General features: G+C 30.9%; 68 protein-coding genes (1 of these 68 only partly in view). 12 read left to right on the top strand and 56 right to left on the bottom strand.

Annotated elements, in window-relative coordinates:
• Window positions 1-593: 593 nt before the first annotated feature.
• The 3 genes from ACZIYX_RS05330 to ACZIYX_RS05340 form a co-directional block, all read right to left on the bottom strand.
• Window positions 594-3260: a DNA gyrase/topoisomerase IV subunit A gene (locus tag ACZIYX_RS05330; protein WP_462681169.1), complete on the bottom strand. Its 2667-nt coding sequence runs from the start codon at window positions 3258-3260 to the stop codon at window positions 594-596.
• Window positions 3261-3355: 95 nt separating this feature from the next.
• Entirely contained in the window at window positions 3356-5215 is a 1860-nt protein-coding gene (locus tag ACZIYX_RS05335; protein ID WP_462681170.1) for a DNA topoisomerase IV subunit B, read from the bottom strand.
• A 224-nt stretch (window positions 5216-5439) separates the two neighbouring features.
• Window positions 5440-6327, bottom strand: coding sequence for a LysR family transcriptional regulator (locus ACZIYX_RS05340; protein WP_462681171.1), 888 nt, complete (start codon window positions 6325-6327; stop codon window positions 5440-5442).
• Between the two features lie 132 nt (window positions 6328-6459).
• Here ACZIYX_RS05340 and ACZIYX_RS05345 point away from each other — a divergent pair, with 132 nt between their 5' ends.
• From ACZIYX_RS05345 to ACZIYX_RS05355, 3 genes are read left to right on the top strand one after another with little or no spacing between them, the layout of a single operon-like run.
• Complete coding sequence (locus ACZIYX_RS05345) at window positions 6460-6852, top strand: rhodanese-like domain-containing protein (RefSeq protein WP_462681172.1); 393 nt, start codon at window positions 6460-6462, stop codon at window positions 6850-6852.
• A gap of 9 nt (window positions 6853-6861) precedes the next feature.
• On the top strand, window positions 6862-7080 hold the full coding sequence (locus tag ACZIYX_RS05350; protein WP_462681173.1) for an N-acetyltransferase family protein: 219 nt from the start codon (window positions 6862-6864) through the stop codon (window positions 7078-7080).
• 21 nt (window positions 7081-7101) lie between these two features.
• Window positions 7102-7305, top strand: coding sequence for a GNAT family N-acetyltransferase (locus ACZIYX_RS05355; RefSeq protein WP_462681174.1), 204 nt, complete (start codon window positions 7102-7104; stop codon window positions 7303-7305).
• A gap of 206 nt (window positions 7306-7511) precedes the next feature.
• Here ACZIYX_RS05355 and ACZIYX_RS05360 read toward each other — a convergent pair whose 3' ends face one another.
• On the bottom strand, window positions 7512-9389 hold the full coding sequence (locus tag ACZIYX_RS05360; RefSeq protein ID WP_462681175.1) for a M61 family metallopeptidase: 1878 nt from the start codon (window positions 9387-9389) through the stop codon (window positions 7512-7514).
• Window positions 9390-9522: 133 nt separating this feature from the next.
• On the opposite strand from ACZIYX_RS05360, the gene ACZIYX_RS05365 reads away from it, so the two are divergent.
• Window positions 9523-10311, top strand: coding sequence for an alpha/beta fold hydrolase (locus tag ACZIYX_RS05365; protein WP_462681176.1), 789 nt, complete (start codon window positions 9523-9525; stop codon window positions 10309-10311).
• On the opposite strand, the gene ACZIYX_RS05370 is transcribed toward ACZIYX_RS05365, so the two are convergent.
• From ACZIYX_RS05370 to ychF, 3 genes are all read right to left on the bottom strand, one after another.
• Window positions 10308-11756, bottom strand: coding sequence for a response regulator (locus tag ACZIYX_RS05370; protein ID WP_462681177.1), 1449 nt, complete (start codon window positions 11754-11756; stop codon window positions 10308-10310). The two genes, ACZIYX_RS05365 and ACZIYX_RS05370, sit on opposite strands and share 4 nt — an antisense overlap.
• A gap of 196 nt (window positions 11757-11952) precedes the next feature.
• Window positions 11953-12846: a DMT family transporter gene (locus tag ACZIYX_RS05375; protein ID WP_462681178.1), complete on the bottom strand. Its 894-nt coding sequence runs from the start codon at window positions 12844-12846 to the stop codon at window positions 11953-11955.
• A gap of 117 nt (window positions 12847-12963) precedes the next feature.
• The gene (gene ychF, locus ACZIYX_RS05380) at window positions 12964-14058 is read right to left on the bottom strand and encodes a redox-regulated ATPase YchF (RefSeq protein ID WP_462681179.1); all 1095 of its coding nucleotides are present in this window, start codon (window positions 14056-14058) and stop codon (window positions 12964-12966) included.
• Between the two features lie 379 nt (window positions 14059-14437).
• On the opposite strand from ychF, the gene ACZIYX_RS05385 reads away from it, so the two are divergent.
• The 4 genes from ACZIYX_RS05385 to ACZIYX_RS05400 all read left to right on the top strand — a co-directional run bounded on the left by ACZIYX_RS05385 (window position 14438) and on the right by ACZIYX_RS05400 (window position 20012).
• Window positions 14438-14953: a hypothetical protein gene (locus ACZIYX_RS05385; RefSeq protein ID WP_462681180.1), complete on the top strand. Its 516-nt coding sequence runs from the start codon at window positions 14438-14440 to the stop codon at window positions 14951-14953.
• A 368-nt stretch (window positions 14954-15321) separates the two neighbouring features.
• On the top strand, window positions 15322-18288 hold the full coding sequence (locus ACZIYX_RS05390; RefSeq protein ID WP_462681181.1) for a TonB-dependent receptor: 2967 nt from the start codon (window positions 15322-15324) through the stop codon (window positions 18286-18288).
• A gap of 181 nt (window positions 18289-18469) precedes the next feature.
• Window positions 18470-19720 carry a mechanosensitive ion channel family protein gene (locus ACZIYX_RS05395; protein WP_462681182.1) on the top strand — a complete coding sequence of 417 codons (1251 nt, stop codon included), beginning with the start codon at window positions 18470-18472 and terminating at the stop codon, window positions 19718-19720.
• 10 nt (window positions 19721-19730) lie between these two features.
• Window positions 19731-20012 carry a DUF3817 domain-containing protein gene (locus tag ACZIYX_RS05400; protein WP_462681183.1) on the top strand — a complete coding sequence of 94 codons (282 nt, stop codon included), beginning with the start codon at window positions 19731-19733 and terminating at the stop codon, window positions 20010-20012.
• 200 nt (window positions 20013-20212) lie between these two features.
• Here ACZIYX_RS05400 and ACZIYX_RS05405 read toward each other — a convergent pair whose 3' ends face one another.
• Window positions 20213-22258, bottom strand: a complete 2046-nt coding sequence (locus ACZIYX_RS05405) for an HD family phosphohydrolase (protein ID WP_462681184.1) — start codon at window positions 22256-22258, stop codon at window positions 20213-20215.
• Window positions 22259-22499: 241 nt separating this feature from the next.
• On the opposite strand from ACZIYX_RS05405, the gene ACZIYX_RS05410 reads away from it, so the two are divergent.
• From ACZIYX_RS05410 to ACZIYX_RS05425, 4 genes are all read left to right on the top strand, one after another.
• Window positions 22500-23678, top strand: coding sequence for an acetyl-CoA C-acyltransferase (locus tag ACZIYX_RS05410; RefSeq protein ID WP_462681185.1), 1179 nt, complete (start codon window positions 22500-22502; stop codon window positions 23676-23678).
• Between the two features lie 229 nt (window positions 23679-23907).
• Window positions 23908-24660 carry a C40 family peptidase gene (locus ACZIYX_RS05415; protein ID WP_462681186.1) on the top strand — a complete coding sequence of 251 codons (753 nt, stop codon included), beginning with the start codon at window positions 23908-23910 and terminating at the stop codon, window positions 24658-24660.
• A gap of 161 nt (window positions 24661-24821) precedes the next feature.
• A complete protein-coding gene (locus tag ACZIYX_RS05420) occupies window positions 24822-25403 on the top strand; it encodes a TetR/AcrR family transcriptional regulator (protein WP_462681187.1) in 582 nt (193 codons plus the stop codon).
• Between the two features lie 65 nt (window positions 25404-25468).
• Window positions 25469-26218, top strand: a complete 750-nt coding sequence (locus tag ACZIYX_RS05425) for an SDR family NAD(P)-dependent oxidoreductase (RefSeq protein ID WP_462681188.1) — start codon at window positions 25469-25471, stop codon at window positions 26216-26218.
• Between the two features lie 128 nt (window positions 26219-26346).
• Here the strand turns inward: ACZIYX_RS05425 and ACZIYX_RS05430 are convergent, their stop codons facing one another.
• From ACZIYX_RS05430 to ACZIYX_RS05665, 48 genes are all read right to left on the bottom strand, one after another.
• The gene (locus ACZIYX_RS05430) at window positions 26347-28899 is read right to left on the bottom strand and encodes a zinc-dependent metalloprotease (RefSeq protein ID WP_462681189.1); all 2553 of its coding nucleotides are present in this window, start codon (window positions 28897-28899) and stop codon (window positions 26347-26349) included.
• 296 nt (window positions 28900-29195) lie between these two features.
• Window positions 29196-29705, bottom strand: coding sequence for a hypothetical protein (locus ACZIYX_RS05435; RefSeq protein ID WP_462681190.1), 510 nt, complete (start codon window positions 29703-29705; stop codon window positions 29196-29198).
• A gap of 10 nt (window positions 29706-29715) precedes the next feature.
• A complete protein-coding gene (locus ACZIYX_RS05440; RefSeq protein ID WP_462681191.1) occupies window positions 29716-30390 on the bottom strand; it encodes a hypothetical protein in 675 nt (224 codons plus the stop codon).
• A gap of 32 nt (window positions 30391-30422) precedes the next feature.
• Window positions 30423-31097, bottom strand: a complete 675-nt coding sequence (locus ACZIYX_RS05445) for a hypothetical protein (RefSeq protein WP_462681192.1) — start codon at window positions 31095-31097, stop codon at window positions 30423-30425.
• 53 nt (window positions 31098-31150) lie between these two features.
• A complete protein-coding gene (locus ACZIYX_RS05450; protein ID WP_462681193.1) occupies window positions 31151-31441 on the bottom strand; it encodes a hypothetical protein in 291 nt (96 codons plus the stop codon).
• On the bottom strand, window positions 31416-31898 hold the full coding sequence (locus ACZIYX_RS05455) for a hypothetical protein (RefSeq protein WP_462681194.1): 483 nt from the start codon (window positions 31896-31898) through the stop codon (window positions 31416-31418). Before ACZIYX_RS05455 ends, ACZIYX_RS05450 begins: the two co-directional genes overlap by 26 nt.
• Window positions 31899-31942: 44 nt before the next feature.
• Complete coding sequence (locus ACZIYX_RS05460) at window positions 31943-32872, bottom strand: hypothetical protein (protein ID WP_462681195.1); 930 nt, start codon at window positions 32870-32872, stop codon at window positions 31943-31945.
• A gap of 2 nt (window positions 32873-32874) precedes the next feature.
• On the bottom strand, window positions 32875-33573 hold the full coding sequence (locus tag ACZIYX_RS05465; RefSeq protein ID WP_462681196.1) for a DUF6304 family protein: 699 nt from the start codon (window positions 33571-33573) through the stop codon (window positions 32875-32877).
• A gap of 7 nt (window positions 33574-33580) precedes the next feature.
• Window positions 33581-34141 (bottom strand): hypothetical protein, encoded by a 561-nt coding sequence (locus ACZIYX_RS05470; RefSeq protein WP_462681197.1) that lies wholly within the window; start codon window positions 34139-34141, stop codon window positions 33581-33583.
• A 19-nt stretch (window positions 34142-34160) separates the two neighbouring features.
• Window positions 34161-34685, bottom strand: a complete 525-nt coding sequence (locus ACZIYX_RS05475) for a DUF4303 domain-containing protein (RefSeq protein WP_462681198.1) — start codon at window positions 34683-34685, stop codon at window positions 34161-34163.
• Between the two features lie 5 nt (window positions 34686-34690).
• Window positions 34691-35170: an imm68 putative immunity domain-containing protein gene (locus ACZIYX_RS05480; protein WP_462681199.1), complete on the bottom strand. Its 480-nt coding sequence runs from the start codon at window positions 35168-35170 to the stop codon at window positions 34691-34693.
• Between the two features lie 45 nt (window positions 35171-35215).
• The gene (locus ACZIYX_RS05485; protein WP_462681200.1) at window positions 35216-35722 is read right to left on the bottom strand and encodes a DUF6678 family protein; all 507 of its coding nucleotides are present in this window, start codon (window positions 35720-35722) and stop codon (window positions 35216-35218) included.
• Window positions 35723-35724: 2 nt separating this feature from the next.
• Window positions 35725-36105 carry a hypothetical protein gene (locus ACZIYX_RS05490; RefSeq protein ID WP_462681201.1) on the bottom strand — a complete coding sequence of 127 codons (381 nt, stop codon included), beginning with the start codon at window positions 36103-36105 and terminating at the stop codon, window positions 35725-35727.
• 49 nt (window positions 36106-36154) lie between these two features.
• Window positions 36155-36814 carry a DUF2947 family protein gene (locus tag ACZIYX_RS05495; RefSeq protein WP_462681202.1) on the bottom strand — a complete coding sequence of 220 codons (660 nt, stop codon included), beginning with the start codon at window positions 36812-36814 and terminating at the stop codon, window positions 36155-36157.
• 30 nt (window positions 36815-36844) lie between these two features.
• Window positions 36845-37144 (bottom strand): hypothetical protein, encoded by a 300-nt coding sequence (locus tag ACZIYX_RS05500; RefSeq protein WP_462681203.1) that lies wholly within the window; start codon window positions 37142-37144, stop codon window positions 36845-36847.
• Window positions 37144-37449, bottom strand: coding sequence for a hypothetical protein (locus tag ACZIYX_RS05505; protein WP_462681204.1), 306 nt, complete (start codon window positions 37447-37449; stop codon window positions 37144-37146). Before ACZIYX_RS05505 ends, ACZIYX_RS05500 begins: the two co-directional genes overlap by 1 nt.
• Before the next feature lie 13 nt (window positions 37450-37462).
• On the bottom strand, window positions 37463-37774 hold the full coding sequence (locus tag ACZIYX_RS05510) for a hypothetical protein (RefSeq protein ID WP_462681205.1): 312 nt from the start codon (window positions 37772-37774) through the stop codon (window positions 37463-37465).
• Window positions 37771-37908 carry a hypothetical protein gene (locus tag ACZIYX_RS05515; RefSeq protein WP_462681206.1) on the bottom strand — a complete coding sequence of 46 codons (138 nt, stop codon included), beginning with the start codon at window positions 37906-37908 and terminating at the stop codon, window positions 37771-37773. Before ACZIYX_RS05515 ends, ACZIYX_RS05510 begins: the two co-directional genes overlap by 4 nt.
• A 37-nt stretch (window positions 37909-37945) precedes the next feature.
• A complete protein-coding gene (locus ACZIYX_RS05520; RefSeq protein WP_462681207.1) occupies window positions 37946-38173 on the bottom strand; it encodes a hypothetical protein in 228 nt (75 codons plus the stop codon).
• A 6-nt stretch (window positions 38174-38179) separates the two neighbouring features.
• On the bottom strand, window positions 38180-38686 hold the full coding sequence (locus ACZIYX_RS05525; RefSeq protein WP_462681208.1) for a hypothetical protein: 507 nt from the start codon (window positions 38684-38686) through the stop codon (window positions 38180-38182).
• A 26-nt stretch (window positions 38687-38712) separates the two neighbouring features.
• Entirely contained in the window at window positions 38713-39729 is a 1017-nt protein-coding gene (locus ACZIYX_RS05530) for a hypothetical protein (RefSeq protein ID WP_462681209.1), read from the bottom strand.
• A 2-nt stretch (window positions 39730-39731) separates the two neighbouring features.
• A complete protein-coding gene (locus ACZIYX_RS05535; protein ID WP_462681210.1) occupies window positions 39732-40013 on the bottom strand; it encodes a hypothetical protein in 282 nt (93 codons plus the stop codon).
• 192 nt (window positions 40014-40205) lie between these two features.
• Window positions 40206-40535 carry a hypothetical protein gene (locus ACZIYX_RS05540; protein ID WP_462681211.1) on the bottom strand — a complete coding sequence of 110 codons (330 nt, stop codon included), beginning with the start codon at window positions 40533-40535 and terminating at the stop codon, window positions 40206-40208.
• A gap of 41 nt (window positions 40536-40576) precedes the next feature.
• Complete coding sequence (locus ACZIYX_RS05545) at window positions 40577-40999, bottom strand: hypothetical protein (protein WP_462681212.1); 423 nt, start codon at window positions 40997-40999, stop codon at window positions 40577-40579.
• Window positions 41000-41008: 9 nt separating this feature from the next.
• Entirely contained in the window at window positions 41009-41515 is a 507-nt protein-coding gene (locus tag ACZIYX_RS05550; protein WP_462681213.1) for a hypothetical protein, read from the bottom strand.
• Between the two features lie 25 nt (window positions 41516-41540).
• Window positions 41541-41744: a hypothetical protein gene (locus ACZIYX_RS05555; RefSeq protein WP_462681214.1), complete on the bottom strand. Its 204-nt coding sequence runs from the start codon at window positions 41742-41744 to the stop codon at window positions 41541-41543.
• Window positions 41745-41856: 112 nt separating this feature from the next.
• Window positions 41857-42111 carry an immunity 17 family protein gene (locus tag ACZIYX_RS05560; protein ID WP_462681215.1) on the bottom strand — a complete coding sequence of 85 codons (255 nt, stop codon included), beginning with the start codon at window positions 42109-42111 and terminating at the stop codon, window positions 41857-41859.
• A gap of 119 nt (window positions 42112-42230) precedes the next feature.
• A complete protein-coding gene (locus ACZIYX_RS05565; protein WP_462681216.1) occupies window positions 42231-42560 on the bottom strand; it encodes a hypothetical protein in 330 nt (109 codons plus the stop codon).
• A gap of 27 nt (window positions 42561-42587) precedes the next feature.
• A complete protein-coding gene (locus ACZIYX_RS05570; protein WP_462681217.1) occupies window positions 42588-42770 on the bottom strand; it encodes a hypothetical protein in 183 nt (60 codons plus the stop codon).
• Window positions 42771-42919: 149 nt separating this feature from the next.
• Entirely contained in the window at window positions 42920-44977 is a 2058-nt protein-coding gene (locus ACZIYX_RS05575; protein WP_462681218.1) for a leucine-rich repeat domain-containing protein, read from the bottom strand.
• A 40-nt stretch (window positions 44978-45017) separates the two neighbouring features.
• Window positions 45018-45623 (bottom strand): DUF6000 family protein, encoded by a 606-nt coding sequence (locus ACZIYX_RS05580; RefSeq protein WP_462681219.1) that lies wholly within the window; start codon window positions 45621-45623, stop codon window positions 45018-45020.
• Window positions 45624-45703: 80 nt separating this feature from the next.
• Complete coding sequence (locus tag ACZIYX_RS05585) at window positions 45704-46159, bottom strand: hypothetical protein (protein ID WP_462681220.1); 456 nt, start codon at window positions 46157-46159, stop codon at window positions 45704-45706.
• 77 nt (window positions 46160-46236) lie between these two features.
• Window positions 46237-46785 carry a hypothetical protein gene (locus tag ACZIYX_RS05590; protein ID WP_462681221.1) on the bottom strand — a complete coding sequence of 183 codons (549 nt, stop codon included), beginning with the start codon at window positions 46783-46785 and terminating at the stop codon, window positions 46237-46239.
• A gap of 43 nt (window positions 46786-46828) precedes the next feature.
• Entirely contained in the window at window positions 46829-47170 is a 342-nt protein-coding gene (locus tag ACZIYX_RS05595; RefSeq protein WP_462681222.1) for a hypothetical protein, read from the bottom strand.
• A gap of 29 nt (window positions 47171-47199) precedes the next feature.
• Window positions 47200-48054, bottom strand: coding sequence for a hypothetical protein (locus tag ACZIYX_RS05600; RefSeq protein ID WP_462681223.1), 855 nt, complete (start codon window positions 48052-48054; stop codon window positions 47200-47202).
• A 203-nt stretch (window positions 48055-48257) separates the two neighbouring features.
• Entirely contained in the window at window positions 48258-48731 is a 474-nt protein-coding gene (locus tag ACZIYX_RS05605; protein ID WP_462681224.1) for a hypothetical protein, read from the bottom strand.
• A 79-nt stretch (window positions 48732-48810) separates the two neighbouring features.
• Window positions 48811-49293, bottom strand: coding sequence for a hypothetical protein (locus ACZIYX_RS05610; protein ID WP_462681225.1), 483 nt, complete (start codon window positions 49291-49293; stop codon window positions 48811-48813).
• Window positions 49294-49471: 178 nt separating this feature from the next.
• Window positions 49472-49732, bottom strand: a complete 261-nt coding sequence (locus tag ACZIYX_RS05615) for a hypothetical protein (protein ID WP_462681226.1) — start codon at window positions 49730-49732, stop codon at window positions 49472-49474.
• A gap of 24 nt (window positions 49733-49756) precedes the next feature.
• A complete protein-coding gene (locus ACZIYX_RS05620) occupies window positions 49757-51820 on the bottom strand; it encodes a leucine-rich repeat domain-containing protein (RefSeq protein WP_462681227.1) in 2064 nt (687 codons plus the stop codon).
• A 66-nt stretch (window positions 51821-51886) separates the two neighbouring features.
• Window positions 51887-52627 (bottom strand): YARHG domain-containing protein, encoded by a 741-nt coding sequence (locus ACZIYX_RS05625; protein WP_462681228.1) that lies wholly within the window; start codon window positions 52625-52627, stop codon window positions 51887-51889.
• Between the two features lie 10 nt (window positions 52628-52637).
• Window positions 52638-53198, bottom strand: coding sequence for a DUF7638 domain-containing protein (locus ACZIYX_RS05630; RefSeq protein WP_462681229.1), 561 nt, complete (start codon window positions 53196-53198; stop codon window positions 52638-52640).
• A gap of 51 nt (window positions 53199-53249) precedes the next feature.
• Window positions 53250-53738 carry a hypothetical protein gene (locus ACZIYX_RS05635; protein ID WP_462681230.1) on the bottom strand — a complete coding sequence of 163 codons (489 nt, stop codon included), beginning with the start codon at window positions 53736-53738 and terminating at the stop codon, window positions 53250-53252.
• 64 nt (window positions 53739-53802) lie between these two features.
• Window positions 53803-54267: a hypothetical protein gene (locus tag ACZIYX_RS05640; RefSeq protein ID WP_462681231.1), complete on the bottom strand. Its 465-nt coding sequence runs from the start codon at window positions 54265-54267 to the stop codon at window positions 53803-53805.
• 154 nt (window positions 54268-54421) lie between these two features.
• Entirely contained in the window at window positions 54422-54718 is a 297-nt protein-coding gene (locus ACZIYX_RS05645) for a hypothetical protein (protein WP_462681232.1), read from the bottom strand.
• A 2-nt stretch (window positions 54719-54720) separates the two neighbouring features.
• A complete protein-coding gene (locus tag ACZIYX_RS05650) occupies window positions 54721-55170 on the bottom strand; it encodes a hypothetical protein (protein ID WP_462681233.1) in 450 nt (149 codons plus the stop codon).
• A complete protein-coding gene (locus tag ACZIYX_RS05655; protein WP_462681234.1) occupies window positions 55160-55501 on the bottom strand; it encodes an EF-Tu C-terminal domain-related protein in 342 nt (113 codons plus the stop codon). The genes ACZIYX_RS05650 and ACZIYX_RS05655 overlap by 11 nt, the downstream gene beginning before the upstream one ends.
• A 166-nt stretch (window positions 55502-55667) precedes the next feature.
• The gene (locus ACZIYX_RS05660; RefSeq protein WP_462681235.1) at window positions 55668-56012 is read right to left on the bottom strand and encodes a hypothetical protein; all 345 of its coding nucleotides are present in this window, start codon (window positions 56010-56012) and stop codon (window positions 55668-55670) included.
• A 225-nt stretch (window positions 56013-56237) separates the two neighbouring features.
• A protein-coding gene (locus ACZIYX_RS05665) for a hypothetical protein (protein WP_462681236.1) crosses the window boundary here: on the bottom strand, window positions 56238-56619 show its 3' portion. Its footprint extends 308 nt past the window's final position; 382 of the gene's 690 nt are visible here — the last part of the coding sequence; its start codon lies beyond the right edge, outside the window; its stop codon occupies window positions 56238-56240.

Raw genomic sequence — 56619 nt, forward strand, 5'->3', positions numbered from 1 at the left:
AAAAATATAGCCTATAAAGAATCTAATCAAGATGTACTTAGACGGATGCATACATTGGTATTATTGCTTTTTCTGTTTTTCTATTTCTTATCGTCAAATATGAAGATGGTTATATGCGTCATTTTATTGAAGCTTTTTTTAATCAAGTAAATATGTGGTCCTGGGTTTTGGCTTTATTTGGGGTTTCCTCTGTATTTCTAAACAGTAAAAATAATATAATTATATATTGTAACCGGGCTGTTTATCCTTTTTACATTATGCATCAAACTATAATCATACTATTGGCATATCCCCTTATACAGTGTAACTGGAATTTATTTATAAAGTTTTCCTTACTTGTCATTGGTACATTTACGATATGCTGGATTTTATATGAAGCAATCATAAAAAGATTTTATCTGCTACGTATAGTTATGGGTGTAAAACCTAAAAAAGTTACTTCTTATAAAATTAAGTAGAATTTTTTTTGATTATCCAGAAACGAACATATTTATTAAGCTATGACCTTATACAAAAAATTATAGAGAAGTTTATAACTATAGTGGTGCATAGCTTAATAGATATTTTTTTTAACTAATCCGATTGTTTACGTTCTAAAACAAACTTGCCTGCCCTCCTGCTGTATTATCATCATCTTCATCAAATGGTGATTCTGTTGATCCTTTTGGATTAGTATCTTCAGGATAAACATTTTCTTCTTCTATTACTTCAATTTCTTCAGCGGGAATGGATTCTGGTTCTTCAAACGGTAAAGGATCCAATAAATTAATTTGTTTTACCATCTGGGTTGTAAGCTGATTTCCTAAAGCTTTAATCCCTTTAATAGAAATAAACTCTTCTAGGTTCACTTCTTCATTTGGTCTTTGTTCCTTGCCCCTTATTTTGGTATATACAATTTCTGCAACTGGTATATAATCTGTAGAAACGACTTCTAAAAAGGATTTTAAATGTTCTGTTATAAAGATTTCTTCACGTTCTGTATTTTCTATTAAAAATCGTTTTACATAATATTTTTCTTTTTCTCCGTCCCAATAAATTGCAGATATTGGTTTTTTGGGCCTCCATTTTTCCAGAACAATCATATCGGGACTAAAGTGCAAAGTTAGTTCAGGTACTACTGTTTTTGCAATTCCTTTTTGGGTAATTATCAAAAGTCTGTCTTCTCCTCTAAATTCTCCCAGCAATTCTCCTCTTCCGTCTACATTAAGACGTTGTACAGACTCATCAAACCAGATTTTACGAGGTTTTAAGGTAGAAACCCCTTGTTCTTTCAACTCTACTCGTTTGATATTATATTTGGTAACTATATTGCCTTTAACTCCTCTTCCTTTAATCAACAGGTCTGCAAAATCAAGATCAAATTTTAATTTTTTAATACTTCCTGCCTGTCGTAACAAAATAGTTATTACTTCGGCTTCTCCATTTGGGTTGGCAGAAAAGTATATTACTTTTGAAAACTTTTTGCCTTGTGCCAAATCATATTCTTTGTCTCTGGTTACCCCTGTAACTGCAAAACGTTTTACATAAGATGCTCCTCCTTTACCATCTTGATAAATCATATTGTAAATAGTACGTTTGTCTTTCTTTTTAAAGACTGCAACATGAATAATATCTTTACCTATAAACGTTTTTGCGTCTACTTTGGTCACTATTAGCTTGGCATCTGCTGTAAAACAGATAACATCATCAATATCTGAGCAATCATCTACATACTCATCTTTACGAAGCGAAGTACCTATAAATCCTTCTTCTCTGTTTACGTACAGTTTTGTGTTACGAATAACTACTTTGGTAGCTTCGATATCATCAAAAATTTTGATTTCGGTTTTACGTTCCTTTCCTTTACCGTAGGTGGTTTTTAACCTTTTAAAGTAATCTATAGCAAATTCTACAAGATGTTCTAAGCTGTGCTTTATTTTTGCTATATCCTCTTCGAGAGCTTCTATTTTTTGTTGTGCTTTATCTATATCAAATTTAGAAATACGTTTAATTCGAATCTCTGTTAAGCGCACAATATCTTCTTCGGTTACTGCTCTTTTAAGGTGTTTTATGTAGGGTTGCAATCCTTTATCAATGGCTTCAATAACCCCTTCCCAAGTTTCTACTTCTTCGATATCGCGATAAATACGGTTCTCGATAAATATTCTCTCTAAGGATGCAAAATGCCATTGTTCCTGTAATTCATCCAGTTGAATTTCAAGTTCTCTTTTCAATAACTCCAGAGTATTATCTGTAGATCGGCGCAGCATTTCTGAAACCCCAATAAAATTTGGTTTATTGTCTTCAATTACACATCCTAGGGGAGATATAGAGACTTCACAACTGGTAAATGCATATAATGCATCTATTGTTTTATCGGGTGAAATACCGGGAGGGAGATGTATGAGTATTTCTACTTCTGCTGCGGTATTGTCTTCAATTTTTTTTATTTTTATTTTTCCTTTTTCATTTGCTTTAAGAACAGAATCAATTAAAGTGGTGGTTGTAGTAGAAAAAGGTATCTCATTTATAACCAGTGTATTTTTGTCTAGTTGAGATATTTTTGCCCGCACCCTAACTTTGCCTCCCCGGTTACCATCATTATAGTTTGTAAAATCTGCTATACCAGAGGTAGGAAAATCGGGTAAAATTGTAAAGCGCTTTCCTTGTAAATGCTTGATGGATGCATCTATTAATTCTATAAAATTATGTGGTAAAATCTTGGTACTTAATCCTACTGCAATACCTTCTGCTCCCTGCGCCAGTAATAAAGGAAATTTGACGGGTAAATTGACAGGTTCTTTTTTACGCCCATCATAGGATAATTGCCATTCTGTAACTTTAGGATTGTATACTACATCTAATGCAAACTTAGACAAACGAGCTTCAATATATCTGGATGCTGCTGCCCTGTCCCCGGTAAGAATATTACCCCAGTTACCCTGCATATCGATTAACAGTTCTTTTTGCCCAACCTGCACCATTGCATCTGCAATACTGGCATCCCCATGCGGGTGGTATTGCATGGTGTGCCCAACGATATTTGCTACTTTGTTATATCTGCCGTCATCCAAATCTTTCATAGAATGAAGAATACGGCGTTGTACTGGTTTTAAACCATCTTCTATTGCAGGCACAGCACGCTCCAGAATTACATAGGATGCATAATCCAGAAACCAATCTTTATACATTCCTGTTACCTTGGTGATTACCTCTTGTGGTTGATGGTTATCTGGTATAGAATCGTGATGTAGTTCTTCGTTTTCGTTTTCCAAATCCATATATAATTTCCGGGGTTATTTGTAAATTTAAAAGTGAAAGAAAATAATATTTTTAGCTATTTTACAGAAACTTGCTTATTGAATATTGTATTTTTTTATATTTCTTCTTTAATAACATCTAATTCGACTTTTAGATTATCTATAATAAAATCTTGTCGGTCGGGGGTGTTTTTTCCCATATAAAAGGACAATAAGTCTTCTATAGATCTTTCTTTATCGAGCATTACAGGATCTAATCGTATATCATCCCCAATAAAATGCACAAATTCATCTGGCGATATTTCCCCCAATCCTTTAAATCGTGTAATCTCTGGTTTACCTGTTAATTTTGTTATAGCATCTCTTCTTTCTTGTTCTGAATAGCAGTAAATAGTTTCTTTTTTATTGCGTACTCTAAACAGAGGTGTTTGTAATATATATAAATGCCCTTCTTTTATTACCTCAGGAAAAAATTGTAAAAAAAAAGTAATTAGCAGTAATCGTATATGCATACCATCTACATCGGCATCGGTTGCTATTACAATATTGTTATATCTCAAGTCTTCTAAAGAATCTTCGATATTAAGTGCTGCTTGCAAAAGGTTAAATTCTTCATTTTCATACACAATTTTTTTGCTCATATTATAGCAATTAAGGGGTTTTCCTCTTAAGCTAAAAACAGCTTGTGTATTTACATCTCTGGACTTGGTTATAGAACCACTTGCAGAGTCTCCCTCGGTAATAAACAAGGTGCTCTCCAGATTTCGTTCGTTTTTACTATCTGTAAGGTGCACTCTGCAATCTCTGAGTTTTTTATTGTGTAAGCTTGCTTTTTTGGCTCTTTCGCGAGCTAGTTTTCGAATCCCGGACAGGTCTTTACGCTCTCGTTCTGCTTGCAAAATTCTGCGTTGCAGGCTTTCGGCTGTTTGCGGGTTTTTGTGTAAAAAATTATCCAGTTTATTTTTTATAAAATCATTTATATATGTTCGCACCGATGGTAATTTTTCTCCCATTTCAGTAGAGCCCAGTTTGGTTTTGGTCTGGCTTTCAAAAATGGGTTCCATTACTTTAATGCTTATTGCAGAAACAATTGATTTGCGAACATCGCTGGCTTCATAGTTTTTGCCATAAAATTCTCGTATTGTTTTTACTACTGCTTCTCTAAAAGCTGCAAGATGAGTTCCTCCTTGTGTAGTGTGTTGTCCATTTACAAAAGAGTGATATTCCTCACTATATTGTGTTTTGCTATGGGTCATTGCAACCTCAATATCATCTCCTTTAAGATGAATAATATCATACAGTCTGTCATCTTCATTTATATTGTCAGACAACAGATCTTTTAATCCATTTTCAGAAAAATATTTTTCTCCATTAAAAATAATGGTCAAACCGGGATTAAGGTACACATAGTTTTTAAGCATCTTAACCACATACTCTGTACGATACTTATAATTTTTGAATATGGTATTGTCCGGAACAAAAGACACTTTGGTTCCTTTTCTTCGCGAAGTTTCTTCTAATATGTCCTGATTAATGAGATTTCCTTTTTCAAACTCTGCCGAAGCGGATTTACCATCCCTTGTAGACTCTACTCTAAAAAAAGAGGACAATGCATTTACTGCTTTGGTTCCCACACCATTAAGTCCTACAGATTTTTTAAAAGCTTTGGAGTCATATTTCCCTCCGGTGTTCATTTTGGATACTACATCCACTACTTTACCTAATGGTATCCCACGACCATAATCCCTAACAATAACTTTATCACCTTGTATAGAAATCTCGATGGTCTTACCACCTCCCATTACATATTCATCGATAGAATTATCGAGCACTTCTTTTACTAAAATATAAATTCCATCATCTGCAGAAGATCCATCTCCCAGTTTCCCGATGTACATTCCGGGACGCATACGGATATGTTCTTTCCAATCGAGGGATCTTATATTATCTTCGGTATATTTGGTTTCGTCGCTCATAAAAATTTTGGGTAGAATGCTGGCTAATATAACATATCACATACAAATTAAAAACAGCCAACCTACAAAGTAATTAACAAATCTACACTTAATTTTGTTGATTATTTGATATGCAGTAACTTAGACTGTTTTATGTTTTTATCTGCACCCCTAAAATAGTTATAAAAAAGGTTTTTAATTTTGAAATTATTTACGCTTTTATAGATAAAAGTGAATCGTTTCTTCTAATCCAAAAATCCCTCTTTAAAATTAGAAATAAAATCATTAATGTATTTTTTATTCTTATCCTCTTTTCTAACTACCAGATAATGAGATCTTTTTAAACCATGTTTCCCTATCCTTTTAAAAACTAAATCTTCGGATATTTTTATAGATTTTAAAGCCCATTTTGGCATACACATAACTCCCATATTTGCATTTACCATTTCTAAAGAAACCTCTGTAAGTGGTATTGCCGAAATTTTTATGGGGGTAATTTTATTAGGTTTCAAAAATTGCTCATACACAGAAACGGTTTCTAAAGGAAAAGAATGAATTATTAAATGAACATTCTCAAAATCAATCTCATTTATATGTTCTAACTTATTAAAAACGTTTTCCTTGTGCATTATAGCAAAAATTTCATCTTCAAAAAGCTTAGTACTGGATAACAAATCAGCAGAAGGTTTTGAGGTAACTATCGCGATATCAATTTCTTTTGACAATAATTTTGAAATAGGTTGATGTGTAGCCTCCAAAATTAAATCCACCTCTATATCCGGATATAATATTTCCATTTTTTGAATAAAACCAGGTAATCCCTGATAAAAGGAATAACATTCAGTACTCACTTTTATAACACCTTTAGACCCAGCTTTTATTTGCTTTATAGTATTAAACCCCTGCTCTATAGTATGTAATACTTTGTTTGCGATTTTATGTAATTCTACTCCCTCCTCAGTAAGTTTCCATTTATTTCTTGTTCTGTAAAACACTTTAAAACCTAATCTGTCTTCTAATTCTTTTAATTGATGACTTAGTGCAGATTGTGTTAAAAACAATTTTTCTGAAGAATTGGCAATGTTCCCCTCTTTGGTAATAGTTTGTATTAACTTAAAATATTTAATATCCATGTCTGCAAATTTACAACATTACTATTTTGGTCTGTCTGAAAAAAAATCAATTCCCTTTTAAGAAGATTCAATTATACTCCAAAAAAATACTTCTGTCCTATTTTACCTTTGAGAAAACAAAAATATATCCTTATGAACAAACCAATTGAATTTTATAAAAATAAGCTTGCTTATGAAATAGATGCTTCGGACCTGTTTGAAGCACTACAAAACAAAGAAAATATTATTGTGATAGATACCAGACAAGCTTTTGGGTATAATAAAGAACATATTCCTGCTTCTATTAATCTACCGCATAAAGAAATGACCGTAGAGAACACAAAACATTTAGACAAAACAAAAACTTATGTTTGTTACTGTGATGGTATTGGGTGCAATGCCTCTACCAAAGGAGCTTTAAATATGACCAGGTTGGGCTTTACTACTAAAGAGTTAATTGGCGGAATTGAATGGTGGAAATTTGATGGATACGCTACCAAAGGAACAAAACCAACAAAAGGTTCTATTATTAATTGTGCTTGTTAATATATGTATATGACCATTAGATATGCAAAAGAGGCAGATATAGAACAAATCATAGAACTGTGTGAGGAGCATGCTATTTATGAGAAGTCGAATTTTGAAAAAGATAATAAAAAAGAAAAGCTTTTTAAATATCTTTTTGGATCTAAAAAAGTATTGTATTGTATTGTAATAGAGCTAAATGAAAGATTACTTGGTTACGCTACATTTATGAAGCAATTTTCGACCTAGGACGCCTCCTTTTATATCTATTTGGATTGTTTATATTTAAAAGAAGAAATACGAGGTAAACAAATTGGTAATACTATAATGGGTATGATAAAAGAATATGCAATATCACAAAATTGCAAAACTATACAATGGCAGACTCCTGATTTTAATACTTCTGCAATTAATTTTTACAACAAATTAGAGGCAAAACCTAAATCTAAAGAACGTTTTTTTTGGCATCTATAAACACATTGTTTTATACCATTTTAACTTTGAAATAGTGCGTATAGAAATTGAATTTATTAGTGCTATTTCAAAGTTAAAATGGTATTATTGGTAATTTAGGTAGCAAAACTAATGAATCTACTATAGTTTGTGGACACGTTTTCAAATAATAAGGGTTCGTTTATAAACGAACCCTTATTATTGAACTTTTAATCATTTTACAACAACTAGCCTTTTAGCCATGCTTTTCTAAGGGTTTCCCCTTCTTTTGTTGGATTTTTGGTTATCGCAAGTTTTTTTCCTTTGGTAAAAGACTTAGTAACCTTAGTTTTAATGATTATTTCTTCTCCTGCCCTGTTTAATTTTACCTCGATATCGTCTCCTTCTCTCCACTGAAATGTAGATCCCAATATATTATTGGCATTTTGTAGCGTTAGTTTAGTGCCATTTACTTCAATAATATCATCATTAGGTTTAGCTCCATTTTCTACCCAAAAACTATTATCTTCAACTAACTCTGTAAAAAATATAGTTTCTTTTTCCTGATTGCCTGCTACAATTAAAGCTCCTGAGTTTTGAATGTAATTGGTTTCTACCTTTTCTGTAATAACTTCTAAATCAGCTTTCTTGAAAAAATCTTCATAATTAATAGGTGTTTTTCCTATAACATGGGTTTTCAAAAACTCCCCAATAGACGGGTATGTCATTGTAGTAATTTCTTCTATAATTTTATCGTCTTCAAAAGGTTTATTTTTACCATATTTTAAGGACAATTCTTTCATTAAAGATAAAATTCCGCGATTACCGTTACTTTCCTGACGTATCAAAATATCGATACACATACCTATTAATGCTCCTTTTTCATATACGTTAACATAATTAGAGGCATAAGGTTGGTCTAATATATTTTCACTCATTTCTGTAAAACTCATTGTGTCATCAAAACCGCTGGCACCTTGAATTTTATCCATTATTTTATTATAAAACTCTTGTTCTTCTACCAATCCTTGATTAACTTGAAACAAAGTAGCAAAATACTCTGTCACTCCTTCATACATCCATAAGTGTTTAGAAAAAGTTGGGTTATTATAATCAAAATAATGTACATCTTCAGAATGTACACTAAGTGGTGTTACAATATGAAAAAACTCATGGGATACCACATCTATCATTGCAGATGCCAGAGCTTCATCCGGCATTTGTTCTGGCAATACCACAACTGTAGATGTATGGTGTTCTAATGCCCCAAATCCCATAGGAGCGTCTTCATCTCCTGATGCCAAATATAAATATATATCATATCTGGGTGTACTATTAATATCCCCCAGATATGCTTTTTGTGCTTTCATCATTTTATATACCGTTTCTTTTATTTTGGCTGCGGTATGCACTTTATTTGGAGAATAAATACTCAATACAATTTTAATATCCCCTACCATAAATTCTTCTACATCCAGATTTCCATACATCATAGGGTTATCTGTGATCTCAAAATATCTGGATGCCAAATATTTATCTGTTGTAACAGATCCATCGGTATTGGTATCAGATCCTAATTTTTGTAAGGCAGAAGTTCTTTTCATGGTTGTAGGAGCTTTTACCTCTAAAGCATATTGATTATTCTTTAATACATCAAAATAACCAATAAATCCATGAAGATTTAATACATAATTTTCTGTTTCGATGTTGGTTCCTGATGGAGAAAAAGGAGTTCCTTTATCGGTGTTTTCTATATCATAAGTATCATTTACTAAATAACTTATTTTATCCAATTGTCTGGCATTAGGAATAACCCAGGTATTATCATCCTCTTTTTCTGTTTTAAGCTCTTTACCATCATAATCAAAAGCCTTAAAATCATCTATAAATTTTCCAAAATCACTAACCGCATAAGTTCCTTGCACAACTTTGGGAATATAGTATTTTACTGTATCCTGAACAAATCTTCCCGGGTTAATAAGTACCGGTACTTTGTCTTCTTTTACCTGAGTTAAATCTATAGCGGTTACTATTGGTAAGTTTGTTGCTATATCATTTGTGGGGTTCTTGGTTCCACAACCAATTAATAATAGGCCAATTAAAATTTTGGCAAACGTTTTCTTCATTGTATAAAATTAACTGTTTACTATTACCCAGACTTCAAAAAAAGTCTGATGTTTCGAGTTTAATTGTGCAAAATATACAATTTGCACAGACTTTAGCTTATTTTTAGCATTTTTTATAATAAAATCATAAATTTTGGATATAATAATAGAAAAACATCGGTTACGATTTTCTAAAGATTTTGCGTTACTTGATCCGAAGAAAACGACTATTATTTTTTTACATGACTCTTTGGGGTGTATTGAATTATGGAAAAAATTTCCTGAGCAAACCGCACTTAGAACAGGTTGCAATACTATTGCATACGACCGGCAAGGGTATGGAAAATCGGATCCTTTTGTTATAAAAAGAAGAGGACTTGATTATTTAAAAAAAGAAGCTCATGTTTTGGGCAAAATACTAGAAAAGATTCCTGAAAAAAAAGATATTGTGTTATTTGGGCATAGTGATGGCGGAAGTATTGCTTTATTAGCTGCTGCTTTGTTTCCGGAAAAAATAACTGGTATTATTACAGAGGGAGCACATGTATTTGTAGAACAGGAAACTCTTAACGGGATTAAAGCTGCCAAACAGGCGTACATGGAAACTTCTTTAAAAGAAAAACTATACAAATATCACGGCGATAAAACAGATACTGTTTTTAGGCTGTGGACAGAAACCTGGCTTTCTGAAAAATTTAACTCCTGGAATATTGAACAATATTTGCCAAAGATAAAATGCCCTTCACTAATAATTCAGGGAGAACAAGATGAATATGGTACAATCAATCAGGTAAAATCTATTATTAACAATACTTCTGGAGAATCCAACTCGCTTATAATACCAAAAACCAAGCATACTCCTCACAAAGAAAGCCCAGAGATTGTTATTAAAAATGTTATATCCTTTATGGAGAATATAAAACAAAACAAACAAGGTTATTAACGTATCAAATGTTTGGCTATAATATTTTTAAGATCGTTTTTGTTTAATGGTTTGTTAATAATATCATTCATTCCTATTTGCAGACACTCTTCTTCTACTTCACTTAATTCTGATGCAGTAAGAGCTATAATAGGTGTGGTTTGATCAAACTCTCTGATACGTCTGGTTGCTTCTGTTCCGTTAAGATATGGCATGTTAAGATCCATTAAAATAAGATCAAAATCTTCTTTTTGAACCATTTGCAATGCATTAAAGCCATTTTCAACTATAGTACAATCATATCCAATTATATTTAAGAGGTTTTTTGTAACAATTTGATTGATCTTATTATCTTCGGCAACTAATATTCGCCTGTAAATATTATTTATTTTATCGGCATGTATGTCTGTTTCTTGTTCTTCTTTGATCTTTATTATTTCTAGCTTTAAATCAAAGTAAAAACAAGTACCTCTGCCTTCTTTACTATCCAAATAAATTTGACTATCCATCATTTCAAGAAGGTTTTTTACAATAGACAACCCTAACCCTGTCCCTTCAGATTTATTAAATTCCCTGCCTACCTGAGAGAATTTTTCAAATACAAATTCTTTTTTATCGTCTGGTATTCCTACTCCGTTGTCTTCTACTTCATACCGAATAGTTATCCAATCTTTTTCTAAAGAAATTATTTTAATTCTAAGCCATATTTTACCATTTTGGGTAAACTTGGAAGAGTTACCTATTAAGTTAATTAAAATTTCAGATACTTTAAGTGAATCTACTTGTAGAATATCTGGTAATTCTTCTGGTATTTGAAGGATAAGCTCATTATTTTTGTTTTTTGCCTGATAATCAAACGAATGAAGCAAATTTTGAGAAAGCTTAAGAAGATTGGTAGGTGTTTTGGTTAATTTTTCATTATTAGACTCTATCTTGCTTATTTTAAGAACCTTATTGATTAGATCTAACAAATAATCCCCTGAAAACTTTAATGATCTCAATAATTTTTTATGTTTTAGAGCAATATCATTTTCTTCTAATAACAATGTTGTAATGCCAACAACACCATATAAAGGCGTCCTTAACTCATGGCTTACAGTAGATATAAATTGAGACTTTGTATTGGTAAGTTTTTCTGCTTCTATTTTGGCTTCAATTAACTCTTCATTTTTCTTTTTTAGATCGTCATTGTTTTTTTTCTCTGATTTATATTTTTTAAACAAGAAAAGTATGATCCCCAAAAAAAGGATTAGTACCACAGAAAAAATATTTATAATCATTTTTTTTGCAGCTATTTCCCCTATGATTTTTTCATCATTAAAAGCTGTTTGAAATTTATCCCCTGTATTTTGGTTTTGATCTGTTTCAGATTTTTCTTCACTGCTATTTTGTAGTAATATCATTTCATTAATGACACAATGAATTTGTCCATATCCAATAAATACAAAACAACATAAAAATGTCATTATTTTTAAGCCCCTATTACTCATAAATCCCTACAATCTAATTTTATTATGCTACTTTTTTTTAATAAAGTGCATACATTATCCCAATATGGAAGCAAACACTTACAAATTAGGCTGTTAAATTAATGAAAAAAATATTAACTCTATTCACAAATGTCATAGTTACTTCTTATACCTTAATAAATCTATTTATGGATCATCTATCTTTCTTAGTAATAACATATATTCCCAAAATAACAACTACAGCTCCAAAAACCTGAATATGAGATAGATTTTCTCCTAAAAAAAAGTATGCAAGAACAATTGTAGATACAGGTCCCAAACTTGCAATGATAGAAAAATCAGAAGCCCCTAATTTTGCAATAGCTGCCGAAACCAGATAAGATGGAATAATGGTTGAAAAAACAGCTATTATAATACAAATAATATATAGCTCTAAAGGGTAGTTTGTTAGATCCTGCCTGTCAAAAACCATATATTGAACTATGATACATAAACAAGATACTATCATTGCATAGGAAGTGAAGGTTATAACTCCAAATTTTGGAATCAGCCATCCGCTACCAACCAAATAAGCTGCATACATAAAAGCACTCAAAAAAATAAAGGATATTCCTAAAATAGTATGGGTATTATCTATTTGTAATTCACCCCAAAAAGTAATTACTACTCCTATATATGCTATTATGATAGCATATAACTGTTTATTTGTTATTCTTTTTTTTAAAAATATCCATGAAATAATAATAACTAATGTTGGGTAGGTAAAAAGAATTATTCGTTCTAACCCTGCTTTTATGTATTGCAATCCCAAAAAATCAAAATAACTGGCCAGATAATACCCTGCAAACCCAAAAAACAAAATCCAGAGGTAATCTGAATTTTTATTTTTTTGTGCTTGTAATGGTTTTTTGTATACAGCAAAAACTAAGTATATTGGTAACGAGAAAAGCATTCTAAATAATAATAAGTGTTCAGAGCTTATATCATATTTATATGCCAACTTAACCAAAACTGCTTTTGCAGAAAACAAGACTACTCCAATAATGGCTAAAATAATTCCTTGAGATGATAATCTGGTATTTTTCATCTGTCAAAAATATAAAGAGCTTGTTTTTAATATTTCAATATAAAAGCCATTATTACGATAGCCAAAAAAACCTTTCCGGAAATTCCGGAAAGGTTTTTAAAATCAAAATATTATTTTTTATACATTAAATAAGAAATGCATAACATCACCATCATTTACAATATAAGTTTTGCCCTCTACTCCTAATTTTCCTGCTTCTCTGGCTTTAGCTTCGCTTCCATACTTCACAAAATCTTCATATTTAACTACTTCTGCACGAATAAATCCTTTTTCAAAATCTGTATGAATCACTCCTGCTGCTTGTGGTGCTGTTGCCCCTATATTTATTGTCCACGCCCTAACCTCTTTAACACCTGCTGTAAAATAAGTTTGTTGATCTAGCAATTTATACGCTGCCCTAATCAATACAGAAGCACCCGGTTCTTCTAAACCAATATCCTGTAAAAATATTTTTCTTTCCTCATAATCATCCAATTCTGTAATATCTGCTTCTGTACCTACTGCCAAAACAATTACTTCTGCATTTTCTGTTGCCACCGCAGTTTTAACTTTATCTACATAACCATTACCAGAAACAGCAGCTCCTTCGTCTACATTACAAACATATAGTACTGGTTTATCTGTAATAAATTGCCCCGGAACAACATAAGCATTACGATCGTCTTCAGAAATATCGAGGGCTCTAATTGAAATCCCTGCTTCCAGCCCTGTTTTTAGTTGTAATAAGATAGATTCTTCTTTTTGGGCATCTTTATTACCTGTTTTGGCTGCGCGTTTAACTTTTTCTAATTTTTTGTCTACACTCTCTAAATCCTTAAGTTGTAGCTCTATATCAATAGTTTCTTTATCCCTAATAGGGTCTACAGAACCATCAACATGAACAATGTTGTCATTATCAAAACATCGTAAAACATGAATAATAGCATCTGTTTCTCTAATATTACCCAGAAACTGATTTCCTAACCCCTCTCCTTTACTTGCACCTTTTACCAAACCGGCAATATCCACTATTTCTACAGTAGCGGGAATCACTCGCTCCGGATTCACTAATTCTTCTAATTTTTGTAATCTTGAATCCGGTACATTAACCACACCTATATTAGGTTCTATTGTACAAAAAGGGAAATTAGCACTTTGCGCTTTGGCATTAGATAAACAATTAAACAATGTTGATTTTCCAACATTTGGTAATCCTACGATTCCTGCTTTCATTATATACAAATTAATAAGGTTTGGGATATTCTAAAAATTGTACTCCCAATTTTGAGAATGCAAAGATAATGGTATTCTTACATAGTATACAAGTACAGTTTCATCTGTTTATCATTTTTGTTTTTGAAGCTTTATAAAACAATTAAGTAAATTATACCGGTTACTTCATTTAACTTTTTGATTTGGTATTAAAATCAACAATCCCAGAGCAAACTTGCAAAGTCTGTTTGCGAAAATATATTTTGCTTTTGAGGTAACCCCAAAATAACGCCATCTTCAATGAGGAATTAAAAAGTTTTTTTGAGAATACTTGTTTAGACAAGCTAAATTTTAGCATTTTTTATATTTTTTGTAATTTTATAGGCTAATAAATACACAAATGAAAACTTTAAAAATTATAATAGCAATCTTAATTACCAGTACTACTTTTGTTTATGCTCAAACAGAAGAAAATAAAGGTCAGGAAAATTCCTCTGAAGAAACTATAACAAAAATCATACGTATCAAAGGGGCCAATGGAGAAGAAAAGGTAATAAAAAAACAAGAGGTTGTTATTACAAAAAGTGAAGTAAAGCTTAATCCGGAAGATGAAGGAAAAACCGATCAATCTGCTATATATATGGATAAAGAAGTAATAATAAAAGAATCACTTGCCTCTACTGAAACAGGAAGCTATACAAAGATTCCTGATGAAAAAGGTTTTGTAATTACCTTTTTTAATGAATCTGACAATCAAATTGCTAAAATGAGACCCCTTAGTAAAGGATATTATATTGTTAATTTTGGAGATAACAATAATTGTCTTGGTTATTTTGATACAGACAAAAACTTTATTATTGAAAAATACGATTCTAAAATAGATCAGGTTACAGTGGTGGTATACAAAGCCAAATAGATAATATTAATAAATATTACATCCAAAATTTCTTTTCTAAAAAAATCTAAAAACTTTTTTCAAGACTCCGGGAGTTGAGTATTTGAAAATGTTTGATAACCCACACCCGAATAAAAAAGAGAATGCCTTGACACAAAATTAAACCTCTTTTTGTCTGCTAAAAGTATCTGTTGTTTTATTTTTTTTAACATATATTTAATAAAATAAAAGGTAATCAAAAACAATACATAAAGTAAGTTTTTTACGTAAAAATTTAGATAAAATGATTTTTTTTATAATATATTTTAAAAAAAAATCAAAATTTTATGTTAAATGAAGTCATTTTAGATATATTTAGACCCACAATCATTTAAACAAATTTTTAACATATGAAAAAACTTGTATTCATTTTAATCGCATTATCCTCTGGTTTGTGTTTTTCACAACAGACTGTAACCGGAGTGGTCTCTGATCCTGATGGAGCTCCTTTGCCAGGGGTTAACATTATAGAAAAAGGAACCTCAAACGGTTCTACAACCGATTTTGACGGAAAATACAGTATTGAGGTTAATCCGGAAAGTACTTTAATATATAGTTATATCGGTTTTAATACCAAAGAAGTACCTGTAAATTCTCGAACCACTATTAATATTACCTTAAATGGTGGCGCAGAACTTGAAGAAATTATATTGGTAGGATCCAGAGCATTACCAAGAAGTAATACTACTTCTTCGCTTCCTGTAGATGTACTACCTGTCAAAGAATTAGCCTCTACCGGACAAATAACATTTGATAAGGCTTTACAATATAAAATACCTTCTTTTAATACCGTACAAACACCCGTTAACGATGCTACTTCCTTATTAGATCCTTACGAAATTAGAAATATGGGACCTAGCAGAACGTTAATCCTTATTAACGGAAAACGTAAAAACCTAAGTGCTTTATTGTATACTCAAACTTCTCCGGGAAGAGGAGAAACAGGTTCTGATATTTCTGCAATACCAACAGATGCTATCAAACGAGTAGAAATATTAAGAGATGGAGCGTCTGCACAATATGGTTCTGATGCCATTGCAGGGGTAATGAACATTATTCTAAAAGATGATCCTACAGATGGATCTGTAACTGTAAGATCCGGTATTACTTCTGAAGGAGATGGAGAAATGGTAGGAGTTAGTTTAAACAACGGCTCTTCTATAGGAGAAGATAAAGGATTCTTTAACTATACCGTTGATTTTTCTAAAGTTAATCTGGCAAACAGACCCGGAGATGTTGATGCAGAAGGAGAGTTTAATGATTTTGTATTTACAAACCCAAATAGTTATAATAGCTATTTAGATAGCGGCGGACAGACACTAGGGGGAGTTAGCTTAGCTGGTCGTACTGCTGAAGAAGCACAACAAGAGTTTTTAACTAATTATGTAGGTACTCCTGCTTATAACACCAGGCTTGCTGAAATAAATAACTCAAATACACAAGGCAGAGCGGCTGTAGATCAATTTTTAGCATTAAAACCAGATGCAGGAAATATTAATGGTTCCCCAGAAACGGCTGCGGCAAAATTTTTGGTTAATGGTGGATATGATATTAGTGAGAATACACAAGTTTATTTGAATGCTGCTTATGTATACAAAAAAGTAAACAGCTTTGCTAACTATAGAACCCCATACTGGAGAACATTATCTGATTTTCCTTATTTAGCCGACTTTTTCCCTGATGGACCAGGTGGTTCTTATATAGGATATGTTCCTACTTTTGAAGGAGATCTTAATGACTATAATGCTACGATTGGTTTTAAAACCAAAAAGAATGGATGGAATTATGATTTAAGCTATACCACAGGTGGAAATACACAAACCTATACTGTAAGTAATTCACACAATCGTAATACTGTATACTCCCCTTCTACATGGATTGATACAAATGGTAATGGTAATGTGGATTCAGGTGAGATTACACAAGGATCTGAATTATATAGAGAAAACAGCCCATTATCTTTTGATCCGGGAGGAACAGGATTTAGACACAGTGTTGGTAACATTGATATTGCAAAATTGATAACTGATCAAATAAGTGTTGGTTTTGGTGCAGAGTTTAGAACAGAAACTTTTGAAATTTTTGAAGGAAGTTTAGCATCTTATGATGGTGGTGGAGCAGATTCATTTGCTGGTAATAGTCCTGAGAACTCAGGGAAATTTAATCGTTACAATTTTGGAGGATATTTTGATATCTCTGCAGATATCACCGAAGACTTTTTGGTTAATGGTACCGTTCGATTAGAAGACTATAGTGATTTTGGAGAAGCTTTTGTTTGGAAATTAAGTACCAGGTATAAATTCTTAGAAGATAAGCTAACCTTAAGAGGTTCTATATCTACAGGGTTTAGAGCTCCTACATTACATCAAATCTATACTCAAAAAGCACAGTACAGTTTTGTTCCCGGATCAGGAATCCAGGTTGGAGGATTAATAAACAATGTTTCTCCTCAGGCTAAATTATTAGAGATTCCAAAATTAGACGCTGAAAAATCTACAAATATCACAGTTGGTATTGGTACTAGTATTAATAAAAATATAAATTTTACTGTTGATTATTACAATATTGAAGTTGAGGACAGAATTATATTGAGTACAGAAATAGGTAAAACAGAAACAGATGCTGTAGGTAATAGTATTGGTAATACAAATCTTGATCAATTATTAAATAACAACAACTTAAATGATCTAAGTTTCTTTGTAAATGCCCTTGATACAAGAACCTCTGGTATAGATTTTGTAGCAAATTATCGTAACATTAATATTGGAAATGGAGATCTTGATTTTAGCCTTTCTGGAAATTATACTCTTGAAAACAAAAGAATAGGTAATGTTAAAAATCCAAAAATTGTTGCTGATGCCGGACAATCTGTAGTAAATGAAACTCAAGAAGCATTATTTTTTACTTCCAGACCAGAAACTAAATGGATATTGGGTGCTAATTATGAAATAGGTAAGTTTGCCTTTTCTGTTAACAATACATATTTTGGAAAAACTACTTTTAGACAACAAGGTATGAGTACCGATCTAAAAACAGAATTTATCCCAAAAATAGTTACTGATTTAGGTATTAATTTTAATGCAACTGAAAAATTTACTATTGCTCTAAATGTAAATAATCTTTTAAACGTTTTACCAGAGTGGGAATTTAAAGCTCTTAACGCTAATGGACAAGCAATACTTAATGATCCTGCTCAAGTTAAGGAAACTTCTAACCTAATTACGTTTAACCAAAGATATTCGCAAATGACTTATGATGGATATCACTTTAGCCAATTAGGAACAATGTTTAGCTTATCTTTAAATTATAAATTATAATATATAACTTTAACTTAATACCTCTACCCTCCTTTGTTTCTGTTAAAAACAAAGGAGGGTAATTTTTTTGTAATATTTTTTACCCGCTTAGTGGGTTTAGCAATAAAAATCTTACTTTTTATACCCATTGTCAATGCATAGAGTTATACTTTTGTAACAAACTGAGTTATATATTATACCCATGAAAGATTTGATACGTTACTTTTACAACCTTTTTGTTTCAAAAGGGATTCCTGAAAATATAGCAGAGTATTTAAACCTTCTTATTGGTGTTTTTATACTATTAACTGTTCTTTTTTTATTGGATTTTGTAATGAGAAAAGTTATTGTAACTATTTTTAAAAACTATGCTATAAAATCTAAAAACACTTTTGATGATTATCTGGTAAAAAATAAAACTTTTGATTATCTGGCACATATCGTTCCATTATCGTTAATTATTTGGATTGTTCCTTCATTGTTTTATGCTTTTCCAACAGCAGAAAAATATCTAGAAAATCTATTTGTTATTATGTCTACCATTTTAGCTATCTGGATTATAAGAAGTATTCTTAGAACATTTAGAGATTTTCTAAAATCTTTAAATTCTTTTAAAGACAAACCAATTGATAGCTACGTTCAGGTATTTATGATTTTTATATGGTTTATAGGTGCAATTATGATGTTTTCGTTTATAACCGGAAAATCTATCTGGACGTTTTTAACCGCTCTGGGAGCCATGTCTGCTGTTATTTTATTAATTTTTAAAGATACTATATTAGGGTTCGTTTCTAGTATACAAGTTGCAGTAAATGACACTGTAAGAATTGGAGATTGGATTACTATGGAAAAATATGGTGCAGACGGAGACGTTATTGAAATTAATTTATCTTCTGTAAAAGTTCAAAATTTTGATAAAACTATCACCACAATACCAACTTATTACCTTACCTCAGAATCTTTTAGAAACTGGCGTGGTATGATGGATTCTGGTGGAAGACGAATTAAAAGAGCGCTTCTTATTAAAACATCAAGTATTTCATTTCTATCCAAAGAAGATATTGAAGAATTAAAAAAAATAGAGATTCTTAAAGAATATCTAAATCGAATTCAAACAGAGATTGACAATTATAACCAAGAACGTTCTGTGGATAAAAGTACATTAATCAACGGTCGAAACTTAACTAATATGGGCGTTTTTAGAACCTATCTGGAAATATATCTGGAGAAACATCCCTATATCAATAAGGAAATGACAATAATGAGTCGCCAGTTAGAACCTTCTGCCCAAGGAACACCTCTGGAAATATATGCATTTAGCAATGATAAAGTATGGAAAAACTATGAAAAAATCATGGCAGATATTTTTGATCACCTACTATCTGCTATCCCATATTTTAAATTAGATGTTTTTGAATTACAATTTAATACTGAAAACAAACCATTAAACTAATACAATTTTTATGATATCAAGTTTTAGAATCATTAGCTATCTCGAAGGTATTTCGTACCTGTTAATCTTATTTATAACCATGCCTTTAAAATATATGTTTGACTCTCCAGAACCTAATAAAATTATTGGTATGGCACACGGTTTTCTATTTCTTATTTATATTGTCTTTGCAATTCTTGTAAAATATGAGAAACAATGGAACCCTAAAACTTTGACCATTGTACTGTTATGTTCTATTATCCCTTTTGGGACTTTTTGGATGGATAAAAAATATTTAAACAAGGAGGTGTAAAAAATTATTTGCCCTAGTGTATATACACTTTAACCCGGATTATAACAAAACATTTTTTTATCATTTTATAGTCAATTACTCCAGGGCAAACCAAAGAGGTATCCAACAAAAACTCCCTCTTTTATTTTAAGGCAATCCTCGAATAATCAAATTCCACAATGTGGTATAAAATATCCAGAGCAGCATATCCGTAAACTATATTACTCTGGATATTCTATTCTAAGATGGTATATATTGGTTAGTTTGCGCTTAAACACTTTTTTGATTTGTTGGATTTCTTTAAATGTAATATTAGCATTAAGAAACTGATTGTCTTCCATCTGTTTGCTTACAATTTTCTCTACAAATGTATCGATTAAGCTACTTGTTGGGTTTTTAAGGCTTTTTGATGCTGCCTCCACACTATCACTCATCATTAAAATAGCAGTTTCTTTAGAAAAAGGTTTTGGTCCCGGATATCTGAAGTCTTCTATATTTACATTTTCATTACTTTCTTTTTCTTTGGTATAAAAGTAATACACCAAACTCGTTCCATGGTGTGTACGAATAAAATCGATAACCCGATCCGGAAGATTATATTTTTTGGCAATTTCTATACCTAATATAACATGATTGATGATAATTTTTGCGCTCTCTTTGGGTGATAATATATCATGGGAGTTACCTGATGCAGATTGATTTTCGGTAAAATATGTAGGGTTTGCCATTTTGCCAATATCATGATACAAAGCCCCTACTCTTACCAACATAGCATTTGCACCTATTTCATTTGCTGCAGCCTCTGCTATATTAGCCACATTTAGAGAATGATGAAAGGTACCCGGAGCTTTATCAGATAATTCTTTAAGTAAAATAGAATTTGTGTCACTAAGCTCTAATAAAGAAACATCAGAGATTAATCCAAATATTTTTTCGTAAGCATAAATTAAAGGGTGTACTATTAAAGTAGCAAATCCGCTAATAACAAATAAACCAACAATAGCCCAATCTATATTGTATATGTTTCCTTCATGGATTACATGAAAAGCAATATATGAAATAATATAAATGGATGTAATTTGCCCGACCGAGATAAACAGGTTTGCCCTTTTAAAAGATTCTGAAATTGTTAATATGGTTACTATACCTGCTATAATTTGCAAAAAAGTATACTCATAACTATTAGGGACTACAAACCCCAAAATCAGCACTGTAACTACATGAGTAAACAACCCCAGCCTGGAATCAAAAAATGCTTTCAATACCAAAGGAAGCATACAAAGCGGAACAACATATATAAAATCTGATTTGTATTTTACAACAACGGTGGTTATTAAAACCAAAAAAAGGACATTAAAAAAAATAAACGTTACCTGTGTGTTATTATCATATATGTCTTTTCTATATTTTCTAATAAACAGCAAAAGCATTATTAGTGCCAAAGAAACTAAAAGACAATACCCTAATACTATCCAATAAAAGTTTTTATCACTCCATACCTGGGATTCGTATTCTGCTTTTAATGAATTTAAAATTTGTAATTTTTCTCCTTCTACAACTTCTCCTTTTGCAATAATTCTAATCCCTTTGGAAACACTACCTCTTGTGGTAAGAACTTTGGATAGTTCATTTTCAACTATACTCTCTGTTAAGTTTTTATTTAATCTTACATTCGGTTTTACAATATCATAGTACAGAGCTACAAAATCACTTTTAAACTTTCTATATTCACTATTATCTATTTTTGAACTAATTGTTTTGGTTAATTCATTTGGGCTAAAAATCTGACCATAAGTAATAGCTTCTGCAATATTGCCTTTATTTAAAAATATCTGTCTTTTATCTGCATAAGAATACGTTTCTTGCAAAACACCATATTTATATATATCATTAAGTAGTATTCTCCCAAAAAGTTTAGACTGATCTTTTGTACTACTTTGATTAAGAGTTTGTAAATAATTAGAAAAAGCCCTGTCATAAGACTCTTTAGCTCTATTTGCAATTACTGTATCATACTCAAAATATGGTATAATATTGTCGTTAATCTCTTTTTTTTCTTTTTCGATTTCTGTTTCAGTCTTTGCAATAGCAAAATCAAAGGGAGCATACAGATTTTCATATTGCCAAGGTTTTCCTTTGGCAAATTCGTACTTAAATATCCCTCCTTTGGGAAACAGATATACTATTAATACTGTAGTGCATATAAAAAGAAAAACTTTATATATCGACGATTGTTTTCTGTATAATTTATTTAAAAGTCTTCTCATCTGTATGCATATTTTTTATCATCTCAAAAGTCAGATAAAATCGCCAATAATCCCCTTTGTTGCTATTCATTTAATAGCTATAGATCACTTCCTATTTTGTATATGATCCAAAAGTACTAAAAAATCAGGGAGCATTACATTAACCGGGATTAACATTCTTATTACCAACTTCCCTATGCATATACTTCAAAAATCATTAAATTCGCAAAATAACAATACACACACTTTTAAAATATAAATAATGAGTAAAGAAGTAGTAATCGTGTCTGCAGTACGCACACCAATTGGTAGTTTTATGGGAAGTTTATCTACTGTTCCTGCAACTCAACTTGGAGCTATTGCGATTAAAGGTGCATTAGATAAAATAAATCTGGACCCTTCATTGGTTCAGGAAGTATATATGGGCAATGTTGTGCAGGCTGGTAATGGGCAGGCTCCTGCAAGACAGGCTGCAATTGCTGCTGGAATTAGTGAAAATGTTCCTTGCACAACTATTAATAAAGTATGTGCCAGTGGAATGAAATCTGTTATGCTTGCTGCACAAGCAATAGCCCTTGGCGATGCAGATATTATTGTTGCGGGAGGGATGGAAAACATGAGTTTGATACCACATTATGTAAGATTAAGGGCTGGTCATAAATTTGGTCCTCAAACCCTCGAAGATGGTATGCAAAAAGATGGACTGGTAGATGCTTATGACCAAAATGCAATGGGAGTATGTGCGGATCTTTGTGCCAAAGAGTACAGTTTTAGCAGAGAAGATCAGGATGCATTTGCTATTCAATCCTATGAGCGTTCTGCAAAAGCATGGGCAGAAGGTAAATTTGATAATGAAGTTGTTCCTGTTGCTGTTCCACAGCGTCGAGGAGAGCCTGTTATGGTTACAGAAGATGAAGAATACAAAAACGTAAACCTAGATAAAATACCTGCATTGCGACCAGCTTTTTCTAAAGAAGGAACAGTTACCGCAGCAAATGCTTCTACTATAAATGATGGTGCCGGAGCTGTAATCGTTATGAGTGCAGAAAAAGCGGCAGAACTTGGATTAAAACCTCTAGCAAAAATTAAAGGATTTGCAGATGCTGCCCACGAACCAAAATGGTTTACAACAGCTCCTGCAAAAGCGTTGCCTAAAGCAATAAAAAAGGCAGGAATATCTCTTGATGATGTGGATTTTTTTGAGTTTAATGAAGCTTTCTCTGTAGTAGGGCTTGCTAACTTAAAAATACTGGGGCTTACAGATACCAATACAAATGTAAATGGTGGCGCGGTTTCTTTGGGACATCCTCTAGGTTGTTCTGGGGTAAGAATATTGATTACATTAATTAATGTTCTGGAACAAAATAATGCCAAAATAGGTGCCGCTGCTATATGCAATGGTGGTGGTGGCGCATCTGCAATGGTTATAGAACGAGCATAACAATATATCTTTTTATATAATGCATAGATAAATTAACAGCCTCGTGAGCAAACTCACGAGGTATGTTTCTGAAAATATTATTTTGTTTTTCGAGATCCCCCGGGAATTAAACCCTTAATAAGGGATTAAAATCTAAGCTTTATATTGTAATCTGATTATTGTGATGACTGAAATCAATATTTTTAATTAATGTCTGGCGTTTTATCGTCTGTTTTCTATAAAAAAATTAATGCAATACGGTATTTGTAATTTAAGTATTGTTCCGTTACGTTCTGATCCTCAGGATACTAGTGAAATGGTTTCTCAAATATTATATGGTGAACACTTTAAAGTCTTAGAACAACGTAAAAAATGGAGCAAAATTCGTTTAGCTTTTGATAACTATGAAGGTTGGGTGGATAATAAACAATTTTTGGAAATATCCGCAGAAAAATACAAGGAGTTTAATGAACGCCCTCCCTCTATGGTTGGGGATCTCGTAGAGTTTGTAAGTTATCAAAATAACCAATTAATGCCAATACCTTTGGGGGCTTCTTTGGGAGCATTAGATTTCTTTAATCATCATTATGAGGGTGCCAGGATCACCAAACAACAAGAAAAAAAGAACATTGTAAATACGGCATTCTTATTTCTTAATGCTCCATATTTATGGGGAGGTAAAACAAATTTTGGTATTGATTGTAGTGGATTTTCACAAATGGTATATAAGCTTAATGGATATAAACTGCTTAGGGATGCCTCCCAACAAGCAACTCAAGGGGATGCGCTTAGCTTTATTGAAGAAAGCGAACCCGGAGATCTGGCATTTTTTGACAATGATGAGGGAACTATAACCCATGTGGGAATTATGATGAAGGATAATTATATTATTCATGCACATGGCAAAGTACGTATTGATCGTATTGATCACTCAGGTATTTATAATGTAGATAAATGCATGCACACTCATAAACTAAGAGTTATTAAACGAATTATTGAATAAAAAACTTAAAAAACCCTGAAGCAATAAAATACTTCGGGGTTTTATTATGGTACTTAAAAACAACTCATAAGATTATAGCCCTTCTCTATAAATTTTATAATTTTTCTAACAGTTTTAATTAAATATTTTATTAATTTTGAAACGATCATTTCAATAAGATAATGCCAAAAGAAGAAACATTTAATAGAGTTCAGGTTTTAGAAAAAGCTACCGAAGTATTTCATAAAAAAGGATACAATGGTACTTCTATGCAGGATTTGGTAGATGCAACATCCTTAAACCGCTCTAGCATTTATAATTCTTTTGGCAGTAAATTAAATATGTTTTTAGAAGTTCTTTCCTTTTATCAATCTGTACATAGTAAAAATTTTAGTCGTGGGTTAGCTAATTCATATAATGCTAAAGAAGCAATTGAAACTATCTTTAGCCTGCACTTAAATGAAATTATAACAGATAATGATAGAAAAGGATGTTTAGTTATAAATTGCAAATCAGAGATGGCTAATCAAGAGATTTCTATAAAATCATTTATGGAAAAAAATCAAGAAAGAATGATCGCTATGTTTGAAGATATTGTAACAAAAGGGCAAATGGAAAAGATTTTTAATCAAGAACAAACAGCCAATCAATATGCTTTATACTTATTTTCGTCTATACAAGGCTTACGAATGATAGGGATTTTAAACAAAAACGAAGAAGAGCTTAAAAACCTTATACATATAACAACCAAGATCTTATATTAAATTTTTTTATCTTATTTTGAAATGATCGTTTCAATAAAAAATCCTAAATATAAAAAACAATTACAATGAAAAAGTTACAAAACAAAGTAGCCATTATTACAGGAGCAAATAGCGGTATTGGATTAGCAACTGCTAAATTATATTTACAACATGGGGCTAAAGTAGTACTTTCTGGAAGGAGGCAAGAAGCTTTAGATGAAGTTGCAGCTACATTAGATGGAGATTTTATTACTGTTAAAGCAGATGTGTCTATTGCTGCAGATAATAAAAGATTAATTGAAGAAGCAACAAATAAATACGGAAAAATTGATATTCTTTTTCTTAATGCTGGTATTGCTCCTCCTACTCCAACCAACGAAATTACAGAAGAGCATTATGATACTTTATTTAATACTAATGTAAAGGGTCCTATATTGGCTACCAAAGAAGCCATACCACATATAAATGATGGTGGTACTATTCTTTTCACCAATTCTATTGTTCATCAAAAAGGATTTGACGGATTAGGAGTGTATTCTGCAACAAAAGGTGCCTTACGTGCGTATCAGCGTGTTTTAACATCAGAATTGAAATCCAGAGGCATACGTGTTAATTCTATCGCTCCGGGACCGATAGATACTCCTATTTATGGAAAAATGGGACTACCACAAGATGTTGTAGAAGAAATGGGTAAGGGTTTTGCTCAACAAGTACCATTAGGTCGTTTTGGAACTTCAGAAGAAATAGCAAAATCAGCATTATTTTTGGCTTCAGAAGATGCATCTTATATAAATGGTGTAGAGCTAGAAGTAGATGGCGGACTAAGTCAGGTATAAAATACCCTTGTATCAAAAATGTAAAAGCGTTGATAGATTAAAAATCTATCAACGCTCTTGTATATCTAAAAAAATAAAATCAAGACATTGTAAATCAAACGATAAAGACTGTATGATACAGTTATAGTTTATTGCTTAACAATCTGGTGTGTATACTTTTTGCCTTTTATATCCAACGTTACTATATACAATCCCAATTTAAGAGAATTTACATCAATAGTATTTTGATTATCCACATTTCCTTGGGATACTTTTCGTCCTAAAACATCGTGTATAGAAAAAGGGGCATTACTTATAGGGGCAACGATATTTAAAATCCCTTTATCGGTTATTGGATTAGGATATACCCAGGTTACTTTATCTTTATTAATTCCATTTCGAGCAGCAACTGCTGCCGGTGCAGCAATCTCAAAAGCTTTAGATTCTGAACTACCTATATTTTCTGCCCCAGAAATCAATGTATTGCCGCCAGATCTTATAGCATACGAGCCTCTACCATAAGCACAGCATATACCGTCGTTGGCAGAATCCTTAATAGTAAACGTATACCTGCCTGGTATAAAGCAATCCTGTAAAACAATTTCGGTTTCTTTTTGATCATCTTTATACGGACCTCCTTCTGATACAATATTATTATTACTATCTACAATTTTCCAGGTAGTTTCCTTAGGATATCTATCTAATCTTAAACTTATGGTTGCATCAATACAGTTTGCGATTTCAAGGTTTTCATTGGTGATATCAAAAAAGATATTATTCACCGGCTTTACCATGATTCTATAATTATTAGCTAATGTTTCAGGAAGTCTTATTTCCTGTTCCCCATCATTTACAACATTTCTAGCCAAAGCTTTATCCAAAGGGTATGTTGCTCCCCCATCCTCAGATAATAAAATATCTACATTAGCAGCATTTATTCCGTTTCTATTTGTCCCAGCTACGTCCCAGGTTAGTGTATGCATTGTATTAGGTCTTAACCTTATATGCTTACGGTTTAAAGTAGTTATCTTAAATGGTCCAGCTTCTGCAACAACATTTACTCTCATATCATCACTCCTATTTGCTCCACCACCAGCTTTGTTATCTCTTACAGTCAGCCTAAAATTTAAGGTTCTGGCTACATCAGGAACTGCTTCCCATTTCCAGTTGGTTTTCCCTTTTTTTATAGTATCTAATGTTGGAAAATATCGCTTTTTGGATGCTGTAGGACTATAGGATCTAAAAGCTACTCCCGTTGTTGCATTTTTGTTAGGAAACTTGGTTGCTGCATTATCTTCATCCATTTGTTCCCAACAATAGGTAAGGTTATCCCTAACGTCTGCATCTCTTCCCTCGCCCGTTAATACAAAAGGTGTTCCTTTAGGAATAGTATAATCTGCCCCTGCATTTACAGCGGGAATATTATTACCTGTATTACTGCGAGTACCACATTGTTGTCCTCCTTTTACAAAATCTGTAACTTGCTTAATAGACACTGCATGAAAATAAGGATCACTATGCTGTTGTACATCTGTATTAAGACCTGTGATCCCAGCATACCCCATAATGGTAGTACCACTTCCTGGTTCCACATGTCTATTGGTTCCTTCATTTCGTCCAAATGTCCAGGTATGATTTGCTCCAAATTGATGTCCCATTTCATGAGCTACAAAATCTATATCAAATGTATCACCCGTTGGTACCCCGGAAGTTGTAAACGCACTTCCCTTTCCTCTGGCATTACATACCATACCTATAGCACCTGCTCCATCTCCGTTAGGAGATTGGTTAGAAGCGACTCCTCCAAAAAGATGTCCTATATCATAATTAACAGGTTGACCATTAATTCTTTCTGCATCTAACACTCTCTGTATTTCTTCAAAATAATTACTTTCTCCTGTCTGTGCATTATAATTATACGGGTCAGGGTGTTCTCTATTATTTGAGAAAATTTTGGTGTGCACCAAATTAAGCCGAATAGAAAAATCCCTTTCAAAAATAGCATTTACCCTGGTTATAGTAGCATTAATAGCTGCTTGTGCCTGTGCTACTCCTCCATGAAATGCAGTATACTCATCTGTCGCAGAGATTGCCAATCGATATGTTCGTAATATGCCATCGTCTGCATTTTTTGCTCCTACCGATGATTTATGGTTATAACTAGTGGTACTATTTTTAGTGTGACACTTAAACTTTTTTATCTCTTTAACTTTACTATCTTTTGTATACACACTGTATACTTTGCTATTAGTAGTATAAGGTTCGATAAATACAGCTTTTGATTTGCCTGATAAACGCATAGTTTGTAAACCGCTTGGTGAAACACTAAAATGAATTGTTGCGGTTGGATCTTTAATCCCATATCCAACATAAGATTTGATCTCGGGATATTGTGCCGATAGTTCTGGACTCATTATGGGAGACTCTAATATTGTATAGGACTCCATTATTCCTTTATCATTTGGAAATGGTATTACTATACCAGAGTTTTTGCTAGATTTACTTTTGAGCGGAGAGGATTTAAGTATTTTTTTCATTTGCTGTATATCCAACTCATAAAGGATATTATCTGGCAAATAACTTGCTGTACTTTTGTTTTTCTGTAAGCTTTTAGAATTTGAGGTTCTTTTCCAAATATCATTTTGAGAAAAGCCAATGGTAACTACAAATAGTACCATCATTAATGAAAGTTGAGTTTTCATAGGGTTTATATATTAAAATTAATAATTCAAATCCATATAGAACAATGATTATTAGTTACTTAATCAAATATTGCTCTATAAGTATTCACAATTATAATTTTATCCCTATCCGTCCTTACAACAAAACAATATAGCTTAGTTTCGTTCTCTAACGTCTATTACTTTTCTTATACAACAGTTAATTCATAAAACACCCTATTTATTTTTAGGTTTTTTTTTAGTTTTTTTTTAGTTTTTTTTTGGATAGTATCAAAAAACGCCTAATTATTTGGTAATAAATAGTTAAACCCGCTTTGCTAAATCTTTTCTTTAATTGGAAAATTTCTAAATCCACAAAGTTCTAATTCATTTTTATCGTAGTCCTCATCTTCAGGGTACTCACACCAATTATTGAATAAAAACTCAACGCCACTCTCAAAAATTATTTTATCCCAAAATTTATCCTGATGTTCTTTGTACTTAATATTTTCTATTTTAATACGATTTATAATTTCTTTATACTTTATAGGTTCAGAAACCGTAAAGAAGTATGTATCGACCTCAACCCCGTCGTTTAATGCAAAAACCCTCGTATTTGGTTTTTCAATAAAAAAATCATTAAAATCTTGGCATGTTATTGCGTAAATCTTATTGGTAGTTGAATACAAAAATCGAAAACCATTGTAATACAATCCGAACCTTTCATTTTTATAATTGGTTATTTTATAAGGTTCTCCCAAATAGTCTATTACTTGGTCTTTGTTCATCCCAATAGAAATATCACCGAACTTACCTGTTAAAACAAAATCTTTAATTGATATTATCATGAATTTTTATTTATAATGGATTGTCCCACACCCAACGTTTTTTATCTCCTATGTAACCACTTATGTAATCCAAAAATTCATCTGCCAGATCACTTTTATACGCTAAGTCCATTTCTTGGTATACTTGTGCTACAAAATATATTGCGTTATACATGTTTTGTTGGGACACTCCTTTGGTTTTATACTTCATTAAATACATAAGCCCTTGTTCTGCTAATTCATTAAAGTTTGAATTATGAAGACTGCTTATAATTTGTTGTATTTCGTTGATCAAATCAACCTCTGTAGATGTTAAGTTGGGGATTTTTACAATAGGAGTCACTTTACCCCTAACAATAGGGATTATAACAGTTGTAAATGAGTTGGTACCCCCCCTTTCTGATAGAAGTAAATTTGCTAAATCATCGGCAGATTTTAATTTTTGTAGGTGATACGCTGGTTGGTGGCCTATATATATAAAACAATAGTGATCCCCGATAATAATTAGATCTTTGCTTAACCGAGAAGGTCTTTTATGAATAGGTACTCCCGAAGGTTGATGTATTTGTAATTGTTCGTTTAAATAGGAGTTTTCTTGATCAAAGAGCATCCACTCCCATAATTCTTGTGGTGTGAAATTACCATCAATTTCTTCAAATTGTATTGCTGATAATTGTTGTAAAATGGAGTCTAAATTATATTTCATTTTTCTAGATGGAATGCTGTTTCATGGTGATATTAATTCACCAATTTCTCTGATACTATATTTAGTAAATTTCTAAAACTGGTTTGATGTACTTCTACTTTGAAAGAATCTGCAATACATTCAAACGTAGTATCATGAAACCCAAAAAAGAAATGTTTCATATCTTTCCAGTTTTCTGGATTATAATTACGGTGTACACTATTTATATTCTGAATTTCTTTTATCCAATTCGAATTCATAATTTGCATAGGAGCATAAAGCTCTAAGCCTTTTCCGTAAAGCGGATGTCCTTCAAAAACTTCGTCATTTGGTGAACCCAACTTTGCTGATGTACAATGCTCAAATTCTACCAAAGCTAAAGAGGTAATTTTATCACTTGCAGTATCTATTACAGTAGTATAAGTTCCATCCCAATTGGGATCCACAGATTTTACGTAAAAAATTAAATACCCTTTATAATCATTCATAAACAAATGAGGTAATGGAGCACCTACATCCCAAGCTACCGGAAAGTCAATAATATCTGCATATTCTTCGTTTTTTGCTGCGGATAAATGTCTTTCACATATAAGTAAAGCGTCAGATGCAGCATTAAACTCTTCCCATTCTACACCTGTGTTTGATGTTCTAACTGCAATACTTGCTGCTTTAAGCGTAGCTTTTGCTAGATTCAATTTATTCTCATAGTTTTCAATAATCTTTGACATTATTTAATACATTATTTTACTGGTACTTTTGCTTCAAGATATAGTTTTTTTTACTATTTGTCTATTTTTTTTCGACATAGAACTAGTAATTTATCTATTGCTATTTTTGTTACTCCTTCTGGATTTGAAGCTAAAAAAAGTCTGCATTCATCTTCAATAATTACTTCATTTCTTTCAAAATTCACTTTAAAATTAAAAAGATTACTAAACAATGTATTTTCATTCAATTGCTTTTCATTTTTTAGAAATCCAATTAATAAAGGGATATGATCTACTTCATTATTAAAATAATGCGTAATCAAATCTACAGAGGGTTGATTATTTCTCTTTTCTTTCCCGTTCATTTTGTTGTGTTACTTTTATTTTAGTAATCTTTTTTAAATCAATATCTATTATAGTTCCCGAATCGCCATAACAAATTAAGTGGTGATCTTTTACCTCTGCTTTGTGTATTGGGTTTGAGAACGTAAAAAAGATTGCCCAGTTTAATACTCCGTTTAATGCTGTAGAAGCCACATATCCTTCGTTGCCCATGCCTCCATCACCAAATACAAATTTTTGATTTTCATACTCAAATGCGCCATGAAAAATATCACATTCGACCCAAATATCGTCGTTGTATTTTTCTAAACTTTCTAGTGTGGTATCACAAATCGCAGACCAGTATTGCTTTGTTTCTCCATTATTTGGGTCGTAGGCACTGTATGCATTTCCGATTATGATATCTCCCTCTCCCATAGTAATGCAATCAAAACCTGGTAAATAGCCTTGTTTCCATTTTTCTTGTATTTTTTTATTCATTTTCATCATTCGCTAAAAAATTCTAATTTGTTAAGGTCTATTCTTTAAATTTCGGGGAAATGTTCTTTTAGTAAAGGAATTAACAGTTTCCATTCTAATCCTGCTTGCATTAAATCATCAATTTTATATTCAAGTTCATACGGTCTTTCGATTTCATCATTTTCATTATATTCCTCAAACGGTGTTAAAAATCCATTCACTGCATTTAACACGTGTACTCTCTCCTCCTTACTATTAACTTCCATGAACCTTTTTTTTGCTACAATAATTCGGAAGCTTTTTAGCGTATTAATACAGAATGGTATTTCTTTAGCATACATTTTTCTGGCATACTCTACTATGATTTTTTCATAGTCATCGATATGTACACTCATTAACCCTATTGCGTCTAAAAGAAATAATTGGGTTCGTGTATGAAATTCTTTTGTATCCTTAACTTTATGTAAGTTGATTATTTGATACAGTTCTTCCATCTCTTCTAAAAATTCCAATTCATCAAAATCAATTTTTTCTATTTCTTGAATAAATCGTTGTGGTAATTGTTTTAAAAACTGATTGAGCTCTCTTATTTTTCCTTCAATAAAAGGGGTATCATTTAACTTTTGATGTTCGATTTTTTCTGACTGCATGGGGTCTAATTCATCATTAAAAGAACTGCATAACTGATACTTAAAATGAATCAATTCTGTTCCTATTTCTATAAATACTAATGCATTTAAAAAATGAGGTTTTACGGTTTTATAAGACCATTGATACTCATCAAAATCTAATTCTAATCGCCATTGTTGATTCTTGTTAGAGTAACCACATTCAAACTGGCAAATAATAGGTAAAGGGGTATCAAAATGTCTGTCTTTTAATAGTTGCTCATATCCAGGAGTTATGCTTTGCTTTATTACCGAAAACTGATCGCGTAATAAGGCATTGATTTCCTTATAAAACAAACTACTTTTTACTATTTCGGTTTCGTGCATTTTCAAATAAATTTTCTCCAATCTTTATAAAACCAATCTTCATTGGTAGGGAGTTGGTGATCTGGACAATCAAAGGTTTCTTGTACAAAAAATAGACTTTCATTTTTTACTCTCTCTTCTGTCCATAAATTCATTAAATCATACTTATTGTTCATTTGTCTTAGCTCTGCTTTGTGATTTTTGAAACAACACAATCCACCAAACATACCGTTTCCAACCGGGTGATAGTTAGAATATTTACAACTTAAACAGGTTTTTAAATAAATATTTTTTGGTAATTGATTTTGCAATGCAATTAAAGCATCTTCCATCCATTCGAGCTTTTTTTCAACTTTAAACTCACCAAAAGATGTCGTTAACAGCAAGCTAGTTAGTTCGCTATCCAATCCATCAATAGTGGTAGTTTCACCAACTTCTATATGCACTACTAAGTTTTCTGTAAAGGTGTTTTTGGTATCTGCATTAAAGAGTTGTATGGGTATCGTTATGGTTAGGTTAAAGTTGGTTATATCTCCTGATCCATCCTGAAACATTTCATAATCAAATTTTGCGTCATCAATTTCTTCTGCTCCTAACATTTCAAAATCAGAGCCTTCAAAATCAATTCCTCTTAGCGTAAAGAACATATTGCTACCATCGGATGTAATTATCACATTTTCTGTTCCTCTTTTGTCTTGATATATTGCTGGATATGTACGCATGGTATCTTTATTTTTCTATTACATAAGGAAATCCAATATCGGTAACTTTACTTTGTGTTCCTTTTGCTATTGGATTGATTTGAAACTCAAACGTAGCTTCTTCAATGGTATCTTGTATTGTAAAACCGCCTAAAATAGTAACAGCGTAACAACCGTTTTCTAAAACTACTTTTTGCCTAACTCCTGATTTAACAGCTTCTTTTAAACGATTTATTCCATTTTCTATAGTCCAATTTTTTAGGTAGGGCACAGTAATCAAACAAATTTCATTATTAATTACATTCAACACATACCCACTTTTTTTAAATAATAAAGTACTTGAATCTTTCTCAAATTCTGAAGTTTGATTATTGCTATTAAAGAAAATGGTATAGGGCTGATTGCTAACAGAACTCATGGGGATGATTACACCATTTTGAGTAGCCAATTCGGCACTTTCATTGGTTGTAAATTCGTGTAATAAGTCATCTGACAAATCATTTTCTTGTTTAAATTGCAAAAGGTTATATGGATCTGTTAAAAAGAAATAATCCCAAGTATCGTTTAAACATTCTGTAAATTTTATCATTCCTTATCTCTGCTTTATATTACCATATTTTATTTTGATATGCTTGATAAGCTTCTCCATACGTTTCAGTATTGGTACGTTTTGCCCATTTTATCAGATTTTCTTCTGGTTCATCGGTATCAGAAATACTAAACAATACTAAAATGTCTTTCTGTAAGTTATCCTTGAAAAAATTATCTTGCTGTAACTCTTCCAATACTTGTACACAGGTTTCAAATAATTGATTTTTAAAAGCATCAAAATCTATATCCTCTCTTAAAACTTCTTTATTTAAGGTTTTACAAATAGCATTTACCTCATCATTTGCTCCGTCTGATGTGTGCCATTCGGCAGGTTCAAAGTCATACACTTCTTTATATATAGGATCCTCTTTTTGCATTTTTTGCAAATGGGCACTAGTATTGGTATAAGGAACCACTGTCATAGCACCATCATCACTTACCAATGCAAATGCACAGATGTCTTTACCGTAGTTAGTTACATTTTCTAAAAATGCATTTTGAGTTGCCTTTTTTATTTGTTGTTTTAAAGAATCAAAGTTCATACGTTTTAATTTACCATTTTCTCAAAGGCCGTTAGAATTTCCTTTATATCCTTAAGTGTTTCCTTTCGTTCTTCTTCTATACACATTTCAAACAACACATACTTATCAGGGTTGTTATAAATGGATTGTAAAGCAGCATAAATAGGCTTCACCTCATTTTTTTTAAATTCAAATTTCAATATTTTACTTCCATACGCTTTTGTTAAATCTGCTTTTTGATGCAATTGGGCTTCAACAATTATAACTGACAACCCTATTATTATATCTTCAAAATGAATGTATTGCTCAAACTTCGAATTGATAAATTTTACATTATTATCGGTTCTCTCTTCAAGTAAAGATGGATTGTCAATATATTTCTTTAGATCGGTATTTTCATAAATCAAATCTATAGTGAGCGTATCATTCGCTATATTTTCTACCAATTCTAAAAAATCTCCTCCAAAATCAGAACCAAAAGCGGTGTCTTTCCATTTTTCAATCATATACATTCGTTTTTAATATCGTTACTAAGGTCGTGTCTTTTGTTTTTACTTATATCCATATATAATTACAGAACCTTTTTCTTGATCAAAAGGGATATTCAAATTGTTTAGCAATTGAATAAGTTCTTCTGTTTCTTCTAGTACTTTTGGTGGTACTAAGTGTCCTTGGTGTTTTCTGTATTTTGGACTTATCTCTAACCACTCAATGGTAAAAAATATGGGGAGTCCTTCTTCCCAGAAACTGGACCAATCTCCAAAATAGGCAGGTTCTTTTTTTAAATCTTTAAAGCTAAATTTTGCTTTATCCCACTGAATTAGTTTTTCGTTATATGCTGGCGGAAAAGGTAAATTTTGTATCCCTAGTTGTAATTCTAACCATTTGGTATCATTCATTACAGAGGACAAATTTCTTTGTTTTACAATTGCTGCTACCTGTTGTTTTAGCTTTATAATATCAGGGTCATTTTTTGTAAGGTATTTATATTGCTCAAACAGCGTTAGATTCATCGAATCAACAGATGAGTAGAGATTATATTTGCCGTCATTGGTCATTTTTATGTTGTTTTAATTTCATATTCAAACTCATCAAATCGATAGGTTAACCAACCATCACTTTCTTTACTAAACCCATTTAATACTAGTGTTGTTTCTTCTTTAAGAAGAATTTCTTGAATAAAATCAAATGTTTCAAGGTTGTTCATCCAATCTATTTTCAAATAATAGCCATCGGTAGACGGGTCTTTTGTTATGTATTTACTAACATTTAGTTTTTTCCAGTTTTTTATTTTTATATGTGTTTCTTTAAATTTTGTCAAATCATTTATTCTAATAGCTCCTTCTGAAACAATTGTAATTTCGTCATGGTTTTCTCCAAGTGAAATTTCTTTAATTCTAAAGTCTGCCAGACTTATTTCATCCATTTTTAATTGTTCCATTTGTTATTTAAAGTATATTAATCGTTGTTTTCATAAATTTACTTAACAGTTAGTAACTATTGGTTTTTGTTCTCTCACCAATGGCAATACTTCCGCTCACTCCTATTATCAATACTTTTTCACTTTTTGGGTTTAGAATAATATTCATTTCATCTTCATACATAAACGGAATCCAATATTTGTATACCGTTTCCCAATTGGTTTCTGCTCCTGTATATCTACCCCAAAAAAAGTATACCATATCAGAGGAGTCCCAATCAAGTCTATGTTTTACATTTTTTTCAAAAGCTGGATAGTCTTCTTCATTCCAACTTGTACCCCAGTTCCATTCTTTGGCAAAAGATTCAACGTTTGTAATATTCCAATCATCATCTGATTTTACCAGCATCAAATGGCGCTGTTTTTCGGAAATATGCTGGTTCCAAAGTTGTTTGGAATAGTTTTCTGTTAACGGCTTTATTTTATTCGGAATGGTATCCTTATCCTTAAAAAAATGCTGTGAGCATTCGATAAAGAAGTCTTTAATATAAAACCAGTCTTTAAAATCTATGTACTTTTTATTTTTTTCGATTTCTAATAGTTCTGCTTGTCTATCCTTCCATTTTTTTATGGCAGATGCAACGGTTCCGTTTTCTACCAACAGTTGCTTCGCTTCGCTTAAACCTATATTTAAAGTGTTTCTTATATGTTTTACTTCTTCAATATTCATTTAAGAGTATTCTAGTAATTATAAAGATTTTTATTCCTGATAATCAAATACGGTATATTTAATATTTTTGTGCTCTATATATTCTTTTAATTCTTGTAAATTTTTCCAAAGGTAACCTCCTCCATATCTACAAATGTAAATCCCATTATTATCAAAGCAAATACTAATATCTGGCATTTTACCTTTATTGTCAAGGGATCTAAAATCCCAAAATGTTTTATTATTGAATATGTATTTTTTATCAAATTCGTCAATAGTTTTTACTACATCTTGGATCTCTGCGATTTGTTCCTGAGAAAATTTTGCTATGATTTTATATTCAAAACCCATTAGTCCCCCAGAATTTTAATATCAATTTTTTTATCTAAAAAATAGTTTATTAAGGCTCTAAACTCAATAATATCAACTGTTTTTTTCTTGTCCATATTTAAGTCTGTTGTATTGATATAATCATCTATAATTCGCAAAATTGCTTTTTGATTACCTACCGTTAGCTTTGTATCTTTATAAGGATCTATCAAAATTCCAGACTGGTTTTTAAACACTATTAAAATAGTTTCAATATGAGCATATTGGCTATCGTCTAACCCAAATAGGTATTCGTTAGTAGCTGCTTTATGAAAATCCAATGCCATATATTTTTATAATTTATCTTGAAAAAACACTCCTGATCCCATCAAAAATTTTAAAACAGGTATTGTTATCCAATCCTTTTGGGTGACTTACTTTCCAATGCCATTTACTTGCTTTTAAGGTTTGATGCATACTAAAAAGCTGATATACCAACTTTTTTTCCATTACAGATTTATCTGCATAATGCTCTTCTAAACATTTTAGGGCTTTTAAAAACTCGGTTATTCGTTCTTCTTCTACGTCAGCACTCATTCTAAAGAGTAGATCTAGTCCGTCATCAGATTCGTGTTCGTAATGAATAAGGTTTTTGGCTTCGGTTACTGTCATTTTTTAGCCTCCTTTAAAATTTGTTCTATTTTTTCCCATTGATATAATTCGTTTATAGGGATATCATTATATGGTACTTGCCCATAGTTAGTGTATCCAAAAATAAAAGCAAGAGTTGTCAACATTAATTTCATATACTTTTTTTGGTTTCTATGACCTCCGTTGTGATAATCATTTCCTTATCAATTTGTAAACAAGTACTCCCAGTAAAAAGAGCCCACAAAGCGCAAGAATTCCATAAACTTCTTTTGCTTGTTCGGTATACACTACACCTTCTTCAAGGGATAGAAACTTACCTTCGGTATTGTAATCAAGGTTTGCTCTTTGTATATACATCCAAATAAAGAAAGTAGTAACACATCCTAGAATTGTTATTATAATGTAGCGTATATATTTCATATTTATTTACGAATAATCTTCAGGATCATTTCTGTACTCCTCTAATTTCTTTTGGTAAATAGTTAAAAATCGTTCTTTTTCGTTTGTATCCAGAGTTCCCGAATTTTCTACATCTTCATAAGTTTTAGACCATTCTAAGGCTTTTAATAATGACCAAATGATATGTGTCCCTGCTTGATATGCTTCTTTTGTGAGTTCTGGATATATTTCTTTTATATTTCCGGGAATTTCTTCGTTTTCGGTTATTAAACCAAATAAATCTGAAAGTAGCAAATCCGTATCTTTTAATCCTAACCCTTGCTTTTTAACTTCATCATCTCCTTGTTCTATATCTGGTGTTTGTTCTACCCAAGTTAATTGCTCTACAGTTGGCCACATAAATTTTGCCGTTGAGCCATGCAATAATAAGCCTGATTTGATACGCTCTATAACTTTCCCTAATTGTTGCTTTGATGTCTTTTTTTGCGAATATTCACTTAATAAAGACAATAGTATTTGTTTTCCGATAGCCATATTATTTACTTTTTAATTCTAATTCTTTAATATTTTACATACCCTTTGTCATCACCCCATCTTTTATTGTTTCCTATATATATTAAAGTTCCATCATCATTATAATCAAAGCTCTCCATTATTTTTCCATTTAAGGTCTTTTGGGTTAAATTACCTTTGCTATCATATATAAATCTATAATCATCCGTATCGTCGAATAGCCCGTGTATTTGAATTTTTTCTATTCTATTTTCAGCATTGTAATGATAGGTCAAATATGTTCGTTTGTTTGTTTTGTCTCTCCATGTTTTTACTTCACTCAGGCTAACGACTTTGTTTTGGTCGTTGTATTGAATAACAATTTTGGATCTACTACTCTGTATAATTTCTGATATCTGCCCTTTATCATTATATACATAATTGAGATTGCTTGGTGATGTTTTTGAATTGCTTATGGATGCGATCAGTTTACCATTTTGGTACTCATACTTTATAGTACAGTCTGTGTTTTTTGATCTTGTATTTTGATAACATTTTTCGACTAATTGTCCATTGCTATTATATTTATATTGGATACCTTCTGTTTCTGTAAGCAATCCGTACTTGTTATATTTATATAGGTTTTCTCCTCCAAAATGGTTGTCCTCACCATCTGCTAAATCGTTTGGACAGATTTCTTTATATCCGGTTTTTAAACCTAATTTATTATAAAAAATGTATTGAGAACAAAGTACAATTCCTGCATCAACGTATCGCTGGGTATAAAGATAGGCAGGGAATGTTTCTTCGGATATTTTTATTCTTTCTGGAATTTCTCCATCGTATATAATATCCTGAACTTCTTTTGGTAATCCAAAAGGGGTAGATTTTTTGTTTTTTAAATTAATGATTTTTCTTAATTCGCCTGAACTATTATAAAAATAAATAGAGTCATTTTGCTGTTTTATTGCAATCTTGTTATTCTCAAAATATACCGTATTGCTGTCCTGTGCATTACTATTCGATTTAAAAAAGAATAATAAGACAATTACTAAACTTGTTCTATGTAGTAGTAAACTTTTCATACTTATAGTTCTGATTCGTGACGAATCCCATTTTTGTCAATTCGTATATTCCATTTACAGGTTTGAAATGCACCACTGTTATTTTCTTCTACGGTTCCGCAGGCAATTAAATTATCTGGTTTTCCAAATTCATCTTCATCATCCATATATACACAGATTTTCATACCTTCTTTGAGTTCAATTGTATTTCCGATTGCATCTTTTTTGAAGTCTGTTTTTGACAACAGTACCAAATTGCATTCTATCATAGCATTAAAATCGACATATAATGTAGGGATGTTCATAATTTTCAGTATCAAATACGTTTTATATATTTACTTGCTTTTCACACGTTTAAATTTTAGTAATTATCTAACAATAAATTAATTATAAAATTGAGAACGTGTGTAACCACTCCGTTCTCACATTAAGAAATTTAAACATCATCTTTTGTGAAGAAATTTTTAATTTTCTTAATGTTCGTTTCATTTTTTTATTTATTCTAAGCTAAACCCATTCGAGCTGTAAATGATTGAACTGATTCCACGATTTTTCCAATCCAAATTATTATTGGCAAATTTTATTGCTTCAGCCACTAATTTGGGAGTTACTGCTTCTACTTCATCTTTTTCTTCAATCGCATTATGTATATAACTGATATGCGAATTATTAGCACCACAAGAAAAACTAAATCTAAAATTTGGTGTATCAACTAACCCGATATTACATTGTATCATTCCATGATCTTCATCATATTTTATGCTCCAGTAGTACCTAGTATTATCTACAGTTATTTTTCTTAAATCCTTATTCTTAGGTATTGCCATATAGTTATTTGATTTGAAATAATACTTCTCTTTTAATCATATTACAGATGTCTACCATTTTTATTTTTATCGTGTAACCAATTTTCAATTTCTTGAAAATTACTATTGGATACCTTACTACCGCATTCTACTCTTCTAGTTTTGCCTCCTTGTCCCTTTTGATATTGTATCGCAAAATTATCGTCCTCTGCATTATAACTAATGTACACCATTGGTAAATCATATCTTTCATTATAATCTTTACCCAATGAAAGACCTAGTGCATAATGTGATTGACTTGGATAATAAACTTTCCAATAGCCAAGTTCCTTAAATTCTTTTATCAAGTCAAGTAACGGTTTTAAAGCTTTCTTATCGACATCAATCCATAGGTTGCACCATTTTACCATAGTATTCCATTGTACTTGTTTATCATCGGATTTCATTTCGTTAATTATTTCTTGATATCTATCTCCAGGGTTCATAGGTAAAGTTTACTCTTTCCAACGGTATGGGTTTTCTGCTACCAAGCCAAATGACGTTAAATGAAATTGATTAGTGCTTAATCCTTCAATATCGTTTATGTTATCAAAGGTTAGCTCCACTCCACTTTTTAATCGTAACAAAACACCCAGGTTGTCTGTTTTCTTTTTGTAATCAATATTGTGTTCGTTTAGTTTGGTTAAAACAAACAATAGATTGAGTTTGTTAATATCTTCAAAAATCCATTTGTTGAATTTTAATTGTTTAGTATCAGATAATTTTCCTTCGTACCAATGGTCTGAAAATATTAAGTAGAGCTTTTCGTTTTCAAAAAAAAGTTCAATACCCCCATAGGTCCAGATATTTACCTTTTCGGTTAAAAAACTGGCATCATAGCAATCTGGATCAGGAAAATTATTGATAATCCATTCTTTGGTTTGCCCCAATTTTAAATAATCAAACTTTCCTGTTTTAAAAAACTCTAAAAAGTCAATTTCTATAGGTGTTTTTAGTTTCATATTGTTTTACATTGATATCATCTAATTAATGATATCCTTCTATTGAGTTTAATTTCTTACAATAATCTATTGGTACTGTTCTATATTTAGGGTTTCCTTGTTCGTTTGTTTCTCCAAACCAAATACCCAAATGTTCAGAAGGTGTATCTTTTTCTCCTGCAAGAAGAATAATTACTCCTATATCATTTCCAATTTTCACAAAATCACCTTTACTTGGTTTATTCATCATATTAGTAGATTTATGTAATGACGTTTCAAAATCTTAAAGAATACATATCTATCAATTTAGACGCACCTTTTTTAGGGCTTCTAAATTATCTAATAATCTCACCACACGACTATTATAAATATAAGAAAAACCCACTAAAACCTGCTATTGCTCCCAATAGGTAAACAAATCCAATGAAAACTCTAAAAACTTTGTGTCCAAACCACTGGTAAAATAATCTTTGGTTTCCACTTTCAGGGTCAATTGCCCAATTCTTGTTTTTTAGTGCTCCAATAAGAAGCACCAGAAAAACAACCCCAATTATAAGGTAGATATATTCGGGAAACTCTGTAAAAAAACCTTTTATATCATTAAGTACCTTTTCCATTTCTTATCTATATTATTAGTGTTTCTTCATCAATAAGGATGTCTAAGATTAGCGAAACAGGCTTTATATGATATCTTTTTTATATTATAACTAAATTAGTATAATACGTTATTGCTCCTTTATTTCATAATTAAAAAATCCCCTGGTACTGGTCTTAATTCTTCATCATTAAATTTAACCTCTGTCCAATGCTTCCTCTCATCCGATTCTTGGTCTTCAATCAATCTATATTCGGAAGATGGAGTTTTGGTTTTTTTTTCAGGAATAACAACTATTTTCAAATCAGGATTAATTTGATTATCCATTCCTTTTCTTAACCACTTTATTGCATTATCGATACTTCTTTTCTTATCAACTAATTCTTGTGTACTATCTATTCGTAACTCTTCAATTATCTTTTCTGATTCAGAGTTTAAAAGCTCAATTATGTTATTGTAATTAATCTTCATTTATACACTTCTTTATTCTTCATTCGTTTATTTACTATCTATAAAATTATAATTATAATGTTCAAAAGCCTCTTTTTCTGGTGCTCCTTCTAATAAATTCATTATTATATATGAAATACAATCTACCCAATCTGATAGCGTTTCTATTTGTTCATCAGATATCAAATTATTACTTCTGAGTTCCCATATAGACTGCTTAATTTTTTCCAAATATGTGATTCATCTAATCGTATCATTGTTTATGAGTTGTAAGCGTTTTGCATATTGTAATTTTAAGCATATTTCTTTTATAATTCTATAGCTAATCCATATCCGCTGGTTGGCAACTTATATTCGTTCGTATAAATCCATTATACTATTTACAATTTAAAATATTGATCGTCCCATATCCTAAAAGGCACATACGGCAAACCATAAAAAATGGCTATTTCTGGTTTGTTCAATTGCTTTAAAAATTCTTTTTTGTCTAATTCATTACTTTCTAAATTGACTTCTGTTAAGCATGGCAATGTATTTAACACACTGATATCCGAAATTTTATTATCATATAAATTGAGTTCCTCTAATTTTTTGAGATTTCGCAATCCATCTATATTTTCTATGGTACCATTTTCTGAAAGGTCTAGAATCTTTAAGTTAGTAAGTTTTTCTAAATTATTTACGTGAGTTATATTACAACAACTTAAGTCTAGTTTTTCAAGACTGGTTAGATTATCAAAGCATATTGTGTTGGTAAAATTAAAATCCAATTGTATTTTCAACACCTTAATTTTACTCAGTTTACCTAAATTAATTTTAGAAGTTCCGCTAATTTTCACATTTTCTAAATTAGGAAATTGTTCTAAAGTATCAATTTTAGATTCTTCTGATGCTTCCAGTACTAGTGTTTTTAAAGATTTTATAGAACGTATTTCGTTTATATCAGTATCTTCATCTAATCGTAAGTACTTTAGGTTATGTAAGGTATCTAATCTTGTGTTTTTTAAATTTCCATAAAGTGTAAAGTTTTTTAACTTTTGAAGATGTTCTATACCTATCAATTCAACAGAAAAATAACACCAAAGTTCTAGAGTCTCTATGTTCGTTATAGTACTTACATCTATAGCTATTGTATCTTCTGGTTCGGGTTCAATATCTATGAATAATCGTAATCGTTTAAGGGTTTTAAATGCTAAAATACTTTTTGCTTCGGCAATAGAGGTTACGGTTATATCTAAGGATTCTAAAGCTGTAAATTCTTGGATATGTGCTATGTTTTTTACCTCATCTTCATCTATCTTTAATTTTTTTAGTTGATGTTTTAACGGTAAGAGTTTTTTTAAATCTATCAATCCTTTTTCATGTGGATTGGTGTAAAATGTTATTTTTTCTAATTGCGTAAATGCTTTTAGTTGTTCCCCTTCTTGTAATTCTGATTGACTGAAATACAATTCTTTTATTTGAGGTGCTATGGGTATAAAATTACTAATGGTAACGGTACTATATTCAAATTCTAATTTTTCGAGCTGGGTAAAGTGTTGTAAAAACGTCATATCATCAGGCGCGTATTGCTGAAACTCTAAGTTTTTGATATAATGTGCTATAGACGCTAAGTTTTGCAAGTTGACTTTTGCTTTTGGATAATACCTTTCTTCTCCTACTTTACAGTAATTTAGGATAAATGTGCTTGATTTATCTTTAGATAGTATCTGATCTTTAATAACTGTACCAGAATCCATCCCTAAACTTTCTAGCTTAGAAAATTGATGAATGTTCTTAATCGTATCTATGGTACATCCGTTTAGGGAAATATGTTTTACATTTTCTGATATTGGTAAAAACAGATCTATAGTATCAAATATCATATCTCTTAAGCTAATTTGTATGAAATTTCTATCGGGTTTTGCCTGATGAATAACATCGTTGTCTGATTGCTTAATGGTTACTCCATTTAATCGTAAATCGTATAGTTTTGGAAATAGATTGACTTCATAAAAATTATGAATGATACAATCTGTAATAAAAATATGATCTATTTTTTTTGCCATAGGTTGTAACACCGCCAGATGGTCAATGATCATATTCTTAATGTTAATATGTTTCAAATTACCATCGTAAGCAGTAGTACAAATCTTGTTCTTGTACAACTCATCTATATTTCCAATAGTTACTTTATCTAAAGTAAGTTCACGTAGGATTTCAAACTTAATTAAGTCACTAATATCCTTAATCGTGCAATTGACAAAGGTTAATCTGGATATTTCTTTTACTAAATGTAGAAAGAGATCCAGATTGTCAATACTTATATTTTGAATGGTTAATGAAGTTACTCTACTATTCTCTCCAAAAGTTTCGTATACATTGGTTTGTTCTTTGTCATAGTCGTGTTTTTCAAACGTTATATTGAGTGCTTCTTCTATGTTTTTAAGTTTGTCCATCTGTGTTATTCTTCTTTAAATTCGTATTACCAACTTTGTTTTATAGCTTGGTACCAGCTGTTTTCAATTCTTCGATTATCAGCATTTGTTGAACAAACTCATCATAATAAGAATCAAATTTTCTTGAAGCATCTTTTTCCCATTCAGAATATCTCTGTTCATATTCTTTTGTATGTTCAGATTTTGTTCTTTCATCAATCCATTTCAGTGCGGACATTGCATAATTTTGTTCATACTTCAAGTCTTTTCTGGTCAAATAATAGTCAAGATATTTTTTTAGGTAATCGATTGATTTTTTTGAGTTAAAACTTGCAAGTGCTAACGCAAATCCTTTCCCTTGATGAACTAATTCACTTTTTAGAAAATGTACTCCAATTATATCTTCAAATTCGGTTAAATCTTCAATTGCGCAGAAAAATGCTCCAACAATTCTTTCCCGCCAATTATTTTGCCCAATTATCTTTTTAACGATATCAGTATCTATTTCGGTTTTGATGCTTAAATAATCGCTTTTAAAATTGATTAGATTTATAATACGTATCGTATAAAAAGGTGCTACAAATTTTTTATAGAATGCTTCATCAAATTCATTTTCTGTATGAAATGAATGTAATGTTTCGAATGGTTTTTTGTTAGTATCCTCCAATGTTGATTTTTTAATTGCTTTTAATAACGGTTAGTAAAAAATGCTTTTTAATGCATTTTCACAAAGTGTTAGCCCAGATTTTACTCTATGGTTATGGTACTTTTTACTTCAATATAAGTCCGTTTATCAAAAACAAAGTCAAAATATCCTGCGTTTCCTTCTTTGCCTTCAATTTTCATTTTTGTTCTTCCTATTTCAAGCTTATTCTTATCAAAAGCTTTGATTACCAATATCGTTTCAATATCTTTTTCAAAAATGAGATATAGCGTCAAGAGGTTATTTTCCCCACCTTCTGAGTCGTTTTCAATAGAGAATTTACCCGTTCTTACCCCTTTGCTAATAAGGTCTTGAGATACGTTTAATTCACATTGAAGTGTTTTGTCAACTCCTTCTGAAACGCCTTCAAAAAATTCGGTTGCGGTTTTACCAATGGTTTCACCTCCTTTATTAATAGTTTCTTTTGTTTTTTTCTTTACGCTATCACAAGAAATTGTCAGCAATGCTAAAAGTGTCAGTAGTGTGATTATTTTTTTCATAATTGTCATTTTATGTTGTACCTAGCAGTTCCAATAAATGGTCTTTTAATGCCATTTATGCCATACTATAGTGCTTTTTAATATCCTTCTAAATCCGATTTTATGTTATCTGCTTTTACCGTTTCAAAATAAGTAATGTACTCTTCTCTACTTTTAAATTTTGCATTGGGGTTTGACTCATACCATTCAATAGTTTCGAGTATTTCTTTATTCAATTCTATTTGTGTTTTTTCATTCCTCAAGAATGCTTTAGTCTCCTCTCTATTTCGCCCAAAAATCAATTCTACATCAATATATGCTTCGTTATCTGAACCTGCACCAAATTTGGCATCATACAAATAATATATATCTACCAGTTGCATATACTTGTATAGCATAAAAGCGCATAAATCCGCTGTGTAAACAGGAATATCAAATTCAAACCCTTTTAATTCTTCTTTTAATAACCACTTGATTAATGGTTTGTCTTCAGTAGAATAATTACTGTATAATTCTAAAATTAGATTTTTTCTATTCGAGTAGTTTTTGTCACTATATTTCCCACTATCAATACATCCAAAATCAATCAATAATGATTCATCTTTACTTAATTTGAATGTGTCTATTATTTTTCTGTAATTATTCATTTTTTCATCCAATTTACAAGACTTTTTTTATTCACGTAGTTGATTAACGATACTCAACTATGAAATTATTTGTATTTTGAGTAAGGATTTTACTATAGTATTCTCTAAAATAGTTTAATTCTGCAATAATTAGAGCTTTTTGCTTGTCATCATCGAGGGATTTAAAATTTTTAACCACTACTTTATAATTTTTCTCATTATGATGATGCCCTAAATCTATAATATTATCTCCACCTGTATGATTATCATAGTAAGGATTGTCAGGAAGCATAAATGACTTTCTGAATTCTTTACAAAACCTAGTACTACTTATACATTTTTTTGCATTTATTTCTGCCACCAAAAAAATGTTCCCATCAATTGCTTCATTAAATAATCTTTCCATTTGACTGCCTCTTTTAAGATTATAATTGTTTAGTTAAATCTTTTTTTTAGCTTCTTAATGGTTTTCTTGGTTATTTTTCTAATCGAATATTGTGTTGTTTGTGAAAGGAAGCCATTTTCATCATAAATTTCGGGGGTCTTTCTTATTTCTTTAAATGGAATTAAGGTATCAATAACAAGACTGTCTCCCAAATTTCCCAAACAAATAATACAATTATAAGTATTCATCAAATTTTCAGAATTCATTTTTTCAATAACAAATGGGAGGGCTTTTTTTATGTTAAATTGACTAAATACTTGAGTAAGGTTTGATATTAAAGTGTGATTTTCTGTTTTTTTAAATAGTTCAATTAGTTTTTTTTCGAGACTTGGTGTTACTATATTCTTACTAATCCCTTGTATCGCGACAATTTGTACCATTAGCTCTTTATCAAATAAGCTATCTTCGATTAATAGAGTAACTTTGGGGTATTTATATTCAATAAGGTCATACAAAGCATCTTCTCTATTTTCATTTTTGGAATTATTAAATTCTGAAAGTAATTTTTCATAGTCCACTTTTTCTTTTGAGTCATTTTTAAATACTTTTTTCAATTTTGGATGTAGATTATCGGAATTTACTTCATACTTAATTTCAGGGCTGGTAGCTAAATCTATTGTTTTTTGAAATATTAGATTTTCATCTAGATAGCTTGAAAACTGTTCTGGTTTTATTCCTGTTTTATATAATTCTGCTCTTCCAATTCCTTGACTAATAATATCTAAAACTTCGTCAGTTTCAATTTTATTAAGACCTAAGTTTTTTAAAATTTCCCTAGTTTCATCATTGGGGCCATTTGAAATAATTTTTGGTAGGTTTTCTATTATTTCTGTCGTTTTTTTCATAGTGTTATATCAATCTTTTGTTGTTATACTTACCCCAATACTTTTGCATAATTCTGCTACTTTTTTATTGTCTTATTTTCAGGTTTTTTGTAAAATTCAATTAACTCATCATAAAAAGAAGCCTCTAGTATTTCAAGGGAGATATCTTTATACCAGTCCTTATCTCTAGAGCTATACTTATTGGCTATGTTTTATAAATCGCATTAGTTACTGGCCTTATTTTTTAATAATTCAATTATTTTTCCTTGTCCATATATACGTATATAGACTCTATTTTTGTCTTGGTCATTTGTAAGTTTTATTAGCCATTCTTTTGATTTGTCAAAAACTCCAATAATCACGTCTCCGTTTTGATCAGCTTTATCATACTTGATTAAACTTGAAATTAATTCTAAATCGTTGAAATCTGAAACTTTTCCTAACCCGACTAAATCGGAAACAACATTGTCTATTAGATTTATTTTGAACCAAAAAACCGATTTAATTTGTCTAACTTTGGTTAAAGATTTTCCGATTTTTGTTAGAAATCCATTTAGATTAGTTATTTCAGAATGCTCTTCCGAATATCCAAAAGGGGTTTCAAAAATTTTCCCTTCTTTTGAAAAAATACTAAGCGAAAAACTTCCATTCTTTGTTATATTTTCATGTATCCATTTTTCAATTTCATAATAATTCATTGGAACAAATTTTGTACTTGTAGTTAACTTATTAATATATGCATCTTTATAGCAGATATCCCGACATATTTAGGGAATATCAATGCCTTTTGGTAGTATCGGTTGTTTTTATTTTTTCTCTTGGAAAGTCAATGAACTCTAGTACTTCAAGTGCATTATTTACCACAAAACTTTGCTTGGCGGATATAGGTTTCCAGCCATTAGATAAATAATAGTCAATTAACTTTATAATTATTGCCGGTCTATTTAAATTTATCTGTTTACAATCTAAGTTTTCTCCCTGAATTGCTGTTTTTCCCGTATCTGAAAACCAAATAACTCCTGAATCTGGATAACCGACCATCCATTTACCTTTTTCATTTCTTGAGTTTATCAATACACTATCTTCTTCTCGAAAATGTAATTTAATAGGTGAGTTTTTAAAGTTCTCCAGATAAATAACAACCAGCTCCGAACATTTTGAGAGTTCAGAGTTGTCAAGATGGTAATGAGCTCTTTTCCATAGGTAAGTCTCCTTTCTATGAATTAGCTTCCTCATTTTTATTTTATTTATCCATTTCATTTGATGAAAGCTTATTTACATACGTACCTTTATTACGGCTATCCCGACATATTTAGAGAATATCAATGCCTTTTGGTAGTATAGGTTGTTTTTATTTTCGCTGACATAGTAAGCCTTTAAATTGAATAAACATATAGGCAATCAATATTTGCATCGGTACGATTTATATTCGTTTGTTTTATTCTTCTTCATTAAATTCACTAAGCATTAGTTTATGAAAATAATCTATTCGTTCTTTTTCTTCATTAGTATAACTATCTAATTTTAGCGTTAATTCTCGAGCTTCTTTTAATGAAATATTTTGGTTGACCTGTACAAATGCTACACAACCTAAAAATGAAACGCCTTTGTTTTTAAGTTCAGTGATTTTTAAGGATAAGGATTGTACATCACCGTATTTGTATTGTGCTGCTTCTTTTTTTATGTCTTCTAATGTCATATTCTTAATTATTTTTTAATCCTGTTACAATTCAAAGTCCTGATCTTTCCATATCCAGAAAGGCACTTTGGCTATTCCATAAAAAACTGCTATTTCAGGTTTGTTCAATTGCTTTAAAAGTTCCTTATCATCTAAGGTATTGTCTGATAAATTGACTTGTTTTAAATTAGGCAGGTTGTTTAATATACTTATATCTGAAATTTTATTCCCGTGTAAATTCAACTGCTCTAAACTTTTTAGATAAACCAATTCATCTATATTTTGAATATTATTATCTGAAATAGTTAGTATTTTTAAATTCGTAAGTTTTTCTACCCCTTTTACCTCGGTTAGACAGTTGTTTTCTAAAGACAATTTTTCCAGATTAGGTATCGAATCTAAAAAATCAATTTCTTTGGGGAATGTGCTGGAAATATCTAACACTTTTAAATTGGGCAAATACCCTAGTTTTATGTTGTTTGTTCCTTTTATAGAGAGTTCTTGCAGGTTGATAAACTGTTCTAACCCCAGAATTTCATAATCATCCGTAACATCAATTTCTAATTTTGTAAGCGTATCTATTGCTGATAGCTCACTTATATCTATGGCTTCATTTATTTTTAGATATTGAAGGTTTTTAATTTTATGGATCCCTTTTGCACTACAAGAATCTTTTAAACTTAAAACTTTTAAATATTGAAGGTTTGCAAGACCTTTGAGTGTAATCTGATGATTATTTTCTATATAGAGTTCTTCTATATTCTTAAGAGTTTTTATATTAAATGTTTGCGTTTTTTTTGCTCGAATATTAATCGACAACTTTTTTAAATTGGGTAGCGTAAAAACACTTTTTGCCACTTTTTTTGAAGCGTATAAAATAAAAACAGATTCTAATGCTGTAAACTGGTTGATGAATGCTAAATTTTTAATACCGCTATCAGAAAAATTCCAAAAATCAAATTTCTTTAATTGATGTTTTAATGGTAAGAGTGTTTTAAAGTCTTTAAAACTTTGCTCTTGGGTGTCTGCATTAATTTTAAGGATCTCTAAGTTTATAAAGTGTTTTATTTGGGATCTGTTTTTAATAGTCGATTCTGAAAAATCCAGAGAATTAATTTGTGCTGCTATGGGCAAAAAATCATGCAATCTAGCTGTAACCCGATCAAATTTTAGTGCATTTAATGATTCAAAATTTACAAAGTATGCCAGATTAGAAACTTGATCATTTTTAAAAGTAATTGATTCTATGCTGTTGGCTAAAGCAGCCAGTTTTTCAATATTAAATGCTACTTCTTTTGAATCATTTTCTTCTTCATTTGCTGAAATAATACATTCTTTAAGCTTAAATGATAATGTATTTTCTCTTACTAACTCTACCTCTTTAATTACGGTTAAGGCATCTATTTCAAATTCTTGTAAACTGGTAAATTCAATTAATTTCCGGATACTACCAATAGTACAATTATTGAGTGTAATGCCATGCACTCCTTTTGATATTGGAAGAAAATAATTAATATCTTCAAACTCCATATTAGAAAGGTATAACCAAGTGAAATTTCTATCGGGGTTCGACTGATATGCAATATCCTTATCTGATTGGTGAATGTTCACATTATCTAATCGCAAGTCATAAAGTTTAGGAAATAAATTGACTTCATAAAAATTATGAATGGTACAGTTTGTTATAAAAACATGAACCAAATTTGAAGCCATTGGTTGTAAAACACCTAAATGCTCGATCTTCATGTTATTCAGGTTTATTTCCATCAAACATCCCTTATAATCTGTACTGCAATTATTATTTGGGTAGCCTTTTTCTACATCCTGAATGTCCATATTATCTAAAGTTAGATTACATAAGTCTTCAAAATCAAATAGTCCACAGATATTACCAACGGTGCAGTTAATTAGTTTTAAGATATGTAAGTTTTTTGAGAACGGTAGCAGTACCTTAATATCATCAATGTTTACGTTTTCTAGCGTTAACTCTTTTATACCTTCTAACGGTGTCCAGGTACTGTACGTATTTACTTGATGTTCGTTTTTATAATCGTACTTTTCAAGTTTTATGTTTAGTAGCTTTTCTATTTGTTGAAGTTGGTTTTTCATTTGGACTCAGAAATTAAATCTTAATTATGCTACCTTAATTCTATTCTACCAGGTTAAGTATAAATATTACTTATTTTCTAATGAACGGATAAGATTAACGTTATGTTTTTCAATACTGTTCAGGCTTGGGTTTGCTGACTTTTCTAATAAATTATACCAATCTTTTTGTGAAAAATAGTTGTACATTTCTCCATCTTGTTTAAAAATATGTCCTTTTCTAGCAAAAATTTCGTTTCTCATAATTTGTAAATCCTCTTTAGAAAAACCTTCTAAATCAAGAGGGGTTAATTCTATAAAACTTGTCTCGGGGTATTTTCCTAAAGGTTTTTCGATCAAACTATGCTGATTAAATTGTAGGTAATGTTGTATTTTTCCATTTTCGACCTCGTTATAAAATGAAGCCAGCCCTTTATCCCCTTTTTTTAAGAATAAATTAGAATCATCTACGCAGGTATATAATTGGTATGCTTTATCAGTTATATAAAGTTTTCCTTTCTCATACTTAATAGGCTCTCGTTCGTTTTTTAGTACCCAATTATCATTTTCCCAATCATAATATTTTGAACAAGCAAATAGTTTACCGTTACTGTAAATTATTTTCAATTCAGACTCAGACTCAGAATCTCCAAAATAATAAACCCCTTCATAGTCTTCAATTTTAGTATTCTCTATTTTCTTGAGGCTTGAAAAATTAACTTCCTCACTTCGAACGGATACATAAGCATTAAAAATGGTGTCTTTAGTTTGGCTAAAGGCACTAACAATACTTATTACTGTAAAAATGGTACTTGTTACTATTTTTTTCATTTTTATATTTTTACAATTCAATCTTGAAATAATGTTTTAATACGGATTTTCTATAGGCTAAAGTACATTCTTCGTGATCATTCATTAAATTACACAAAGGATCTTTCTCGTCTATATATTCGAATAACACCTTTTGGTGAGAGGGTAAATCGTTATACGCATCTGTTAGGTTTTTTAAGTTTAGTTCTGATGGTTCTATCAGATAATTTTTGAATAATTTCTCACAAATGGTTCTTCGGGTATCGCGATTATTAAGTGCATTAATAATATCTTCGATTTCTTTAATGAAGTCTTCATTACTTTTTTCGGGAATAAACGTTGAACTTTTTATAGTTCCTAAACCGCATTTTAATTCAGCATTATCTGGTATGGTTTGTAATAACCTGCCTAATTTTACTTCATTTTTGATTTGATCTATATCCTTTACCCCCCAGCAATCAATCAATCCATCTTCAAATATGGTTATATACGATAGATAATACCCATTATTGTTGATAATTACGGGTAGTTTTCTACCGAATACCTTCTCTCCATTTTTTTCGATATATAATTTTTCTTTGTAGTACTTCATGTTCTTTTTAATACCATTTCTAAGCTAAATTTAAAAATTTGATGCACCGCATTAAGCACAGTATTTTTCTATATAATTTTCAAATTCCAATTCATATTGCTTTCTGTCAAACCTTAGTTCTGTTATTGGTTGTATTCCCCTGCTTTTAATCTCTTTTTCATCTTCAAAATCATCATTTTCATACGTTATATCTTTCCAAACTACTAAATCATCTCTTTTGTCTAACATAAATGAAACCACTCCGCAATAATCACTACCACAATGGCATCTATACAGTACTATTCGGTTTGTTCCAAATTGATTATCGGGCTGGTTATTTCCTAAAAACCAGGAGACTGCATTTTTGTTGAGTGTTGTTCTATCATAATTGGGAAACTTAGAGGTATCTACCTCTAGTATATCCAAATCAAAATCACAATACGCCAAATCAAAACGACTAATATTCAACAATTCGGACAATGCTTTTCCATCGATAAAAAAGTCGAAACTTATTTTTTTATCATTCTTTTTTACTTCTCTTATCTCAAAATGATTTTTCATTTGTATTTATTTTATACAAAAGATTAGTATAAAATGCTTTTTTATCTCTTGTTTTTGCACATAGTTATTTTTTATTCCAGTTTATATCAAATTTTGAGATTATCTCATCATTTTTATTCAATGCATCAGATGGTAGTTCCGGGCTTAATGAATGAAAAGGTGGATAGCCTTCTTTTATATGATATAGGTGCTTTTTAAGTTTTGAATACCTTCCACAGCATTCCATGGATAAATAAGTATAATTTTCATCATAATCCTCAACTTGAATATTTATCCATTCTGGAATTAAGTGATCCATCCATAGGATCTCAACTACTTTTTTAGCATCAATAGGTGCTGTGGTTTGATTAAGTTTTTCTACATCAGGAAAAGTCATTTCACCTTCTTCTAGTCCTTCTCTGAAATTTGACTTTATTTTTACAATATACTTAAAGTTACCTGGAAGTTTGTTAAGAACCATTTTAACAGTAAAAGGATATACTGTATCTGTAGCTTTGATTAAATTATTATAAAATTCCTCTTTATTCATTTCTTCTTAATTATATTGTAAGGCTATTTTTAATGGAGTATATCTTGTCTCTATAATAAAAATATAACTTATACAAGTATAAGTATCTACATCGTAAGAAAATATATTCAATCAATATTTGCAGTCTTATAACTAATATCCGTTCTTGTTTTATTTATTCTTCTATTACAAAGGTGTCTTTTATTCCCATTGCATATTTAACGGCCTTTCCTTTTACGACACGTCTTGATTTATCATCCGCCATTTTCACCAATGCCAAGGCAATCCCTGCTTTATAACCTTTTACACAGGTTAATAGCATATAATTTTCTCCAGGGATTTCGGCTAACATATATTCATAATAATCATCTTTCTTGCTTTCTACATTTAAACCAACTTCGTATTGCCTAAAACGTGTTCCCCTCCAAAACTCTTGCTCATCATGGATCTGTATAAGTGGTCTTAATTTCATTGTTACTTTTTATTATTAAAATTAGGATAAGGGTTCTCTTCTGTTGCTTTCCGCCAAATACTTTTATCTGCCAACAACAATCTCTCTTCTAAATTAAAATCGCCCACTTTTTCTTTTAAGCTATCCCGCAATACTGTTTCATTTTTTTCATTGATTACTTCTCCATTGGTTTCTTTAGCTAAAAAATAAGCAATTCTGTATACATTCTCTGGTTTTTCAGAAGCAACTTTTAAGACCAAAGGGTTTTCATTAACTGGTGAAATTTCAAAATGTACATCGGCGTTATTCCTGCTACGCATATACAATTCTGTCCAGTCTTTACTTGTTACTGTAAAACTGTTACCATCAGAATCATAATTATATAAATCATCTCCAAAGAAATAACTTGCAAAAACTCTAAAGTCTGGTCTTTTAGAATTGACTTTTACTTTTAAATTAAATTTATTTTTCATTTGCTTTTAAGTTCTTGTTTACAATTTCAATAACTTTTCCATATCCCATTGTATGTGGTCCTTCGCAAAATGTAAACTTCATATTTTCATATAATCGGTTGGCAAAATAGTCTTTGCTTAGTATAGAAATCTCTGCCAGTACAGTTTCTCCTGGAGCTACTGTTTCTTGCCCTATATAGTTTTGTTGTCCTGAGGTTATATAATCGGCATATCCTTCAAATTCTATATGCGGTCTATAACCGGATTCGACAGGATTTTTTCTACCTCCTTGCTCGGTGGCTAAAAATTGGAGTTCTGCTATAAAATCTGTTGTAGTAAATTTGTTTTTCATAAAATGTTTTTTGGCCTTTTTAAACTTGTGCTCGACATAAGAAAATTTACGGCAGTATGAGTGATTTTCAAACAAAAGGCCTTGTCATCTTGAGCTTGTCGAAATAGCAATACAATATTTTTCCGTTATCCTATGAAAAATAACTCAATTTGACGGCTTTTTAAAACTAAGTCCTTACATCAAATTCGCGTTTCAAATAGTATTCAAACCATTCTGTTCTACACCACAATCTACTCATTTCCTGACATAATTCAATTTTATAAATCTTGTCTATGAGTTTTCTTTCTTTATCCTTATTGTCAGGTTTAAACCAACGTTTTTTGATTAGCTGATAAATACCTGAGATTATCAGCAATAGTAGAGTAATAGCTACTATCCAATAGCTTACAACTCCAAGAGCATCAACCTTAATTATTTTATTAATCACAACAAGTGCGAATGCAATAGCACAAAAGAGAATTGGTCTCCACCATGTCCATGTATCAAAACAGTATATGAATATTTTCTTCATTTTTAGTTATTGCACATAACGCATTGGCTATCGTTAGTAAGGGAATTAAAAATACTGAGCTTTAGATTAAGAACTTAGCCAAAACTTTTAATTTTGTTTTATCTTTTTCTTTATAAAGCTTAATCAAAAAGATTTGGTTTAAAGCTCTAAACTTTGGGTCAATCACCAAAACCCGTGCTAATTATAGCTAATTATAGCTAATTATAGCTAATTTTGGCAGTAGTTTTATTGTACTTTTGTATAATTAATTATATGATTATTAGTCCATTCAATTGATAAATCATTTTCAGTTAGTTTTTTAATTATTCCCTTGGTTGTGAAATAGTAATTGTCACGATATAGAGTAATCGTATCATTAATGATATTATATCTAATATTTCGGTTTTCAGGTATCCCGAAAACATATAAGCCTTTATCACTAAATTTTAATCCATTTAATTCGTTAGCTTCATTTTTAATCCAAGTTCCTTTTAATTCTATCAATGAATATTTACTATTAATAATTGTGTCAAATGATGGAGGGGTTTCAATTACTTTTCTTTCGAATTTTAAATCAGAATTTATTTCACCTCTTATAACTATTTGACTAGAATCTTTTTTTATAATT

It is taken from the genome of Aquimarina sp. (genome assembly GCF_977115655.1).

What these genes read in the sequence shown, in the direction of transcription:
- ACZIYX_RS05330 (WP_462681169.1), bottom strand. Translation starts at nt 3,260, where the DNA reads ATGGATTTGGAAAACGAAAACGAAGAACTACATCACGATTCTATACCA.
- ACZIYX_RS05335 (WP_462681170.1), bottom strand. Translation starts at nt 5,215, where the DNA reads ATGAGCGACGAAACCAAATATACCGAAGATAATATAAGATCCCTCGAT.
- ACZIYX_RS05340 (WP_462681171.1), bottom strand. Translation starts at nt 6,327, where the DNA reads ATGGATATTAAATATTTTAAGTTAATACAAACTATTACCAAAGAGGGG.
- ACZIYX_RS05345 (WP_462681172.1), top strand. Translation starts at nt 6,460, where the DNA reads ATGAACAAACCAATTGAATTTTATAAAAATAAGCTTGCTTATGAAATA.
- ACZIYX_RS05350 (WP_462681173.1), top strand. Translation starts at nt 6,862, where the DNA reads ATGACCATTAGATATGCAAAAGAGGCAGATATAGAACAAATCATAGAA.
- ACZIYX_RS05360 (WP_462681175.1), bottom strand. Translation starts at nt 9,389, where the DNA reads ATGAAGAAAACGTTTGCCAAAATTTTAATTGGCCTATTATTAATTGGT.
- ACZIYX_RS05370 (WP_462681177.1), bottom strand. Translation starts at nt 11,756, where the DNA reads ATGACATTTTTATGTTGTTTTGTATTTATTGGATATGGACAAATTCAT.
- ACZIYX_RS05375 (WP_462681178.1), bottom strand. Translation starts at nt 12,846, where the DNA reads ATGAAAAATACCAGATTATCATCTCAAGGAATTATTTTAGCCATTATT.
- ychF (WP_462681179.1), bottom strand. Translation starts at nt 14,058, where the DNA reads ATGAAAGCAGGAATCGTAGGATTACCAAATGTTGGAAAATCAACATTG.
- ACZIYX_RS05385 (WP_462681180.1), top strand. Translation starts at nt 14,438, where the DNA reads ATGAAAACTTTAAAAATTATAATAGCAATCTTAATTACCAGTACTACT.
- ACZIYX_RS05390 (WP_462681181.1), top strand. Translation starts at nt 15,322, where the DNA reads ATGAAAAAACTTGTATTCATTTTAATCGCATTATCCTCTGGTTTGTGT.
- ACZIYX_RS05395 (WP_462681182.1), top strand. Translation starts at nt 18,470, where the DNA reads ATGAAAGATTTGATACGTTACTTTTACAACCTTTTTGTTTCAAAAGGG.
- ACZIYX_RS05400 (WP_462681183.1), top strand. Translation starts at nt 19,731, where the DNA reads ATGATATCAAGTTTTAGAATCATTAGCTATCTCGAAGGTATTTCGTAC.
- ACZIYX_RS05405 (WP_462681184.1), bottom strand. Translation starts at nt 22,258, where the DNA reads ATGAGAAGACTTTTAAATAAATTATACAGAAAACAATCGTCGATATAT.
- ACZIYX_RS05410 (WP_462681185.1), top strand. Translation starts at nt 22,500, where the DNA reads ATGAGTAAAGAAGTAGTAATCGTGTCTGCAGTACGCACACCAATTGGT.
- ACZIYX_RS05415 (WP_462681186.1), top strand. Translation starts at nt 23,908, where the DNA reads ATGCAATACGGTATTTGTAATTTAAGTATTGTTCCGTTACGTTCTGAT.
- ACZIYX_RS05420 (WP_462681187.1), top strand. Translation starts at nt 24,822, where the DNA reads ATGCCAAAAGAAGAAACATTTAATAGAGTTCAGGTTTTAGAAAAAGCT.
- ACZIYX_RS05425 (WP_462681188.1), top strand. Translation starts at nt 25,469, where the DNA reads ATGAAAAAGTTACAAAACAAAGTAGCCATTATTACAGGAGCAAATAGC.
- ACZIYX_RS05430 (WP_462681189.1), bottom strand. Translation starts at nt 28,899, where the DNA reads ATGAAAACTCAACTTTCATTAATGATGGTACTATTTGTAGTTACCATT.
- ACZIYX_RS05435 (WP_462681190.1), bottom strand. Translation starts at nt 29,705, where the DNA reads ATGATAATATCAATTAAAGATTTTGTTTTAACAGGTAAGTTCGGTGAT.
- ACZIYX_RS05440 (WP_462681191.1), bottom strand. Translation starts at nt 30,390, where the DNA reads ATGAAATATAATTTAGACTCCATTTTACAACAATTATCAGCAATACAA.
- ACZIYX_RS05445 (WP_462681192.1), bottom strand. Translation starts at nt 31,097, where the DNA reads ATGTCAAAGATTATTGAAAACTATGAGAATAAATTGAATCTAGCAAAA.
- ACZIYX_RS05450 (WP_462681193.1), bottom strand. Translation starts at nt 31,441, where the DNA reads ATGAACGGGAAAGAAAAGAGAAATAATCAACCCTCTGTAGATTTGATT.
- ACZIYX_RS05455 (WP_462681194.1), bottom strand. Translation starts at nt 31,898, where the DNA reads ATGAATAAAAAAATACAAGAAAAATGGAAACAAGGCTATTTACCAGGT.
- ACZIYX_RS05460 (WP_462681195.1), bottom strand. Translation starts at nt 32,872, where the DNA reads ATGCACGAAACCGAAATAGTAAAAAGTAGTTTGTTTTATAAGGAAATC.
- ACZIYX_RS05465 (WP_462681196.1), bottom strand. Translation starts at nt 33,573, where the DNA reads ATGCGTACATATCCAGCAATATATCAAGACAAAAGAGGAACAGAAAAT.
- ACZIYX_RS05470 (WP_462681197.1), bottom strand. Translation starts at nt 34,141, where the DNA reads ATGATAAAATTTACAGAATGTTTAAACGATACTTGGGATTATTTCTTT.
- ACZIYX_RS05475 (WP_462681198.1), bottom strand. Translation starts at nt 34,685, where the DNA reads ATGAACTTTGATTCTTTAAAACAACAAATAAAAAAGGCAACTCAAAAT.
- ACZIYX_RS05480 (WP_462681199.1), bottom strand. Translation starts at nt 35,170, where the DNA reads ATGATTGAAAAATGGAAAGACACCGCTTTTGGTTCTGATTTTGGAGGA.
- ACZIYX_RS05485 (WP_462681200.1), bottom strand. Translation starts at nt 35,722, where the DNA reads ATGACCAATGACGGCAAATATAATCTCTACTCATCTGTTGATTCGATG.
- ACZIYX_RS05490 (WP_462681201.1), bottom strand. Translation starts at nt 36,105, where the DNA reads ATGGAACAATTAAAAATGGATGAAATAAGTCTGGCAGACTTTAGAATT.
- ACZIYX_RS05495 (WP_462681202.1), bottom strand. Translation starts at nt 36,814, where the DNA reads ATGAATATTGAAGAAGTAAAACATATAAGAAACACTTTAAATATAGGT.
- ACZIYX_RS05500 (WP_462681203.1), bottom strand. Translation starts at nt 37,144, where the DNA reads ATGGGTTTTGAATATAAAATCATAGCAAAATTTTCTCAGGAACAAATC.
- ACZIYX_RS05505 (WP_462681204.1), bottom strand. Translation starts at nt 37,449, where the DNA reads ATGGCATTGGATTTTCATAAAGCAGCTACTAACGAATACCTATTTGGG.
- ACZIYX_RS05510 (WP_462681205.1), bottom strand. Translation starts at nt 37,774, where the DNA reads ATGACAGTAACCGAAGCCAAAAACCTTATTCATTACGAACACGAATCT.
- ACZIYX_RS05515 (WP_462681206.1), bottom strand. Translation starts at nt 37,908, where the DNA reads ATGAAATTAATGTTGACAACTCTTGCTTTTATTTTTGGATACACTAAC.
- ACZIYX_RS05520 (WP_462681207.1), bottom strand. Translation starts at nt 38,173, where the DNA reads ATGAAATATATACGCTACATTATAATAACAATTCTAGGATGTGTTACT.
- ACZIYX_RS05525 (WP_462681208.1), bottom strand. Translation starts at nt 38,686, where the DNA reads ATGGCTATCGGAAAACAAATACTATTGTCTTTATTAAGTGAATATTCG.
- ACZIYX_RS05530 (WP_462681209.1), bottom strand. Translation starts at nt 39,729, where the DNA reads ATGAAAAGTTTACTACTACATAGAACAAGTTTAGTAATTGTCTTATTA.
- ACZIYX_RS05535 (WP_462681210.1), bottom strand. Translation starts at nt 40,013, where the DNA reads ATGAACATCCCTACATTATATGTCGATTTTAATGCTATGATAGAATGC.
- ACZIYX_RS05540 (WP_462681211.1), bottom strand. Translation starts at nt 40,535, where the DNA reads ATGGCAATACCTAAGAATAAGGATTTAAGAAAAATAACTGTAGATAAT.
- ACZIYX_RS05545 (WP_462681212.1), bottom strand. Translation starts at nt 40,999, where the DNA reads ATGAACCCTGGAGATAGATATCAAGAAATAATTAACGAAATGAAATCC.
- ACZIYX_RS05550 (WP_462681213.1), bottom strand. Translation starts at nt 41,515, where the DNA reads ATGAAACTAAAAACACCTATAGAAATTGACTTTTTAGAGTTTTTTAAA.
- ACZIYX_RS05555 (WP_462681214.1), bottom strand. Translation starts at nt 41,744, where the DNA reads ATGATGAATAAACCAAGTAAAGGTGATTTTGTGAAAATTGGAAATGAT.
- ACZIYX_RS05560 (WP_462681215.1), bottom strand. Translation starts at nt 42,111, where the DNA reads ATGGAAAAGGTACTTAATGATATAAAAGGTTTTTTTACAGAGTTTCCC.
- ACZIYX_RS05565 (WP_462681216.1), bottom strand. Translation starts at nt 42,560, where the DNA reads ATGAAGATTAATTACAATAACATAATTGAGCTTTTAAACTCTGAATCA.
- ACZIYX_RS05575 (WP_462681218.1), bottom strand. Translation starts at nt 44,977, where the DNA reads ATGGACAAACTTAAAAACATAGAAGAAGCACTCAATATAACGTTTGAA.
- ACZIYX_RS05585 (WP_462681220.1), bottom strand. Translation starts at nt 46,159, where the DNA reads ATGAAAAAAATAATCACACTACTGACACTTTTAGCATTGCTGACAATT.
- ACZIYX_RS05590 (WP_462681221.1), bottom strand. Translation starts at nt 46,785, where the DNA reads ATGAATAATTACAGAAAAATAATAGACACATTCAAATTAAGTAAAGAT.
- ACZIYX_RS05595 (WP_462681222.1), bottom strand. Translation starts at nt 47,170, where the DNA reads ATGGAAAGATTATTTAATGAAGCAATTGATGGGAACATTTTTTTGGTG.
- ACZIYX_RS05600 (WP_462681223.1), bottom strand. Translation starts at nt 48,054, where the DNA reads ATGAAAAAAACGACAGAAATAATAGAAAACCTACCAAAAATTATTTCA.
- ACZIYX_RS05605 (WP_462681224.1), bottom strand. Translation starts at nt 48,731, where the DNA reads ATGAATTATTATGAAATTGAAAAATGGATACATGAAAATATAACAAAG.
- ACZIYX_RS05610 (WP_462681225.1), bottom strand. Translation starts at nt 49,293, where the DNA reads ATGAAATGGATAAATAAAATAAAAATGAGGAAGCTAATTCATAGAAAG.
- ACZIYX_RS05615 (WP_462681226.1), bottom strand. Translation starts at nt 49,732, where the DNA reads ATGACATTAGAAGACATAAAAAAAGAAGCAGCACAATACAAATACGGT.
- ACZIYX_RS05620 (WP_462681227.1), bottom strand. Translation starts at nt 51,820, where the DNA reads ATGAAAAACCAACTTCAACAAATAGAAAAGCTACTAAACATAAAACTT.
- ACZIYX_RS05625 (WP_462681228.1), bottom strand. Translation starts at nt 52,627, where the DNA reads ATGAAAAAAATAGTAACAAGTACCATTTTTACAGTAATAAGTATTGTT.
- ACZIYX_RS05630 (WP_462681229.1), bottom strand. Translation starts at nt 53,198, where the DNA reads ATGAAGTACTACAAAGAAAAATTATATATCGAAAAAAATGGAGAGAAG.
- ACZIYX_RS05635 (WP_462681230.1), bottom strand. Translation starts at nt 53,738, where the DNA reads ATGAAAAATCATTTTGAGATAAGAGAAGTAAAAAAGAATGATAAAAAA.
- ACZIYX_RS05640 (WP_462681231.1), bottom strand. Translation starts at nt 54,267, where the DNA reads ATGAATAAAGAGGAATTTTATAATAATTTAATCAAAGCTACAGATACA.
- ACZIYX_RS05645 (WP_462681232.1), bottom strand. Translation starts at nt 54,718, where the DNA reads ATGAAATTAAGACCACTTATACAGATCCATGATGAGCAAGAGTTTTGG.
- ACZIYX_RS05650 (WP_462681233.1), bottom strand. Translation starts at nt 55,170, where the DNA reads ATGAAAAATAAATTTAATTTAAAAGTAAAAGTCAATTCTAAAAGACCA.
- ACZIYX_RS05655 (WP_462681234.1), bottom strand. Translation starts at nt 55,501, where the DNA reads ATGAAAAACAAATTTACTACAACAGATTTTATAGCAGAACTCCAATTT.
- ACZIYX_RS05660 (WP_462681235.1), bottom strand. Translation starts at nt 56,012, where the DNA reads ATGAAGAAAATATTCATATACTGTTTTGATACATGGACATGGTGGAGA.